This is a genomic window from Rothia endophytica, assembly GCF_928381505.1.
In the GTDB taxonomy this organism is placed as follows: domain Bacteria; phylum Actinomycetota; class Actinomycetes; order Actinomycetales; family Micrococcaceae; genus Rothia; species Rothia endophytica_A.
Genome location: NZ_CAKMSJ010000003.1, coordinates 287,476 through 343,546, shown reverse-complemented (window position 1 = coordinate 343,546; position 56,071 = coordinate 287,476). Strand labels below are relative to the sequence as shown.

The 56,071-nt window shown below is 58.6% G+C and carries 56 protein-coding genes and 1 tRNA gene (2 of these 57 running past the window's edge); 25 read left to right on the top strand and 32 right to left on the bottom strand.

What is annotated here, in order from left to right; all coding sequences use genetic code 11:
- Positions 1 to 484, bottom strand: the 5' portion of a protein-coding gene (locus L6990_RS05545; RefSeq protein ID WP_237203068.1) for an FhaA domain-containing protein. It extends 365 nt beyond the left edge of the window; 484 of the gene's 849 nt are visible here — the first part of the coding sequence; its start codon is at positions 482 to 484; its stop codon lies off the left edge, out of view.
- A 295-nt stretch (positions 485 to 779) separates the two neighbouring features.
- On the opposite strand from L6990_RS05545, the gene L6990_RS05540 reads away from it, so the two are divergent.
- The 6 genes from L6990_RS05540 (at position 780) to L6990_RS05510 (ending at position 5,664) form a co-directional block, all read left to right on the top strand.
- Positions 780 to 866, top strand: a tRNA-Leu gene (locus L6990_RS05540).
- Positions 867 to 1,022: 156 nt separating this feature from the next.
- Positions 1,023 to 1,454, top strand: a complete 432-nt coding sequence (locus L6990_RS05535; protein WP_237203067.1) for a LexA family protein — start codon at positions 1,023 to 1,025, stop codon at positions 1,452 to 1,454.
- The gene (locus L6990_RS05530; protein WP_237203066.1) at positions 1,444 to 2,736 is read left to right on the top strand and encodes a Y-family DNA polymerase; all 1,293 of its coding nucleotides are present in this window, start codon (positions 1,444 to 1,446) and stop codon (positions 2,734 to 2,736) included. The genes L6990_RS05535 and L6990_RS05530 overlap by 11 nt, the downstream gene beginning before the upstream one ends.
- 124 nt (positions 2,737 to 2,860) lie before the next feature.
- Complete coding sequence (gene pdxR / locus L6990_RS05520; protein ID WP_272879269.1) at positions 2,861 to 4,459, top strand: MocR-like pyridoxine biosynthesis transcription factor PdxR; 1,599 nt, start codon at positions 2,861 to 2,863, stop codon at positions 4,457 to 4,459.
- A 115-nt stretch (positions 4,460 to 4,574) separates the two neighbouring features.
- Positions 4,575 to 5,156 (top strand): DUF308 domain-containing protein, encoded by a 582-nt coding sequence (locus tag L6990_RS05515; RefSeq protein ID WP_237203065.1) that lies wholly within the window; start codon positions 4,575 to 4,577, stop codon positions 5,154 to 5,156.
- Between the two features lie 91 nt (positions 5,157 to 5,247).
- Positions 5,248 to 5,664, top strand: a complete 417-nt coding sequence (locus L6990_RS05510) for a hypothetical protein (protein WP_237203064.1) — start codon at positions 5,248 to 5,250, stop codon at positions 5,662 to 5,664.
- 10 nt (positions 5,665 to 5,674) lie between these two features.
- Here the strand turns inward: L6990_RS05510 and L6990_RS05505 are convergent, their stop codons facing one another.
- A complete protein-coding gene (locus L6990_RS05505) occupies positions 5,675 to 6,151 on the bottom strand; it encodes a DUF4188 domain-containing protein (protein WP_237203063.1) in 477 nt (158 codons plus the stop codon).
- Between the two features lie 119 nt (positions 6,152 to 6,270).
- Here L6990_RS05505 and L6990_RS05500 point away from each other — a divergent pair, with 119 nt between their 5' ends.
- A complete protein-coding gene (locus L6990_RS05500; RefSeq protein ID WP_237203062.1) occupies positions 6,271 to 6,798 on the top strand; it encodes a TetR/AcrR family transcriptional regulator in 528 nt (175 codons plus the stop codon).
- A 144-nt stretch (positions 6,799 to 6,942) separates the two neighbouring features.
- A complete protein-coding gene (locus L6990_RS05495; RefSeq protein ID WP_237203061.1) occupies positions 6,943 to 7,974 on the top strand; it encodes a Rho termination factor N-terminal domain-containing protein in 1,032 nt (343 codons plus the stop codon).
- A gap of 193 nt (positions 7,975 to 8,167) precedes the next feature.
- Here the strand turns inward: L6990_RS05495 and L6990_RS05490 are convergent, their stop codons facing one another.
- The 6 genes from L6990_RS05490 to L6990_RS05465 form a co-directional block, all read right to left on the bottom strand.
- Positions 8,168 to 10,051: an FAD-binding monooxygenase gene (locus tag L6990_RS05490; RefSeq protein ID WP_237203060.1), complete on the bottom strand. Its 1,884-nt coding sequence runs from the start codon at positions 10,049 to 10,051 to the stop codon at positions 8,168 to 8,170.
- Positions 10,052 to 10,310: 259 nt separating this feature from the next.
- Positions 10,311 to 10,679, bottom strand: a complete 369-nt coding sequence (locus L6990_RS05485) for an antitoxin HicB (RefSeq protein WP_237203059.1) — start codon at positions 10,677 to 10,679, stop codon at positions 10,311 to 10,313.
- 151 nt (positions 10,680 to 10,830) lie between these two features.
- Positions 10,831 to 11,895 carry an RES family NAD+ phosphorylase gene (locus L6990_RS05480; protein WP_237203058.1) on the bottom strand — a complete coding sequence of 355 codons (1,065 nt, stop codon included), beginning with the start codon at positions 11,893 to 11,895 and terminating at the stop codon, positions 10,831 to 10,833.
- 6 nt (positions 11,896 to 11,901) lie between these two features.
- Entirely contained in the window at positions 11,902 to 12,891 is a 990-nt protein-coding gene (locus L6990_RS05475; protein ID WP_237203057.1) for a sce7725 family protein, read from the bottom strand.
- A 1-nt stretch (position 12,892) separates the two neighbouring features.
- Complete coding sequence (locus tag L6990_RS05470; protein WP_237203056.1) at positions 12,893 to 13,774, bottom strand: sce7726 family protein; 882 nt, start codon at positions 13,772 to 13,774, stop codon at positions 12,893 to 12,895.
- A gap of 156 nt (positions 13,775 to 13,930) precedes the next feature.
- On the bottom strand, positions 13,931 to 15,268 hold the full coding sequence (locus L6990_RS05465; protein ID WP_237203055.1) for an FAD-binding oxidoreductase: 1,338 nt from the start codon (positions 15,266 to 15,268) through the stop codon (positions 13,931 to 13,933).
- A gap of 117 nt (positions 15,269 to 15,385) precedes the next feature.
- Here L6990_RS05465 and L6990_RS05460 point away from each other — a divergent pair, with 117 nt between their 5' ends.
- From L6990_RS05460 to L6990_RS05435, 6 genes are all read left to right on the top strand, one after another.
- Positions 15,386 to 16,903 carry a fumarylacetoacetate hydrolase family protein gene (locus L6990_RS05460; protein WP_237203054.1) on the top strand — a complete coding sequence of 506 codons (1,518 nt, stop codon included), beginning with the start codon at positions 15,386 to 15,388 and terminating at the stop codon, positions 16,901 to 16,903.
- 38 nt (positions 16,904 to 16,941) lie between these two features.
- Complete coding sequence (locus tag L6990_RS05455; RefSeq protein ID WP_237203053.1) at positions 16,942 to 17,634, top strand: GntR family transcriptional regulator; 693 nt, start codon at positions 16,942 to 16,944, stop codon at positions 17,632 to 17,634.
- 43 nt (positions 17,635 to 17,677) lie between these two features.
- Entirely contained in the window at positions 17,678 to 19,189 is a 1,512-nt protein-coding gene (hpaE, locus tag L6990_RS05450) for a 5-carboxymethyl-2-hydroxymuconate semialdehyde dehydrogenase (protein WP_237203052.1), read from the top strand.
- A gap of 69 nt (positions 19,190 to 19,258) precedes the next feature.
- Positions 19,259 to 20,371, top strand: a complete 1,113-nt coding sequence (hpaD, locus tag L6990_RS05445) for a 3,4-dihydroxyphenylacetate 2,3-dioxygenase (RefSeq protein WP_237203051.1) — start codon at positions 19,259 to 19,261, stop codon at positions 20,369 to 20,371.
- 219 nt (positions 20,372 to 20,590) lie between these two features.
- Complete coding sequence (hpaH, locus tag L6990_RS05440; RefSeq protein WP_237203050.1) at positions 20,591 to 21,376, top strand: 2-oxo-hept-4-ene-1,7-dioate hydratase; 786 nt, start codon at positions 20,591 to 20,593, stop codon at positions 21,374 to 21,376.
- Positions 21,361 to 22,167, top strand: a complete 807-nt coding sequence (locus L6990_RS05435; protein ID WP_237203049.1) for an HpcH/HpaI aldolase family protein — start codon at positions 21,361 to 21,363, stop codon at positions 22,165 to 22,167. Before hpaH ends, L6990_RS05435 begins: the two co-directional genes overlap by 16 nt.
- A 112-nt stretch (positions 22,168 to 22,279) precedes the next feature.
- On the opposite strand, the gene L6990_RS05430 is transcribed toward L6990_RS05435, so the two are convergent.
- From L6990_RS05430 to paaA, 6 genes are all read right to left on the bottom strand, one after another.
- Positions 22,280 to 23,050, bottom strand: coding sequence for an enoyl-CoA hydratase/isomerase family protein (locus L6990_RS05430; protein ID WP_237203112.1), 771 nt, complete (start codon positions 23,048 to 23,050; stop codon positions 22,280 to 22,282).
- Positions 23,051 to 23,064: 14 nt separating this feature from the next.
- Positions 23,065 to 24,213: a 1,2-phenylacetyl-CoA epoxidase subunit PaaE gene (paaE, locus tag L6990_RS05425; protein ID WP_237203048.1), complete on the bottom strand. Its 1,149-nt coding sequence runs from the start codon at positions 24,211 to 24,213 to the stop codon at positions 23,065 to 23,067.
- A 40-nt stretch (positions 24,214 to 24,253) separates the two neighbouring features.
- Entirely contained in the window at positions 24,254 to 24,697 is a 444-nt protein-coding gene (gene paaD / locus L6990_RS05420) for a 1,2-phenylacetyl-CoA epoxidase subunit PaaD (protein WP_237203111.1), read from the bottom strand.
- A gap of 189 nt (positions 24,698 to 24,886) precedes the next feature.
- Positions 24,887 to 25,714: a 1,2-phenylacetyl-CoA epoxidase subunit PaaC gene (paaC, locus tag L6990_RS05415; RefSeq protein WP_237203047.1), complete on the bottom strand. Its 828-nt coding sequence runs from the start codon at positions 25,712 to 25,714 to the stop codon at positions 24,887 to 24,889.
- Positions 25,711 to 26,022: a 1,2-phenylacetyl-CoA epoxidase subunit PaaB gene (paaB, locus tag L6990_RS05410; protein ID WP_237203046.1), complete on the bottom strand. Its 312-nt coding sequence runs from the start codon at positions 26,020 to 26,022 to the stop codon at positions 25,711 to 25,713. The genes paaC and paaB overlap by 4 nt, the downstream gene beginning before the upstream one ends.
- A gap of 2 nt (positions 26,023 to 26,024) precedes the next feature.
- The gene (gene paaA, locus L6990_RS05405) at positions 26,025 to 27,035 is read right to left on the bottom strand and encodes a 1,2-phenylacetyl-CoA epoxidase subunit PaaA (protein ID WP_237203045.1); all 1,011 of its coding nucleotides are present in this window, start codon (positions 27,033 to 27,035) and stop codon (positions 26,025 to 26,027) included.
- A gap of 213 nt (positions 27,036 to 27,248) precedes the next feature.
- On the opposite strand from paaA, the gene L6990_RS05400 reads away from it, so the two are divergent.
- On the top strand, positions 27,249 to 28,748 hold the full coding sequence (locus L6990_RS05400) for a CoA-acylating methylmalonate-semialdehyde dehydrogenase (RefSeq protein ID WP_237203044.1): 1,500 nt from the start codon (positions 27,249 to 27,251) through the stop codon (positions 28,746 to 28,748).
- Positions 28,749 to 28,888: 140 nt separating this feature from the next.
- Here the strand turns inward: L6990_RS05400 and L6990_RS05395 are convergent, their stop codons facing one another.
- From L6990_RS05395 to L6990_RS05385, 3 genes are all read right to left on the bottom strand, one after another.
- Positions 28,889 to 30,181 (bottom strand): type II toxin-antitoxin system HipA family toxin, encoded by a 1,293-nt coding sequence (locus tag L6990_RS05395; RefSeq protein WP_237203043.1) that lies wholly within the window; start codon positions 30,179 to 30,181, stop codon positions 28,889 to 28,891.
- 8 nt (positions 30,182 to 30,189) lie between these two features.
- Positions 30,190 to 30,600, bottom strand: a complete 411-nt coding sequence (locus L6990_RS05390) for a helix-turn-helix domain-containing protein (protein WP_237203042.1) — start codon at positions 30,598 to 30,600, stop codon at positions 30,190 to 30,192.
- A gap of 220 nt (positions 30,601 to 30,820) precedes the next feature.
- Complete coding sequence (locus tag L6990_RS05385) at positions 30,821 to 32,581, bottom strand: AMP-binding protein (RefSeq protein WP_237203041.1); 1,761 nt, start codon at positions 32,579 to 32,581, stop codon at positions 30,821 to 30,823.
- 273 nt (positions 32,582 to 32,854) lie between these two features.
- Between L6990_RS05385 and L6990_RS05380 the strand changes: the two genes are divergently transcribed.
- The 7 genes from L6990_RS05380 to L6990_RS05350 all read left to right on the top strand — a co-directional run bounded on the left by L6990_RS05380 (position 32,855) and on the right by L6990_RS05350 (position 39,257).
- Entirely contained in the window at positions 32,855 to 34,060 is a 1,206-nt protein-coding gene (locus tag L6990_RS05380) for an acyl-CoA dehydrogenase family protein (RefSeq protein ID WP_237203040.1), read from the top strand.
- A 21-nt stretch (positions 34,061 to 34,081) separates the two neighbouring features.
- Complete coding sequence (locus tag L6990_RS05375; RefSeq protein WP_237203039.1) at positions 34,082 to 34,843, top strand: SDR family oxidoreductase; 762 nt, start codon at positions 34,082 to 34,084, stop codon at positions 34,841 to 34,843.
- Positions 34,844 to 34,864: 21 nt separating this feature from the next.
- A complete protein-coding gene (gene mmsB, locus L6990_RS05370) occupies positions 34,865 to 35,755 on the top strand; it encodes a 3-hydroxyisobutyrate dehydrogenase (RefSeq protein ID WP_237203038.1) in 891 nt (296 codons plus the stop codon).
- 14 nt (positions 35,756 to 35,769) lie between these two features.
- On the top strand, positions 35,770 to 36,549 hold the full coding sequence (locus L6990_RS05365; protein WP_237203037.1) for an enoyl-CoA hydratase: 780 nt from the start codon (positions 35,770 to 35,772) through the stop codon (positions 36,547 to 36,549).
- A gap of 212 nt (positions 36,550 to 36,761) precedes the next feature.
- Positions 36,762 to 37,187, top strand: a complete 426-nt coding sequence (locus L6990_RS05360) for a PaaI family thioesterase (protein WP_237203036.1) — start codon at positions 36,762 to 36,764, stop codon at positions 37,185 to 37,187.
- 99 nt (positions 37,188 to 37,286) lie between these two features.
- Entirely contained in the window at positions 37,287 to 38,567 is a 1,281-nt protein-coding gene (locus L6990_RS05355) for a phenylacetate--CoA ligase family protein (protein ID WP_237203110.1), read from the top strand.
- Between the two features lie 96 nt (positions 38,568 to 38,663).
- Positions 38,664 to 39,257 carry a TetR/AcrR family transcriptional regulator gene (locus tag L6990_RS05350; protein ID WP_237203035.1) on the top strand — a complete coding sequence of 198 codons (594 nt, stop codon included), beginning with the start codon at positions 38,664 to 38,666 and terminating at the stop codon, positions 39,255 to 39,257.
- 61 nt (positions 39,258 to 39,318) lie between these two features.
- Here the strand turns inward: L6990_RS05350 and paaZ are convergent, their stop codons facing one another.
- Positions 39,319 to 41,376 (bottom strand): phenylacetic acid degradation bifunctional protein PaaZ, encoded by a 2,058-nt coding sequence (paaZ, locus tag L6990_RS05345; protein ID WP_237203034.1) that lies wholly within the window; start codon positions 41,374 to 41,376, stop codon positions 39,319 to 39,321.
- A gap of 141 nt (positions 41,377 to 41,517) precedes the next feature.
- On the opposite strand from paaZ, the gene L6990_RS05340 reads away from it, so the two are divergent.
- A complete protein-coding gene (locus tag L6990_RS05340; protein WP_237203033.1) occupies positions 41,518 to 41,925 on the top strand; it encodes a PaaI family thioesterase in 408 nt (135 codons plus the stop codon).
- A 44-nt stretch (positions 41,926 to 41,969) separates the two neighbouring features.
- Here L6990_RS05340 and L6990_RS05335 read toward each other — a convergent pair whose 3' ends face one another.
- The 5 genes from L6990_RS05335 to L6990_RS05315 form a co-directional block, all read right to left on the bottom strand.
- Positions 41,970 to 42,836 carry a 3-hydroxyacyl-CoA dehydrogenase family protein gene (locus L6990_RS05335; RefSeq protein ID WP_272879268.1) on the bottom strand — a complete coding sequence of 289 codons (867 nt, stop codon included), beginning with the start codon at positions 42,834 to 42,836 and terminating at the stop codon, positions 41,970 to 41,972.
- Positions 42,837 to 42,843: 7 nt separating this feature from the next.
- Positions 42,844 to 43,602 (bottom strand): enoyl-CoA hydratase/isomerase family protein, encoded by a 759-nt coding sequence (locus L6990_RS05330; RefSeq protein WP_237203032.1) that lies wholly within the window; start codon positions 43,600 to 43,602, stop codon positions 42,844 to 42,846.
- Entirely contained in the window at positions 43,602 to 44,810 is a 1,209-nt protein-coding gene (locus L6990_RS05325; RefSeq protein WP_237203031.1) for a thiolase family protein, read from the bottom strand. The genes L6990_RS05330 and L6990_RS05325 overlap by 1 nt, the downstream gene beginning before the upstream one ends.
- Before the next feature lie 146 nt (positions 44,811 to 44,956).
- On the bottom strand, positions 44,957 to 46,297 hold the full coding sequence (locus tag L6990_RS05320) for an MFS transporter (RefSeq protein ID WP_237203030.1): 1,341 nt from the start codon (positions 46,295 to 46,297) through the stop codon (positions 44,957 to 44,959).
- Positions 46,298 to 46,559: 262 nt separating this feature from the next.
- A complete protein-coding gene (locus tag L6990_RS05315) occupies positions 46,560 to 47,981 on the bottom strand; it encodes an aldehyde dehydrogenase family protein (protein WP_237203029.1) in 1,422 nt (473 codons plus the stop codon).
- A gap of 152 nt (positions 47,982 to 48,133) precedes the next feature.
- Between L6990_RS05315 and L6990_RS05310 the strand changes: the two genes are divergently transcribed.
- Positions 48,134 to 49,093: a helix-turn-helix domain-containing protein gene (locus L6990_RS05310; RefSeq protein ID WP_237203028.1), complete on the top strand. Its 960-nt coding sequence runs from the start codon at positions 48,134 to 48,136 to the stop codon at positions 49,091 to 49,093.
- Between the two features lie 43 nt (positions 49,094 to 49,136).
- On the opposite strand, the gene L6990_RS05305 is transcribed toward L6990_RS05310, so the two are convergent.
- From L6990_RS05305 to L6990_RS05270, 8 genes are all read right to left on the bottom strand, one after another.
- Complete coding sequence (locus tag L6990_RS05305; RefSeq protein WP_237203027.1) at positions 49,137 to 49,532, bottom strand: hypothetical protein; 396 nt, start codon at positions 49,530 to 49,532, stop codon at positions 49,137 to 49,139.
- Positions 49,529 to 50,104, bottom strand: coding sequence for a hypothetical protein (locus tag L6990_RS05300; protein WP_237203026.1), 576 nt, complete (start codon positions 50,102 to 50,104; stop codon positions 49,529 to 49,531). Before L6990_RS05300 ends, L6990_RS05305 begins: the two co-directional genes overlap by 4 nt.
- A gap of 21 nt (positions 50,105 to 50,125) precedes the next feature.
- The gene (locus tag L6990_RS05295) at positions 50,126 to 50,686 is read right to left on the bottom strand and encodes an RNA polymerase sigma factor (RefSeq protein ID WP_237203025.1); all 561 of its coding nucleotides are present in this window, start codon (positions 50,684 to 50,686) and stop codon (positions 50,126 to 50,128) included.
- A 67-nt stretch (positions 50,687 to 50,753) separates the two neighbouring features.
- Positions 50,754 to 51,371 (bottom strand): alkaline shock response membrane anchor protein AmaP, encoded by a 618-nt coding sequence (locus tag L6990_RS05290; RefSeq protein WP_237203024.1) that lies wholly within the window; start codon positions 51,369 to 51,371, stop codon positions 50,754 to 50,756.
- Positions 51,364 to 52,035, bottom strand: a complete 672-nt coding sequence (locus L6990_RS05285; protein WP_237203023.1) for a DUF6286 domain-containing protein — start codon at positions 52,033 to 52,035, stop codon at positions 51,364 to 51,366. Before L6990_RS05285 ends, L6990_RS05290 begins: the two co-directional genes overlap by 8 nt.
- Positions 52,032 to 52,397 (bottom strand): hypothetical protein, encoded by a 366-nt coding sequence (locus tag L6990_RS05280; RefSeq protein WP_237203022.1) that lies wholly within the window; start codon positions 52,395 to 52,397, stop codon positions 52,032 to 52,034. The genes L6990_RS05285 and L6990_RS05280 overlap by 4 nt, the downstream gene beginning before the upstream one ends.
- 64 nt (positions 52,398 to 52,461) lie before the next feature.
- A complete protein-coding gene (locus tag L6990_RS05275) occupies positions 52,462 to 52,656 on the bottom strand; it encodes a hypothetical protein (protein WP_237203021.1) in 195 nt (64 codons plus the stop codon).
- Entirely contained in the window at positions 52,656 to 53,129 is a 474-nt protein-coding gene (locus L6990_RS05270; RefSeq protein ID WP_237203020.1) for an Asp23/Gls24 family envelope stress response protein, read from the bottom strand. Before L6990_RS05270 ends, L6990_RS05275 begins: the two co-directional genes overlap by 1 nt.
- 288 nt (positions 53,130 to 53,417) lie before the next feature.
- Here L6990_RS05270 and L6990_RS05265 point away from each other — a divergent pair, with 288 nt between their 5' ends.
- Positions 53,418 to 54,434: an LLM class flavin-dependent oxidoreductase gene (locus tag L6990_RS05265; RefSeq protein ID WP_237203019.1), complete on the top strand. Its 1,017-nt coding sequence runs from the start codon at positions 53,418 to 53,420 to the stop codon at positions 54,432 to 54,434.
- Positions 54,435 to 54,493: 59 nt separating this feature from the next.
- Here the strand turns inward: L6990_RS05265 and L6990_RS05260 are convergent, their stop codons facing one another.
- On the bottom strand, positions 54,494 to 56,071 hold the 3' portion of the coding sequence (locus tag L6990_RS05260) for a heavy metal translocating P-type ATPase (protein ID WP_237203018.1). The gene runs 699 nt beyond the window's last position; the window shows 1,578 of its 2,277 coding nt (coding positions 700-2,277); its start codon lies off the right edge, out of view; the stop codon is at positions 54,494 to 54,496.

The window sequence follows — 56,071 nt, the reverse complement described above, 5'->3', positions numbered from 1 at the left end:
CAGGGCGGGTGATGCGATTCGGTAAAGAAGTTGGAGCGGACGCCGGGTATGCACCTGAGCCAGCGCTGTTGTGCCTTGCCGGGCTGCTGGGCGACGCTGCGTCGGCGGCGGGTGTAGCTACCTGCTGCTGTACGCCAGTAACGGTGAAGTCATCGGACTCCAGCTCATCACCCACGGCAAAAGTAACGCGTACTGCGCCGCGCAGGGAATAACCCTGAGTGCGCGCGTGCCGAATCGCTACGTCGCAGAGCTCCTCAGCGAGAGGGACCCCCCACTGCTGAGCGCGGGAAAAATCCTGGCTGGAGAACTCAACGGTAAAGACGTTAGGTGCAATGGTCCGGCCGGACGCAATCGCATAGGCCTTCTTATCCATTTCGGTGCGCAGGCGGTTAGCGATATCAACAGGTTCGAAAGCTCCACCTTTGCTGAAGGTGCCGCGAACAGCCTTTTCTAGGCCCTGTTCGATTCTGTCAATGAATCCCATGCTTGCCTCCTTCAACAAACGTATGTGGTGAGCTCCGCCGGGCGGGCGGTTGCGGACTGTAGACCATAATGGGGCACAGCCTAAAACACCAGTCTAGTAGATAACCGTAAAAACACCCTTGGAAACCCTGGGTGCCCGCCGGTAGAAGGGTGTGTTGAAGCGAATTCAGGCGCTCCAAAGAGGCATTTTGTGTGACCTATTGCATGCGGGCCGGGTGGTTTTTGGTTGGACACCCTTGCTGGGCCTTGTGTATAGTTATCTTCGTTGCTCATTCGGCAAGTCAAAAATGAATAATGCGCAAGTGGCGGAATTGGCAGACGCGCTGGCTTCAGGTGCCAGTGATCGCAAGATCGTGGGGGTTCAAGTCCCCCCTTGCGCACCACGATAGAAAAACCCGTTTCCTTTTGAAGGAAACGGGTTCTTTGTTGCCCCAAAACCCCTCTGACTCGCTTACTGCCCTGGGTGGGGTTGCGCCTGCAGTTTAAGAAATAGAATACATATACTAATAAATATAGAATATATGTACTAGTATGTGGGTATGAAAGCAGCCCTTATAGCCAAGATTCGCGCACTGCAGCCGCTGCATCTGCCTCTGCCGCCCACCCTGATACCCGCCGGATTCCCCTCACCGGCGCAGGATTACCAGGCCACCAGCATTGATCTCAATGAACTTCTCATTAGGGATAAAACCTCCACTTACATCTTCCGAATCACCGGCTCATCCATGGTGGATGCAGGAATAGCGGATGGCGATGAAATCGTGGTGGACCGCTCTATCACCCCGGTGCCCGGGGACGTGGTGGTTGCCAGCCTGGACGGTGAATTCACCGTTAAACGCTTCATTATCGACCGTCAGGGTCAGGGCTGGCTCACCCCAGAAAACCCCCAGTACCCCGCACTGCGCATAGAAGCTCTCTCAGACTTCACCATCTTTGGGGTGGTCACCAGGAGTATTCACCATGTGCGCTGATGCCCCAAGAACCCTCATCTTTCACGTAGATATCAACTCCTGCTACACCTCCTGCGAAAAGCTGCTGGACCCTTCCATCGGCAACCGCCCGGTGCTCGTCCTCTCTAATAACGACGGGTGCATTATTTCGCTAGACACCGCCGCTAAGGCCCTGGGTTTTACTATGGGTCAGCCCTGGTTCACCGTGCAAGAGAAAGCAAAAGAGCTAGGAGTAGTAGTACGGTCATCGAACTACGAGCTTTACGGGGACATCAGCAACCGAGTCATGCTGCTGCTGGAAGGCTACGCCCAGGAGTTTGAGCAGTACAGTATCGACGAAGCCTTCCTCACCATCACCGCCACCCTGCCCCAAGCACAAGCCCTGGCCCGCCGCATCAAAGATGATCTGGCGCGCAGGGTTGGCGTGCCTGTCTGTGTGGGGGTAGGGGCATCCAAGACCTTAGCCAAGCTCGCCAACAGAACAGCGAAGAAAATACCGGCTCTCAGGGGCGTCTGTGTGTGGGACGCCCTGCCACCCCAGCGGGTGGATGCCCTGTTAAGCACCCTCCCTGCAGAAGAAATATGGGGTGTGGGGAGTAGGGTTGCTCAAAAACTGGCGGGTATGGGAATTCTCAGCGTTCAAGACCTGAAAGAGGCCCCGCTGGGGCTGGTGCGCAAAAGGTTCTCGGTAGTAATCATGCGCACGGTGCTTGAACTGCGCGGGGTAAGAGCTATCGAGCTTGAGCCTGAGCGGGTCTTTAAAGATCAGATGATGTATTCCCGCTCTTTTTCTGACCCGGTGACCAGCGAAGATACTATGCGCCAGGTTCTGAGTATCTACGCCCAGCGTGCCTCTGGGCGCCTGGTCAAGAGCGGGCAGGTTGCTGGGCTGGTCAGTGCTTTCTGCTCCACCTCGCGTTACGCCACAGGAGGTTTTGTGCGCGCTGACGTGCAGGTGAAACTGCCTGCGCCTACCGCTGACCCTATTATTCTCACTCAGGCCTGCGCCCAACTGCTGGAGCGTGCCACCTTTGGGATGGTCAGATACGCAAAGGCAGGGGTGGTGGTCAGTGACCTGACGCCGGCTGGTGCTACTGCTCTGCTAGACCCCTTTGCCCGCAGCCACGAAACCCGTGATATCGCTGGTTTGGTGCAAAGCATCAAAGAAAAATGTGGCCCGCGCTCTCTGGGTGTTGGGTACGGGGGGCTGGCCCAATCACCTGCCTGGGAAATGAAACGCGAGATGCTTTCCCGGCGCGGCACGACCCACTGGGCAGAACTCCCGGTCGCTGTCATCAAGTAATTCTCAGCACGGGCGCGCCACCTGCATATAGCTATAGCCCATGCTGGTCTAATAGAACTTAGATTTTAGGTGAAACTAATAGACCGCCCACGAGGCGGACGCTGATAGGCAAGGAGGGCGGTCTATGCCGGCATCCAGGGGGCAGGAGCTGCCTTTAATCGTGCAGAAGGGTGCCGGGGCGTCCTTACCTGCTCAAATCGTGGAGCAAGTGCGCCCGCTCATCGAGACCGGAGTGCTCAAAGCTGGCGACCTGCTGCCCTCAAGCCGAGATTTAGCCCGCCAACTGGGTGTCTCTCGTGGGACAGTGGTCTTCGCCTACGAACAGCTCATCGGTGAAGGCTACCTGCAAGCCGGTCACGGTGGCACCAGGGTGGACGCCCACCTGCGGCACCGGCGCCCAAGCCCACACAACTCCGGCCAGAGAAATTCGGCTTTTAACCCTGAGTCGGGTAAAAACGCATCCTTTGCCACTGCTGTAACCGCCGGTGCACTAGCCGCCGCACCTGACCAATCTGCCGTAACCCCCGAAGAGCACCCCGCGCCCCTTGGGCACGGCGTCATTAGCCTCTTACCTGGCGCTCCTGACACCACCCTTCTTGCGACCACCGAGTGGCGTGCCGCCTGGCGTCGGGCAGCCGCCAACCCTGCCGACGGCTACCCCGCAGCGGGGTCCACCCAACTGCGCACCCATATCACCGAGCATCTGCGCCTCACCCGCTCAGTTCTGCGCTCGCCTGACGATGTGTTGGTCACTGCCGGTGCCCGCGAAGGCTTCCGCCTGCTGCTCACCCTCTTACGCCGCCGTGTGCGCAACCGCCCCTTGCGCATCGCGGTGGAAAACCCTGGCTACCCCTCCCTGCACCGCATTCCACAGGCCTTCGGTCACACCGTGATCCCCATCCCCGTGGACGAGCAGGGGCTTGACCCTCAATATCTACCGACTGGCGCCCAGCTACCGGACATCGTCCTCGTGGCCCCCAGCCACCAGTACCCCCTCGGGGCCTCTATGCCCGCTGCCCGCCGCCTCGAACTGCTGGAATGGGCCCGCACTCACCAGGTGCTTATCGTGGAGGATGACTACGACTCCGAACTGCGCTATACCGGTGACCCCCTACCCGCCCTGGCTGCCATGGACCGCCCCGCTCACCACACTCACCCCGCAGGTGGTGGGGACCGCGTTATCACGCTGGGCTCTTTCGCTAAAGTGCTCACCCCGGGCCTTAACCTAGGATTTTTGGTGATGCCCAGACACCTGCGCGATGACCTGCTCAACCTCCGTGCTGACCTGGGTAACCCGGTGCCAGCCCTAGTGCAGGACGCCGCTGCTGACCTGCTAGCGACCGGTGGGGTGCGCCGCCATATTGCTCGCATGCGCAAGGTATACCGCGCTCGCCGAGCCCTGGTGGTTGAACAGCTGGGCGACCTGCCCGGTGCTGACATTCTGCCCATGGATGGTGGCTTGCACGCGGTCTTGTATCTACACTCCACTACTGGTGGGGAGGACGATCTGGTGAGGCGTGCTGAAGGTGCCGGGGTGCTGGTTGCGCCCCTGGGCTCCTACTGGTCGGCACCTGCCGGGGTGGATATTCCAGGGATAGGCGAGCCGAAAGGTGGTGAGCTTGCCACCGCTCCGCTGCCCCTGCAAGGGGTCGTCATAGGTTTTGGTGGAGTGAGTGACCGGAAACTGGCAGAAGGGCTACAGCGCTTGCGCCGCGTCCTCTAACGCCCCTGTACAAGTTGATGCCCTTAGCACCACCGGGGCGCCCTTAGAGTGCACTCAATATATGCCTCACACCGCCCAAACGTGAGAGGCCACCCGGGTTCGCTACACTGGAACGGTGACTCACGAAACTGATGCCCCCACCCCCGTGCCAGACCGCCGCTTAGCCGCTGCCCTGGCAACCCCCACCGCCACCCATGCCCTGGTCTTTCTGATCTTTGGGCTGGTAACGGTCTTCTGGCAGGAACCCACCCTCACCGTTATCACCGTGATGCTTACTGCCTACCTGCTGGCTTACGGCGCGGCGTCCTTTTTTACCTCCCGCGCTCTCTTGCGTGAGGGGGATGACCAGAACAGTCAGGTCTTCACCTCCATCGCAGGCATTCAGGCAGGTGCCGGTGTGCTGGTGCTTCTGCTGCCGCGCGGGGAGTTCTGGCTGACTCTGGTGGTGTGTGTGGCTCTGGGCCTCACCGGCGTGCTGAAAATGCTGGCTGGTATGCGCACCAAAGGCTACAACCCGGCAGCCCGTGACTGGCAACTTGAAGGTGCCATCATCACCATATTTGCTGCCGCTCTGCCGGTAGTGTCAGAAATCGGGGACAAGGCCATTATGGGTACCGCCGGCGCAGGTGCACTTATTGCCGGTGTCTTTGTGATGATTGGTGCTCTTACCCTGCGCTCCGCAGGTAAAGGCGTCTAAGGTTACCTCTGTAACCTGCCCCCCCGCGGTCAGACAAAAAACAGTTTGACCCCGTAGACTGGTCTGAGCACATTTTCAGGAGGAATTAGACGTGACTCAAAAGCCTGGCTCAGAAGAGCGCGGTTTCAAAGCCCAGGTGCGCGGGCCCCTTATTATCGCCTTTGTTCTGGCGATAGTAGCCTTTTTGTGCACCTTCATTTTTGCGACCGGCGGCACCGATAACGCACCTCAGCTGGTGCTGGCTCTGACGGTTGCCGGCGCAGTTTTTGTGGTTACTCTGGTCATGTGTGCCACTCTCATTCTGGTGGAGAAGCCCAATGATTCCTCACTGGGTGAGGGTACCGGTGTGAACCGGTCCTCCGCTAAGCTCTACGCCGAGGCGCGTGCCCGCCGCGAAGCTGAAACCAAGCGTCGTGAGGCCGAAGAAAAAGAACGCCTGGCCCGCAAAATTGACGAAGCAAACGCCGCGAAGGACGCCCAGCAGGGCGCACCAAAATCTGGCGAGTAGAAGCCTGCGGTTAGCTGGCGCTCCACCGAGACATGCGGCGCTTAGCTGTTGAAGTTTCTTTGCCGATAGGCTCAACTCCCAGAGCTTTACCGAGGCCAAAGTTAGGCATATTGAAATAAATGCTTTCGCGAGCCGGCGCAGAAACCTGATAGGTTTCGTGCCACAGGCCCACATGGCGGTTGGCTGTCCGGGCGAAGTGTCGCCAGGCCTGAACGTGGGGTGCTTCTGTGAGCGAAGCGAAATCCTGAAGGGCTTCGGGGCTTTCCCAGTACTGTACCGCTAGGGTGGTGCGTTTCAGCCAGAGCTCCTGACCAAGGAATCCGGTTTCAGGGTGTTGTTCTAGGTATTTCACCATCTTCTGATAAGCCCTCATGACAGGGACGTAAGCATCCGGCCGCAGAGGTGAGTTAATGCGCACGCCTAGCATGAAGACAGTGACATCTTGCGATGCTGATGAGGTAAAACGTCCGAGATTAAGACCTTGCACGATATTCTCCTTGTGCTTCATCAGTGTTTAAATAACACTGTTATTAGATAGCCTAGTGATACTCTTATGGGGTGTCAAGACCAACTATGTATGGAGCTGAGTACCACCAAAAAATCGTCGTGGCAGCAGCGCAAATTATTGCCGATGAAGGCTTGAGCCACCTTTCTTTAAGGACGGTTGCTCGCAAGGTGGGAGTTTCTACGACAGTTATCTACTCACTGATTGGAAACCGAGAAGACTTGATTGAAGCAGTCTCTCGCGAGGCCCGAGGCTCATTTGTGCGCGAACAGCGAGCGGTAGGTTGTACCGAGAATGTTCTGGTAGACCTCAAGAATCTAGGGCGCGCTTACCGCCGGTGGTCTCTTGAAAACCCGGCCCTCTACAGTGTGATGTTTGGAGGCTACTTTGGCCCCCAGGAGATTGACCGGGAGCCGATAGCCCCCTTGGCGGATGCGGTTCACCGCATTCATGCTCAGGGTAGGTTAAAAATAGAGGACCCCTGGCAGGCCGTCTGGGCTTTCTGGTCGGCAGTCCACGGGGCAACGACTCTCGAAATTGCAGGTGGCTGTGTGATGGTTGGGGGGCAAAGTGAAGAGAGCTTTGAAGTCATCCTTGAGGGCATGGTGCGGGGGTTGGTGAGCGCCTAGCGCCTGCAGATGCGGATTGCTGATCCCCCAAACCTTGAGGTGGGCGAAGCGGTGCGCGTCATAAGTTGGGGTGTGCTTCAGGGAGGATTAGAGTGGAGATAAGGAAACCGCGCAAGGTTGCGCATCCACCGCAAGGAGCACCCCGTGAGCAAGAAGGACAAGAAACCCCAGGCTAAGAAAGAGAGCGCCCAGAAGACTCTGGTAAAGACCCCCAAGAGCGTTCGGCGTTCCTCTGACAAGGTGCAAGAGATCTTTGCCAAGGCAACTAAAAAGCACCTCGCCCAGCACGGGGATAAAAAGAAGGCTAAGAAGGCGGGCAAGGAGGCCCTGAAAAAGAAGGGTTACTCCAAGATCGACGGCGTGTGGGCCAAGATTGCCTCCGAAGAGAAGCCCAAGAAGTCAGGCAAGAGCTCCGAGAAGGGTGCCGGTAAGAAGTCTGAAAAGAAGACAGAAAAGCTTAAAGGCGAGAAGAAATCTGACCAAGATACTAAGAAGACCAAGGGCACCAAGGATACCGCGAAGTTAGCGGACCAGAAGCCTGGCAAGAAAAAGTCTGACGTCAAGGAGCTTGAGCAGAAAAAGCCTAAGAAGAAAGATACTGGTAAAAAGAAGGATGCTGCAAAGGTAGATTCTGAAAAGAGCGGCGGCAAGAAACCTGACTCAAAGAAAACCAGCAAAAAAGACGCTGAAAAAACCGCCGAGCAGCAGGTAGGGCCCAAGCCCTCTAAAAAGGCTAAGAAAGCTAGGAAGAAAAAGAAGATCCAGCGTGAAGACCAAGGGTCTCTGAAGGATGCCACTGATTCTCTGGATATTGAGACCCTTCTAGGCGAGGATATCCCCGATGAGAATATGTACAGCTCAGCTGATGTAGAGGTTGAGCCGGAGGTAGACCTAGAGGAACTAGAAGACCTGGTGGACGCCGAAGATCCCGTCGAGCAGCTAGACGAGCGTGCTCTTGCGGAGTTTGACCGGGAATTTGCTGAGGAGACCGCTCACCTGGAAGAAGTTGAGCACGCCGGTGAGCTCTCGGGCGCCGAGGTGCCTGCCCAGCGTCGCCCCATAGAGGTTTTCACTCGCCAGGAGCTCTACGAAGAAGCCAAAGAGCTGGATATCCCGGGCAGGTCAAACATGACCAAGCAGCAACTCTTTGACGCTATCGAAGAGGCAACAGCCTAGTCTCACCGGCTCTTTGTTACGGTCATAGTGCCCTAGTGCTTATTCATAAAGTCTCGGAGCTGATGGGCAGGGTAACGGCAAGCTGGTCGGGGCTGGCGTGAATCGCCTTGTGCGCGAAGCGAACCGGGCGAGAAGGTCAGCTTGCCGTTACCCTGCCCATCAGTAGAGCGATATGCCGTATGAATAACTTTCTCTACACGAAGACCCCATCGAAGTAGTCTGCGATTCCCTCAAAATCGGTGAGGGGTAGTACAGCACCGACGTACTGGTCGGGGCGCACAATCACCACGGCACCGTCGCGGCTGATGCCGCGCTGCTCAAAGATGTTTTCTTCGGGCAGGGTGCAGTAGATGTTCTCCCAGTACTCCACCTGGCGGCTGCCGACCAGCGGGCGGAAAGCTGCCGGGGCGTCGGTGGTTTCAAACTCGGTGTGTAGCTGCTGGTAGGTGACCAGGGGCTCGATGCGGGCATCGAAGTCAGCGCCCTCCGGGCGATGCTTGATGAAGGGAGAGCGGGCATCCTGGGTGAGGAAGTCACTCAGCGCCTTCACCTTTGAATCGCCGGACGCCGGGTGGGCGGCGTCTGCAAAGACGTAGAGGCGGTAGCGGCCATCGGCTACGGCGTCGTGGCCCAAGAAGCGGGGGTAGGCATTTTCGCGGCGGTTGACGCGGGCGGCGCGGAAGCGCTTGCCCACGGTGTAGCCGGTCGCCAGGCTCTGGTGCTCGGCGCCGCCGGTGATCATGGAGGGCTTGTACTCGGTCATGAAGCCGGCAGGGAACTCGGCAGTTTTGACGTAGAACTCCTCCAGGTATTCGGGGCTGGGCAGCTCTTCTGCCGGGGTCGCCATGAGGGTTGACCATTCTTTATCAAAGTCAATGAGGTTCTTGGCGATTTCCTGGCGCTCACCGGAGTAGGTGTCCAGCAGCGATTCGGGGGCGCGCCCTGTCAGTACATGGCCCAGCTTCCAGGAGATATTGAAGCCGTCCTGCATGGAGACATTCATGCCCTGGCCCGCCTTAGCAGAGTGGGTATGGCAGGCATCGCCGGTGATGAAAACGCGAGGAGTGCGGCTGCCACGGTCCTCGGTATCTACATCGTCAAAGTGGTCGGTGAGACGGTGGCCGACCTCGTAGACCGAGTGCCAGGCAACGTCCTTCACGTCAATGCTGTAGGGGTGGTAGATGGCGTTGGCGCGGTCGATGATTTCTTCGATGGGGGTGTTGCGTACCGCGTGGTTGTCGTTCAGGGGTACTTCGCCCAGGTCAACGTAGATGCGTGCTAGGTGGCCGCCCTCGCGGGGGATGTGCAGGATTGAGCCGTTCTTGGAGCTAATGGCGCACTTCATGCGCCAGTCGGGGAAATCGGTGTTGGCAACAGCGTCCATGACACCCCAGGCGTGGTTGGAGGCGTCCCCGGTCAGGGTGCGGCCAATGGACTTGCGGACGCCGGAGCGGGCGCCGTCGCACCCAATGACGTACTTGGCGCGCACGGTGCGTTCTTCACCTTCGCGCTCGCCAGCGGTGTGGCGCAGGGTGACCTTGACGGGGTATTCCTCGCCCTGTTCAACGGTGAGGGTGATGAATTCGATGCCGTAATCAGGGGTGATGCGGCCGGGGGAGCGCAGGGCGGAGTCAGCGAAGTAGTCCAGCACGCGCGCCTGGTTGACGATCAGGTGGGGGAATTCGCTGATGTAGTGCGGGTCGTCGATGGGGCGGGCGGTGCGCACGATGTTTTCTGGATTGGTGGGGTCTGGCTTCCAGAAGCTCATTTCGGTGATGTGGTAGGCCTCGCGAATGATTTCTTCGGCGAAGCGGAAAGCCTGGAAGGTTTCAACGGAGCGCGCCTGGATGCCGTCTGCCTGGCCCAGTTCTAGGCGGCCGTTGCGGCGTTCGATGATGCGGGTGTTGACGTCGGGGAACTGGGAGAGCTGGGCTGCGGCGATCATGCCTGCGGGGCCGGAGCCTACGATGAGAACGTCCATGGTCTCGGGGAGTTCTGTGGCGCGGTCGACGCCGTAACCGGCGGCGTCTTGTATGCGTGGATCGCGGGAGACGTAGCCGTTGTGGTGGAAATGCATGGTGCTCCTAGAGGGGCGGGGCGCGACACTGCACCCGGCGAGTATGTGATGGGTAACACTTGATTTGAATCATATACGATGTCCAAAATCGTGACAAGAGCCAACCCAGCCTTTATTGCTGCACCCTGAAATGTGCGCCAGTGTGGCAGGGTGCATCGCCCCCATTCCCAATAAAGAAGTGACCAGGTTTCTCTCATTTGACCATATGTTTTCTAGTCAGATGAGAGAAATCTGGTCACTTCAGTGGTGGTAGGTGAGGTTAGGCAGCCTGAAGCTGTTGAACCCTACTTTTGGAGACTTCGAGAATGGCAGCGGTGTCGCTCAGGGAAACCCCATCTGTGCGAAGCTGGGCAACAATTTTACGTATTTTCTGGGTCGCTTCCTCCTCGGCTTTTTGCGCGGCTCGCTGAGCTGCACGCGCGGCCTGTAGTTGGCTCTCAACCTCTTCGTAGGTGAGGTGTACTTCTAGCTGGCTGTGGTCGGTCTCGGGGTAGAGGGTGTCAAGGTAATCGCGTACCTGTTGGGGTGCCTTGGCTAGGGTGCGGACCTGGGTGGCATTCTCTTCATCGATGATAATTTCCCAGCCGTGCGCCCAGCGCTGAGCAGTGACGGTAATGCTGTTAGTCATTGTTCTTTTCGTTCTCTGCGATTGCTTTATGAATGTCTACATCTAGGCTTAGTTCAAGACCTGTTTTCTGGCTTTGAAAGCTCACGTTTGCTACTAGCCCTTTGGCTCGGATTGCTTTGTAATACGGCGATATACGCACAGCCCCGTAGGTCTAAATATTTTTAAATTCTTCGGTATCTACGAAGACTGATTTAATGCGATATTCTGTCAAGGAACCTTTGATTACTGAGAAAGATGAGGGGTCAAAGAGGACGATATTGTGTCCATCGGATATTGCACTGGGGTAGGCAACTCCGTCAAACCCTTCCCCCTTGATGATTTCACATAAATATTGTGTAGGAATATACTCATAAGGTGTTGCATCTGGGTGTACAGGACGGGAAAAATCTAAAGAAATTTCTTTTAGTGCAAGATAGAGGGTTCGTATTCTCAGAATTTCATCAGTATCCAGAATATCGATCGGTGAGACTTGAGGGGTAAATTTAATAAGATTTGCAATCTTTAGTTCAGGAGATTCTGGTGATTTAACTTGAAATTTAGCAGTCACAACGTTTTGTCCCGGATGGGGTCGAACTTCTGCTATTGCAGTTTTTTCTAAAGAGGCCAGATAGAGATACGGAATACCTGCAGGATTTAGTCTGCCGTGTCCAGCAATTTCTTGAGGCGGGGCACTGAGGTCTTGGGGCTTGAATGGTTCCTTAGTGTCGTGAGTGCGTGCACGATAATAGTATTGATTTATTTTATCTTCTTCCATTTCAGATAAATTATTCATGAAATCTTCGCATAGCTCTGAAGCTTCTTTTGAGGATGTTGAAATCCATCTATTCCTGTGTTGGATTTCTAGTTTAAACCTTTGCCATGCATCTGATTTTCTGGTTCCCTCTAAATTCTCGGGAATTCTTAAATCTGACGGGTTAAAGTAGTCGCAGATGAAAATGTCTGATAATAGCCGATTCGCTGTTGAATCATCCAAGGTATCGAAAATTCCCCAATCTTCGCGAAGCCAATATAGCAAAAGCTTTCCCTCAGATTTATCAGTTCTTTTATAAATCTCTCGAGACCACTCAAAATACCCAGAAAGCTTCTCAGTTGGAATCATTTCCTGCTTTACGGACTGGCAATAAGAGCATGAACTCATTGCAATCGGATCAATCTTCCGAGCCAGCAGGGTGAATAAATTTTCCCCTAAATATTTTTTGCAACACCTATTTCCCATTGATATTTATCTCGTTAGTAGAAAATCATCCATCAGTTCGATGTGGTGTTGAATAGACAGTTTTTTAACAAAACCCAAGCCAGGAAAATGTTTCCTGTCGTGAAGGTTGCGGAACTCTCGTATTGCTCGCCCTTCGTAGATTAACCCTTCGTTCTTATCAAGGAAAGATATCATCGCGTTAAGGGCTTCAGAAAATTTATTTCCTGGGTCAGCAAATGTTTCATTTGATTTTGATATGAAATGTTGCACATAAATAGTTTTATCCTGTGACGGATCAATGTAAGTTATATGTAAAGCAACAGCGTAGGCAGGACCTCCAGATTCCCTATACTGAGCACCTACGATTTGATAGTCCCCGAAGCCTTGTAAACCTAAGGGGGTTTTGTAAATTACATTTAGGTCAGTAAAAAAATCATTTTCTTTATAATCTTTATTCCGAGCCTCGCTGATAAATTCATCTCGTATGATTGTTCGTTGATTATCGTATATATTGAATTTTTCTCTGTAAATCATTGAAGTTCTTTTGTCTTCAAAAAGATGAAAAACTTCTTTATTGTCGTTTGATAGCTGGTTTAATCTGGAGATAACATCCTGATCTTTAATTGCTGAATCATGAAGAAAATATAGTGAGCGCGTATTTTCGGGTGAAGCTATCTGGCTATAATCTTCAAGGTCCTGAACGGTTGTGGTCTCATTGACTACTAGGACAGGACGAACTAACTCTGAGCCGATTTCGGAACCGAGATAATCTCGTTTGAAAAAATTAAGGAGTTCATTGTTGTCTTGTACAAAATCGCCAACTCGAGGGTTGATGATGAATCCAATGGGGGTGCCTGAAATTTCCCAGACACCCAGCGTTCTGTCTAAGGCCGATAGGTTTTTCCTCACCGGCTCTACTATCGGACAGACCTTACCGGAGCGGAGCGTTCCCTCTTCTGCTAGGTCACGGATCGCAGCAAGTTCGAACTGCTTACCGCGTAATAGGGGGTAGTACATTCTAAGACCAGCTAACTGCTTCGTTCAGGGGTGTTTGGATTGCTTTCAGTATATGACTTTTCTGTGTTGTAGTGGGGCTTTTGCGCAGAGCAGCTGCGTATAAGGAGCGTGGCATCTCGTCGATGAATCCACTCATTGACTTCTGATTTCGGGAGTGTCGTACTACCTTGACCATCGATGAATGTAGCGAGTTGGTAGAGAAACTGTCTAAGATTTCGCTGTAGATTGTTCTTTGTCGGGTATTAGGGACATCTGGTACCTCTTGCCCAAGTAAACTGAGCATGGCTTTCAGTTCACTGAGCTGTAGGGCATCAAGCATTGCTGATGTTTCCAGAGACTCTAAGTTTTCCTGTGCCTGGCGAACAGTTGAAAGTGAGAGTTTGTTGCTGAGTGTAAGGATGCCGACATCGTCTGGAAGCATATTTTCCAGGGCAACTACGTGTTTTGCATCTGCAACTACAACTACTTTGGCAAATACCTTGCGGTAATCTTCAATTTGTAAAGGTAACCGGGCTAAGGAATCCCGGTCAGACTTTATTTCATACGCAGTAGAGGTTCCGTTGAAAATGACAGTATCTGCTTTAGAGCGGAGTGCTCTCATCTCCTGAACGAACACTGCGGTATTTAGTGAGTGTCTGCCTAGTAGGATTTTTTCAGCTACAACGTTCTTATAAATGTATTCGTTGCGAATACCTGGGGAAGATAGCAACGAAAAGATGTGGTCGAATACTTCACCCACTGATGAGGAAGATGGTAGTGAGGTTCTTAGTCCGGCTGATGTAATAATTCTAGAGAACTCAGCTGATCGTTGGTTTTTAGCGAAACCTGTAAAGATGGTGGGTGAGAAGGCGCGTTCTAACAAGAGATTGTCGACTGTTGGCATACTCACTCACTTCTCCCTCTACTTTTCTAACCCACACAGACTATCAGTCCTGTCTATCGCTGTCGTAACACAAGGGGTGAATCATGCACATGTAGATACTCGAGATGCGGAACTGCGTGATTAGTCTTGATGGCTCACACGACGATCCGGTTGCTTTTACAGTCCTCGCCCCGGAGTCAGAATGCCTGCCGGGTCCAGGGCTGCTTTGATGACGCGTCCGGCGGCAAGGGTTGCTGGTGTCAGTTGCTCTTCAAGGGCGTGCAGTTTTGCCGAACCAATACCGTGCTCGCCGGTGATCGTGCCGCCCAGCTCTAGGGCGGCGGCAGAAATCAGCGCCAGAACTTCTTCAGCCGCCTCGGTTTCCTCGCCGTGAGCGCCCGCGTAGACGCTGGGGTGCAGGTTGCCGTCCCCGGCGTGGGCGGTAATGAGCACTGCCCTGCCGGTGGCTTCGGAAATCTCCTGGATGCGCCGTATGAAGTGCGGCAGCTGGGGCACGGGGACGCCAGCGTCCCCCAGCACCGTGAACCCTTCGGGGTAAATAGAACTAAAAACCAACCTGCGGGCTTCCATGAGGGCGAGACCTTCTGCTGTCTCTGTGGAACTAGCTCCATGCTCGGCGCAAATAGTTGCTGCCCGTGCAGCATCTGCCTGAGCGCTGGTGCAGAGGCCAATCAGTAGCCCGGCACCTGGCTCGGTGAGCCCAGCTCCATGGTGCTTATTGATGAGTTGCACGATGGTGCGGTCGATTAGCTCCAGGCTCTCTAGGTTCAGCCCACTGCTGGTTAGGGCTAGTACTGCGCCCCCTGCCTCCTCTAAGGAGTTGTAGTAGGCGGCAAAAGTGTAGGGGGCGCCCTCTGGTAGGGGTTTGAGGCGCACGGTTGCGCGGGTGATGACACCCAAGGTGCCCTCGGATCCCACAAAAAGTGGTGTCAGGTTCAGCCCGGCAACGTTCTTAATGGTGCGCGCACCCGTCTGGATGACTTCCCCGCTGGCCAGCACCACTTCAAGGGCAGCTACCGAATCGGCAGTTACCCCATGAGCCAGGCAGCGTAGGCCGCCGGCGTTGGTGGCAATATTTCCACCCACGGTTGAGGTTGCTGCACTGGCGGGGTCTGGGGCAAAGAAGAGCCCTTGTGCCTGGGCAGCGGCATCTAGGGTGGCGGTCAGGACGCCGGGCTGGACGTCGGCAAGCCGGGCGTCGGCGTCGATACTCAGTTCGGTCATGGCTTCGGTGCTAATCACCAGCCCGCCTTCGTAGGCGGCAGCGCCCCCGGCTAGGCCGGTGCCTGCCCCGCGCACCGAAACCGGTAGCTGGTGAGTGCTGGCAAAGCGCAGAATCGTTGAAACATCAGCGGTGGTGCGGGGGAGAAAAACCGCCAGTGGACGCCCGGCTGCTGCCTGAGAAGCGTCGGTTAGGTAGGGGGCTATCTCGGCTTCGCTGGTGAGGGCGGGGCAGCTAAGGCTTGCTGTGAGAGTGGTGATGTCGCTGGTCATTGGTACCTTCTCAAGATTTTTCCGTGCGCTCTATTGCTGTGATGTGAGTTACTTTGCTAGTGTAAGAAAATGATATACGATTTGGAATCAGATTCAAGAGCTTAATGAGGAGCCTTCATGACTGAAGCACCCAAGGCAACCGGCAAAGACGCCGCTGTCGTCCCGGTTACCCCCGGCAAAATCATTGCGGTTCACGTTGCCTACGAATCACGTGCAGCCCAGCGCGGGCGCCGCCCCTCCCAACCTTCCTATTTCCTGAAGCCCACCAGCTCCCTGGCGGGTTCCGGTGCCACTGTTGAACGCCCGGCAGGCACCGAACTGCTGGCCTTCGAAGGTGAAATCGCTCTGGTTATTGGCAAGCCCGCCCGCCGCGTCAGCGCAGAAACAGCCTGGGATCACGTCGCCGCCGTCACCGCCTCCAACGACCTGGGTATCTATGACTACCGCCCGGCAGATAAAGGCTCCAACGTACGCTCCAAGGGGCGCGACGGCTACACCCCTCTGGGCCCCGGCCTTATCGACGCCCGCACCATCACCGAAGACCAGCTACGTGTACGCACCTGGGTCAACGGGCAACTAGTGCAAGAAGACGTCACCGAACCGGCGAACATGATTTTCCCCCTCTCCCAGTTCGTCGCTGACCTCTCCCAGCACATGACCCTGGAAGCCGGCGACGTCATCCTCACTGGAACCCCGGCAGGCTCATCCGTCATCGCCCCCGGTGACACCGTAGAAGTTGAAGTGGACGCCCCCGTAGCACCGGGTGCACCCACCTCCGGCCGCCTGGTCACCCACGTCATCGAAGGCCCCGGCGGCTTCGACCCCGCCCTGGGCACCCTACCCGCCGCCGACGAAAAGCAGACCGAAGAAGCCTGGGGATCCCGCGAAGCCGCAGGCCTGCCCCCGGTTGCAGAAGAAGAACCGGTACTCACCGACCGCCTTCGCCGCCTACTCACCGCCGTGCCCACCGCAGGGCTCTCAGCCCAGCTGCGCGCTCGCGGTCTGAACAACGTGGTCATCGAGGGTGTCTACCCCCAGACCCCCGGCACCACAATGGTCGGCACCGCCAAAACCTTACGCTTCGTGCCCAACCGCGAAGACCTCTTCAAGAGCCACGGCGGTGGCTACAATGCCCAGAAACGCTGCTTTGACGCAGTGGGCGAAGGTGAAGTCATCGTGATTGAAGCCCGCGGTGAAAGCGGCTCCGGCACCCTGGGCGACATTCTCGCCCTACGTGCCAAGGGCCGCGGTGCTGCCGGTGTGGTTACCGACGGCGGTGTACGTGACTACGCGGCGGTCAAAGAAATCGGTCTGCCCGTCTTCACTCAGGGCGCCCACCCCGCCGTCCTGGGCCGCAAGCATGTGCCCTGGGAATACGATGTGGCAGTCGCCTGTGGCAACGCGACCGTGCTGCCCGGTGACATCATTGTGGGCGACGATGACGGCGTCATCGTGATCCCCCCGCACCTGGCACTTGAAGTTGCAGAGGCAGCCTACGCCAAGGAGCACGAGGACGCCTGGGTGGCCGAGCGCGTAGCAGAAGGCCACCCCGTGGACGGGCTCTTCCCACCCACCGGCGCCTGGAAGGAAAAGTTCACCACCTGGCTGGCTGACAACCCGCCCGCAGACCTCTAAACCGCCCCACCCTTACCTTCTCAACCACAAGGAAGCTCATGAGCACCGCAGTAGCCTCACCCTCCGTCGCCCCCAACGGTGAAGGCCTTTCCAAAGCCCAGATTGCCTACACCTGGGTGCGCGAACACATTGTGTCAGGCGACTACGCCCCCGGCTACCGCCTGGTGCTCTCAACCCTGGCAGCAGAACTGGATATGTCGGTGGTGCCCGTGCGTGAGGCCATCCGGCAGCTAGAAGCTGAGGGCCTTGCCAATTTTGAACGCAACGTGGGCGCCCGCGTCGCCATGATTGACGAGGCCCGCTACGTGGAGAGCATGGAGGCACTCGGCATCCTAGAAGGTGCCGCTACCGCCATGGCGCTGAGCAGTATCAGCGAGGAAGACCTAGCCCAGGCGCAGGACCTCAATGATCAGCTGCGCGTTACCCTAGAAGACTTTGACCCCAAAACCTTCACTGAACTCAACCACCGCTTTCATAACGTGCTGACCTGCCGCTGCCCCAACGAGCGTCTCATTGAACTGGTCAACGCAGAATGGGAAAAGCTGGGGCACCTGCGAGAATCAACCTTCTCTTTTGTGCCCGGCAGAGCGGCGGAATCGGTAGCCGAACACCAGCGCATCCTGGACCTCATCGAGAACCGAGCAACCTCAGCCCAGGTGGAAGCCGCAGTGCGAGAACACCGTGCCGCCACCCTCGCTAGCTACCTTGCAGCGCACCCCAACCAGCCCTAAATCCCACAACTTACCCCCAGCCACTTGAACAAAGGAGTTACCCGTGAGCGACTACACCAACGAAACCGGCAAGCCTGCTGGTCTGCCTGAAAAGATTCAGCACTACATCAACGGCACGTTCGTTGACTCCATCGACGGCGACACCTTTGAGGTGCTCAACCCCGTGACCAACCAGCCCTACATCACCGCAGCCAGCGGCAAAAAGGAAGACATCGAAGCCGCAGTTGCAGCAGCTACCGACGCCTTCAAGAACGGCCCCTGGCCCGGCATGCTACCCCGCGAACGCGCCCGCGTCCTGACCAAAATTGCAGACATCGTGGAATCCCGCGAGCAGCAGCTGGCAGAAATGGAATCCTACGACTCCGGCCTGCCCATCACCCAGGCAAAGGGCCAGGCACGCCGCGCCGCAGAGAACTTCCGTTTCTTCGCAGACCTGATCGTTGCCCAGTCCGACGATACCTTCAAGGTGCCCGGTCGCCAGGTCAACTACGTCAACCGCAAGCCCATCGGTGTAGCCGGTCTGATTACCCCCTGGAACACCCCCTTCATGCTGGAATCCTGGAAGCTGGCACCCGCCCTGGCCACCGGCAACACCGTGGTGCTCAAGCCCGCAGAATTCACCCCCCTCTCAGCCTCCCTCTGGGCAGGAATCTTTGAAGAAGCAGGCCTGCCCGCAGGCGTCTTCAACTTGGTTAACGGCTTTGGCGAAACCGCAGGTGACGCCCTGGTCAAGCACCCCGACGTCCCCCTGATCTCCTTCACCGGTGAATCCAAAACCGGTCAGATCATCTTCGCTAACTCCGCCCCCTTCCTGAAGGGCCTTTCCATGGAACTGGGTGGCAAATCACCCGCCGTTGTCTTTGAGGACGCAGATCTAGAGACCGCCATCAACGCCACCATCTTCGGTGTCTTCTCCCTCAACGGTGAACGTTGCACCGCAGGTTCCCGCATCCTGGTTCAGCGCAGCATCTATGACGAGTTTGTGGAGCGCTACGCAGCCCAGGCCAAGCGCGTCAAGGTTGGCCTTCCCTCAGACCCCGCCACCGAAGTCGGCGCCCTGGTTCACCCCGAACACTTCGAAAAGGTCATGTCCTACGTCGAAATCGGCAAGACCGAAGGCCGCCTGGTCGCCGGCGGCGGCCGCCCCGAAGGCTTTGAAGAAGGCAACTTTGTGCAGCCCACCGTCTTTGCCGACGTCGCCCCCGACGCCCGCATCTTCCAGGAAGAAATCTTCGGCCCCGTCGTCGCCATCACCCCCTTCGACACCGATGAAGAAGCCCTGGAACTCGCCAATAACACCAAGTACGGCCTGGCCGCCTACCTCTGGACCTCCAACCTGCAGCGCGCCCACAACTTCTCACACGCAGTCGAAGCGGGCATGGTCTGGCTCAACTCCAACAATGTGCGCGACCTGCGCACCCCCTTCGGCGGTGTCAAGGCATCCGGTCTGGGCCACGAAGGCGGCTACCGCTCCATCGACTTCTACACCGACCAGCAGGCAGTGCACATCAACCTGGGCGAAGTACACAACCCTGTCTTCGGCAAAGCCGACTAAAACACACCACCCCCGCCCGGTTCGCCGCAACGTAGCGCCGCACCGGGCACCCACAGAAAGCGAAACCACATGTCACCCACCTTTGCTGACTACCCCGTCATCGAACCCGACGCCGACGCCCCGGACGTGCTGCGCTGCGCCTCGATGGAACTCGTGGTCACCGACCTCGAACGCTCCCGCAACTTCTACGTTGATGTGCTCGGTCTGGTCGTCACCGAAGAAGACGAGAACACCATCTACCTGCGCTCCATCGAAGAGTTCATCCACCACAACCTAATTCTGCGCAAGGGCGAGACTGCCGCCGTCGCAGCCTTCTCCTACCGCGTGCGCACCCCCGAAGACCTGGACAAGGCAGAGAAGTTCTACTCCGCCCGTGGCTGCCAGGTACGCCGCAACAAGGACGGCTTCGTCAAGGGCCTGGGCGACTCCGTGCGCGTCCAAGATCCCCTCGGCTTCCCCTACGAATTCTTCTACGACGTCGAACACGTAGAACGCCTAGCCTGGCGCTACGACCTGCACACCCCCGGCGCCCTCGTCCGCCTGGACCACTTCAACCAGGTCACCCCCGACGTCCCCACCGCCGTCAAGTACATGGAAGACCTCGGCTTCCGCGTCACCGAAGACATCCAAGACGAAGCTGGCACCGCCTACGCCGCCTGGATGCGCCGCAAGCCTACCGTCCACGACACCGCCATGACCGGCGGCGACGGCCCCCGCATGCACCACGTTGCCTTCGCAACCCACGAAAAGCACAACATCCTCGCCATCTGCGACAAGCTCGGTGCCCTGCGCATGTCCGACGCCATCGAACGCGGCCCCGGCCGCCACGGCGTCTCCAACGCCTTCTACCTCTACCTACGCGACCCCGACGGCCACCGCGTCGAAATCTACACCCAGGACTACTACACCGGCGACCCCGATAACCCCCGCGTCACCTGGGACGTCCACGACAACCAGCGCCGCGACTGGTGGGGCACCCCCGTTGTACCCTCCTGGTACACCGACGCCTCCCGCGTGCTGGACCTCGACGGCAATCTGGTACCCCTGGTAGAACGCACCGATGACTCCGAAATGGCACAGACGATCGGCGCTGACGGCTTCTCCTACACCCGCGCCGAAGACGGCGACGAATCCATGCCCGACTGGAAGAAGGGCGAATTCAAGCTGGGCAACCAGCTCTAACCTCGTCTCACCATGGACATAGAGCCGGGACGCGGGGCAGGGCGTGGGAATGGGGTGCCGGTTAGCTTGTTGCCTTAAATAAGATGTGGGAGACATATTCGTAGCCGGCTGGCTCGGGGCTGGCGTGAATTGGGACGAGCGCTCTGCGCGAGAACCAAGAGGGTCAGCCGGCGAGAATATGTCTCCTACATCCCCGCCGTCCTAACAGAAGGAAAGCTCATGCTTACGCAAGAACAACTGACCAAAATCGCTGATGACCTGGCTGAGGCCGAGGCTAATCGCACCATGATTCCGCGGCTGACCGCCACCTACCCTGAGATGACCGTGGAGGACTCTTACGCGGTGCAAAACACCTGGCGTGCCCGCGGTGAAGCTGCGGGGCGCCGGTTGGCGGGGCGCAAGATTGGTCTGACCTCCAAGGTGATGCAGGAGGCTACCGGTATCACTGAGCCTGACTACGGTGCAATTTTTGCTGACCAGATATACGAGAACGGGTCGGTCATTGAGCACAGCCAGTATTCCAATGTTCGTATTGAGGTGGAACTGGCCTTCGTTCTCAAAGAGGACTTAGTAGGCCCCAACGTCACCATTTTTGATGTGCTGCGAGCAACCGAATATGTGGTCCCGGCACTTGAAATTCTCTCCTCACGAATTGAGATGCAGGGGCGTACCATCGTGGATACCATCAGCGACAACGCTGCTCTGGGTGCCATGGTGGTGGGCGGTAACCCGGTTGACCCGGCGTCCGTGGATCTGCGCTGGGTTTCTGCTCTGCTCTACCGCAACGAGACCATCGAGGATACCGGTGTGGCGGCTGCCGTGCTCAATCACCCCGCCAGCGGCGTGGTTTGGCTGGCGAATAAGCTGGCGGCGCACGGTGACAGCCTGAAGGCTGGCGAGATTATTTTGGCGGGCTCCTTCACTAAGCCCATGTGGGTGCACCCCGGCGATACCGTGCACGCAGATTACGGCGATTTGGGGGCTATCACATGTCGCTTCGTCTAAATCCGCCTTTTGCCCACACCCTTGAGACGCTAGGACGCCCGGCGGTGGGTATGTGGGTCTGTTCAGGTTCGCATGTGACGGCTGAGATTTGCGCCGGTTCTGGCTTTGACTGGCTGCTGATTGATGGTGAGCACGGGGTTCTTAGCCTGGAGACCACCCAACAGCTTTTGCAGGTCACGGCGGCTTACCCGGTGCAGACCATGGTGCGCCTGCCCCAGCTAGACACTGCCGCTATCAAGCAGTTCTTGGACGCCGGTGCCCAGAATATTTTGATCCCCATGGTGGACGACGCCCAGATGGCGCAGGACGCCGTTGCGGCAACCCGCTACCCGCCTGTTGGTGTGCGCGGGGTGGGATCTGCCCTCTCGCGTTCTGCCCGCTGGGGTGGTGTCGCTGGTTATCTGACCGATGCTGAGCAGTACATTTCGCTCTTTGTGCAGATTGAATCTGCCGCGGCAGTGGCCAATGCCCGGGAGATTTGCGCCGTGAAAGGGCTGGCGGGCGTCTTTGTGGGGCCCTCAGATTTGGCGGCGTCCATGGGCCTGCTGGGCCAGCAGAACCACCCGGACGTGGTGGCGGCAGTCAAGAGCGTCATCAAGGTGGCGCACGATGCCGGCATTAAGGTGGGTCTTAATGCTTTTGATCCCGCTGCTGCCGCTGACTATCTGGCAGCCGGTGCTGACTTTGTGCTGGTTGCTGCCGATGTGCAGCTACTAGCCCTGGAGTCCAAGAAGCTGGCCGCTCAGTTCATTGATTCAGCTTCAGGTGGCTCGGCGGACGTGGGCTACTAGCCCGGGTGCCCCCCCTCGTCCCTGCCCCTACGGTGTATACACAAAACTTCACTGGCATGTTCTCACTACATGCCAGTGAAGTTTTCTCTTACATCGGGTGGAAGGTGCAGGTCTAGATTCCCTTGAAGACCGGCTTGCGCTTCTCGGTGAAGGCGGCGAAACCTTCGGCGTAGTCTGCTGAATTGCAGAGATCGCCCTGGGCACGGTTCTCGGCCTCAACGGACTCCCAGAGCCCCACGCGCTGATCGCGCACCTGCGCCACCAGCCGCTTGGACGCCAGGAAGGCTCCAGTTGCCCCGGCAGCCACGCGAGCTACCTTCTCACGAGTAAAGTCCAACAGTTCGTTGGCAGGCACCGCCCGGCTAAAGAGCCCCGCTGCAACAGCCTCCGCACCAGAGATCAAGTCGGCAGTGTAAATCAGGTCCAGGGCACGGTGGGCACCCAGACGCTCCACAAAAAGGGCATGCCCGCCAGAGTCCAGGGTTGCCCCCAGGTTGGCAAAGGGCGAGCCAATCTTGGCGTTCTCAGCCACATAAACCACGTCAGTGGCAATCGCCAGACCCAGACCGACGCCCAAGCAAGCGCCCTGCACAGCGGCAAAGGTGGGGGCGGGGAAGGCACTCATCTTCTGTAACAGCGGAGTCACCTTATCGGAGAGATAGCCGTAGGCGTCGTCCTCGGCAGGCACTAGACCAGCGATATCACGCCCTGCGCAGAAGCCTCGCCCCTCACCGCGCAAGAGTAGGGCGCGGACGCCAGCTTCGGCTGCCTCGTCGTAGGCAGCTGAAAGGTCAGCGAGGGCGGCTTCATTGAGGGAGTTCATTTTCTCGGGTGCGTTAAGAACTACCTCGGCAACGCCATCGGCGATGGTCAGTTCAATCATGCTCATAGCTGTTCCTAGGCGTCGAAGTCTACGGTGAGCTTGTCGGTGCAGGGGCGAGCCTGACAGGTCAGAACGTAGCCGGCATCCACCTCATCCTTTTCAAGTGCGTAGTTCTCTGCCATCTCAACCTCACCGTCAACCACCTTGGCGCGGCAGGTGCCACACACGCCGCCGGCGCAGGCGAAGGGCACATCGGCGCGGACGCGCAGGGCAGCATTCAGGATGGTTTCGTTCGCTGAAACGGGGGATTCCACCGAACCGCTGGTGCCGTCCAGAGTGAAGGCGATGGAGTAGTTATTGCCGCCGGGGTCAACCTCAACAGCCTTGCCCTGCTGACCGGTAGGAGCCTCGGGGCGGCCGGTGGTGAAGAGCTCGAAGCGCACATCGTTTTCGGGGACGCCGCGCTCAGCCAGGGTGTCGCGGCAGAGCTGAACCAGCTCGAAGGGACCACAGAGGAACCACTCATCAGCCTTGTCCACCTGAATCACGTGGTCGAGAATAGCGTTGAGCTTTTCGTCGTCAATGCGGCCGCTCATCAGGGGGTTGACGCGCTGCTCGCGGGAGAGCACGTGGTGCACAGCAAAGCGGGTGGGGTACTTGTCCTTGAGATCGCCCACCTCTTCGGCGAACATAACGTCCAGGGCTGACTTGTTGGCGTAAACCAGGTCAAAGGTGCTGTTTTCGCTGGCTTTGAGCACGGTGCGGGCAATAGCCATGATGGGGGTGATACCTGAGCCTGCTGCGAAGGCGACCATGTGTTCCCCGCCAGCCGCCTTGGCGTCTTCAGCGATTTTCTGGGGTTCATTCAGGCTGGTGATGTTGCCCTTGGAAACGAAAGCGCCCTGGGGGTTCATCACATCGATCTGGTAGCCGGCGGTCAGGGTGTCGTTGGCCCAGTTTGAGAAGAGACCACCGAAGTCGCGCTTAATGGCCACACGGATCTCACCGGGTACGGGCTCAGCGCAGATGGAGTAGGAGCGGCGCACCTCCTGCCCGTCAATGGTGGCGCGCAGGGCGACGTACTGGCCGGGGGCATAGTTGTAATCCTCTACCAGGTGTTCGGGTACCTCGAAGGTGACCTCTACCGAGTCCTTGGTCAGGGGGCGCACCTGGCTGACGGTCAGGGTGTTGAAGGACGCCCGGCGGCGTGCTGTCTCAGTCATGGCTTTTCTCTTATCTGTGCGTTCTGTGAAGGGGGTTCAGCTAGTGAACCTTGAAGTAGTCAAAGGGCTCCTGGCAGTCGCGGCAGCGGTAGAGCGCCTTGCAGGAGGTGGACCCAAAGCGGGTGAGCTCTTCGGTTGCCAGGGAATGGCAGCGGGGGCACTTGACGGCCATACCCAGATGGACGGGGCCGGCTGCGGCTTTGCCGGTGGGAGGGGCAATGCCGTAGGCCTCCAGCCGTGCCTTACCTGCCTCACTCATCCAGTCGGTGCTCCATGCCGGTGAGAGAACCAGCTGCACTGCGGGTTCTGACATCTGGTGTTGGGCAAAGACTCTGCGGATGTTGCTGGTGATGGCGTCCATGGCGGGGCAACCGGAGTAGGTGGGGGTAATGACCACCTGCGGCACCCCGTCCGGCCCGTAGTAGGCGGCCCGAAGTATCCCAAGGTCAGCAATTGAAAGCACAGGAATTTCGGGGTCTGCCACGTGCGCCGCAGTTTCCCAGAGGGTGGCGTCCGAACCTTCCGGTGCGGGGACGCTGCTCTCAGTTTCTAGGGACGGGGCGCGGTAGCCAGAATCAGTATCAAAACCAAAACTGAAATCAACACCGGCGCTTGCCTCTTCGCTGCTGCGCACGTGGGTCACCTCCTTGTGACGGGACGGGGTGGGGCGGGTTTACCAGGTGGCGCCGGGGTGGGCGCGTGCTAGAACCTGCAGTTCGGTCAGGATGTGACCGCGGTGTTCACTCATGATGCCGGAGCGGTCGCCGCCGCGTGCCTGGGGCACGTCGGGCACCTGCAGCTGGGCTTCTGCGATGGTGGCGTGCAGGCGCTTTTCAAAGCGTGCGCGCAGGGTGGAGGGAACCACGGCAACACCGGGCAGTTCTGCTACGGGTTCAAAGTCGTAGAAGAGCTCGTCGACGTAGGGCCACATGTAGTAGAGGCCCTCCTGCAGACGGTGGTTGGCTTCCTCGGTGCCAATACCTAGACGCAGTGCCCAGGCGGTGGCGTGATCCTGGTGATACTCCACCTCTTTGAGGGCCTTGGCGGCGATGGCTGCCAGGGTGGGGTCCTCAGACTTCATCAGCTCGGTGTAGAGCTCGTACTGGTAGTAGCTGAAGATGAGCTGGCGGGCAATGGTCTGCCCAAAGTCGCCGTTCTCCTGCTCAGCCAGACGGACCGAACGGAACTCTTCTTCGTCGCGGAAGTAGGCCAGATCATCCTCGGTCTTACCCCAGGCGGTGCCTGCGTAGGTGAGGAAGAAGCGGGCGTGGCCAATGAGGTCAAGGGCGATGTTGCCCAGGGCGATGTCTTCTTCCATCTCGGGTGCGCGGGAAATCCAGTGGGCTAGTCGCTGGCCCAGCATCAGGGCGTCATCACCCAGTGCCAGGGCGTAGCGGGCTACTGCTTCACTGGCCTGCACACCTGAGGTCGCGATGTCTTCAGCGATGATGGATTCGCCCTCGCTGTGGCGGGTCGCTGATTCGAAGGACGCGTAGCTCACAGGTGCTTCACCCCTTCGCTCTTGGTGTAGTAGGTGGCGTGACGGTAGCTCTTGCCCTTGGCTGACTCAAAGAAGCCACCCTTGGAATCAGGGTCTGATGCCAGGATTGCTTCTGCGGGGACGACCCAGACGCTGGTGCCCTCATTACGGCGGGTGTAGAGGTCGCGGGCATTACGCAGTGCCATGGTGGCGTCGGGTGCGTGCAGTGAGCCTGCGTGCACGTGGGACAGGCCGCGGGATGAGCGTACGAAGACCTCCCAGAGGGGCCATTCGTTGGGTTCGGGCAGGTGTGTGATGTTCTCTGACATGGTTATGCTCCCATGAGTTCTGCGTGCTGTTCTGCGGTTTTGCGGGCGTATTCGGCGGCTGCTTCGCGCACCCAAGCGCCCTCGTCGTGGGCTGCACGGCGGCGCTGCATACGCTGGACGTTGCAGGGGCCGGCGCCCTGAATGACGGAGTGGAATTCGTCCCAGTCCAGCGGGCCGTAATCGTAGTGGCCGCGTTCTTCGTTCCACTTGATGTCCGGATCAGGCAGGGTCAGCCCAAGAGCTTCAGCCTGGGGGACCATCATGTCCACGAAACGCTGGCGTAGCTCGTCGTTAGAGAAGCGTTTGATGTTCCAGTTCATGGACTGCTGGGAGTTGGGGGAGTCGGCATCCGGGGGGCCGAACATCTGCAGGGCGGGGCCGTAGAAGCGGTTGACGGCGTCCTGCGCCATCTTCTTCTGCGCTTCGGTGCCGTGAGAGAGCTCGTAGAGGATCTCCCAACCCTGACGCTGGTGGAAAGATTCTTCCTTACAGATGCGAACCATGGCGCGACCGTAGGGGCCGTAGGACGCGCGGCAGAGGGGCACCTGGTTGCAGATAGCGGCGCCGTCAACCAGCCAGCCGATAGCACCCATGTCTGCCCAGGTGCGGGCGGGGTAATTGAAGATCGATGAGTACTTGGCGCGGCCCTCTAGCAGCTGCTCGTTGAGGACGTGGCGGGGAGTGCCCAGGGTCTCTGCCGCTGAGTAGAGGTAAAGACCGTGGCCAGCCTCGTCCTGCACCTTGGCCATGAGAATAGCCTTGCGCTTGAGGGAGGGGGCGCGGGTAATCCAGTTGGCTTCGGGCTGCATGCCGATGATTTCGGAGTGGGCGTGCTGGGAGACCTGACGAGTGAGGGTCTTGCGGTACTTCTCGGGCATCCAGTCGCGGGGTTCTACGCGGGAGTCCTCTTTGATGAGGGTGTCGAAGTAGGCCTGCTCAGCTTCATGAGAGGCGCCGGTGGCAGGTGCGTCTGCGACCGGTGAAAGGGTGGGAGTCTTCTCCGTTGAAGTCATGAAAGTTCCTTGTGTGATGAGGAGGGGAAACCCCTGCACCAATAATTACTGACCGTTCGTTCAGAATATATATTTATGCAACTAACGTCAAGTAAAGACCTAGAGACTGCATGACTTATTTCTACCCACCCCTACCGCACGGCGGGCGCCTTGGGTAGCCTGTGGTTAATGCACACTGTGAGTTGATGCACATCTAGAGAAGAGGAGGCTTCGATGACGAAGCAGCTAACCCACTACGTCGGCGGCGCCCACCGTGAAGGTGTCTCCGGCCGTTACGCCGATATTTACAACCCCAGCACCGGGCAGGTGCAAGCTCAGGTGCCTCTGGCTAGCGCCGATGAAGTACGCGAGGTCATTGCCAATGCCGCTGAGGCGCAGGCTGGCTGGGCTGCCACTAACCCGCAGAAGCGTGCCCGCGTCCTGCACCGTTTTGTTGATCTGGTCAATGAGCATGCCGATGAGCTGGCTGAATTGCTCTCGCTAGAGCATGGCAAGACGATTGCGGACGCTCACGGTGACATCCAGCGCGGTTTGGACGTCGTCGAGTTCGCTACTGCTGCACCCCACCTGCTGAAGGGTGAGTATTCTGATGCGGTAGGCACCGGCATCGATGTCTATTCCATGCGCCAGCCTCTGGGTGTGGTTGCTGGCATTACTCCCTTTAACTTTCCCGCGATGATTCCCTTGTGGAAGTGCGGCCCCGCCATTGCCGCGGGTAACGCCTTCGTGCTCAAGCCTTCAGAGCGCGACCCCTCCGTTCCCCTGCGCCTGGCAGAACTCTGGACCGAAGCTGGCCTGCCGGACGGCGTCTTCAACGTGGTCAACGGCGATAAGGAAGCCGTAGACACTCTGCTCGATGACCCCCGCATCAAGGCAGTCGGCTTTGTGGGCTCCACCCCCATTGCCCAGAGCATCTACGAGCACGCCGCCCGCACCGGCAAGCGTGCCCAGTGCTTCGGTGGGGCAAAGAACCACCTGATTATCATGCCGGAGGCCGACCTGGACCAAGCTGCGGACGCCCTGCTGGGTGCCGCTTTCGGTTCTGCCGGTGAGCGCTGCATGGCAATTTCTGTGGCGGTTCCCGTGGGTCAGCAGACCGCGGACGCACTAGTTGCCAAACTGCAGGAGCGTATCGGCAGCCTAAAGGTGGGCCACAGCCTTGACCCTCAGGCTGACTTTGGCCCCGTCGTCGCTAAGTCTGCCCTAGACCGCATCGAAGGCTACATTGCTGCCGGTGAGAAGGAGGGCGCGTCCCTGCTGGTGGACGGACGCGGCGTCAAGGTGGAGGGCTACGAGGGCGGCTACTTTGTGGGGGCAACCCTCTTTGACCATGTCACCCCCGAGATGTCTATCTACCGTGAGGAAATTTTTGGCCCGGTACTGACCGTGGTGCGTGCTGAAACCTTTGAAGAAGCGCTCGCTCTGCCCAGCAACCACGAGTTCGGCAATGGCGTTGCTATTTACACCCGCGACGGCGATACCGCCCGCGAGTTTGCCCGCCGCGTTGAGGTGGGCATGGTGGGCGTCAATGTGCCCATTCCTGTGCCCATTGCCTACTACACCTTTGGTGGTTGGAAGGCGTCTGGCTTTGGTGATCTAAACCAGCACGGCCCCGACGCTTTCCGCTTCTACACCAAGACCAAGACGGTGACCTCCCGCTGGCCCTCCGGCATCAAGGAAGGCGCCAGCTTCGTGATGCCGACCGGCAACTAGCTCCGGTTCACGTGGAATAGAAGTGGCCCCCACCTTCGGGTGAGGGCCACTTTCTGTATTTATAGACAGCCGCTTTCAGTACCGGCTAGAGCTTTCTAATCTTTTGGTCGGGGGTTCGGCTCTGCCCCTGGCTGTCCTCATCAGTAATCTCTATCTAGCATCGTCAGCGTTGTGTCACAAATCTGCCTAATACCAGGAATCAAACGCTGTGCCAATTCACTCTTACCTAGAGCGGCTTGTTCCTCAAGGCATACTTTTTCTAAAGTTTGAGGAAGGTGGACGCACATATATTCAACAGTCTCGCGTAGTCGTTCTTCATTAACTCCAGTAGCCTGCGCGAACTTGTTCCAGTGCTTTCTCGTTATTTTTCCAAAACGGCATTCCCCGCCAATCGCCATCGCAGCTTTCTCAAGACCATCATTCTTACCTGGAATGCCGTTACTCGAAAGGTGCTCATAGGGTATGCCTGAAGCCACATCGTAAAAAGGTGCTAAACGGGTTACACCATCTGGCAGGTGTAGCAGTGAATAGTTCTTTGCATGCGCGTCAGGAGCTCCTAGGAGGTAGTTAGCGATGAGTCCCTGGATAAAAGTTTCAGTATCTTCTTGAGGGCAAATTTGCTGCAATAACTGAATGATTTGCACTGCCGAGGGTCCACCCGAAGATTCATATTTTTTCTCTGGTAAGACCGAGAGTGCCTGGCATATATCTTCCTGATGTAGACGGATGACAGGTCCATCAGGGAGGCGTAGACGATCATATCTCTCAATAACGATGGCAGCTTGTTGACCAAACTCTTGGTAGCTGCTTTGAGCTACTGGGAGCCCGAGTTCTCCCAGTGCTCTAAGGCAGAGGTGTTCATTAAGTGCCTGATCTTTGAGGTCGTAAATTCCGGGTTTAAAAATGTGGGTAGTTGGCTGGGCGCCAGTAGCCTCATACCACTGTCCTTGATTGAGGTGGAGGGCAAACTTACTTTGAGCCCCCGCTAGTGACCAGCGTTCGCGGTCTATCTGCCATGACTTTCCAGGTGTCGTGTTAAGGCGTTGGAGACGATTTTCTATGTCCTGACGTGATATGGGGACAAGCTCTCCCTGTAGATTAGGGTAATGCTCGATATCTTCAGGGGTAATGAACTGTACAGCTCCGGCGCACTCTAGCCCTATCTTTTCCAAGATGCCAAAGGGGTTTTTCCAGGAGGATAGATTGTATTCGCGAGCTAAGGATTGCCGGACTGATTCGCCTTCTGGGATGAGACCTTCGATGAAGGGCATGGTTTGCTTTTTGGGGTATGGGCTTTTTCTGTAGGGCAGTGCGGCTGAGAGCTCCGCCGTTGGTTTTGCCTCTGTGGTGTAGACCAGCTTTTTGGTGCCCGAGGCATCTTGTTGTAGTTCTGCAACAATCTGCCCATAGAGTGCGACATAAAGTTTTTTCATGGGAATCTTTACTCTGAAAAGTTGCCTGTTTTATTTTTCTGATTTTGCCGGTTGAGCGCTTGCGTAATCCCTGACGCTTGGCCAAAGTTCGGAACGCTGTTCTTGAGCATGTTGGTGATGTCATCGGATGGAGCCAGGGTTGCCACAGGGTTTTGTGAGGCATTGGGCTCTGGTGCTAAGGTCTGTTTTGCTGGTTGTCGCTCAAGTACCAGGTTGATATCTAAGGCCTCAAGAACATTTAATATTTTGTCGAGTTCAGCTCGTTGCCGTTTTCCTTGCTCAACGCCGATAAGCCAGCTACGGGATACCCCGGCTAGTGTGGCAAGAGATTCCTGAGTGATGTTACGTTCTATCCGGGCGTCATGAATGAAAGCGCCGAGGGCGCGGGGGGACGAGATGATGCTTTTGTTGAGTGCCATATTAGTGTTTCCCTAAGTAGCTTTTCATTAAAATGTACACGTTTGTAGACATTTAAAAAAGTCTACGAACATAAACATTTGAGGCTTGGTGGTCCCTTTGAAGTCGATTCGTGAGGACGCTACCTAGAGGCTGGTGGGTGCAGGTGCAAGACGCCGGGGCGGACGCTCGCTGAATATACCAGCGGTGCCCGCCCCGGCGTCCTGACCTATCTGGCTATTGCTAGCCCTTGAGCTCTGGGAAATCGGTGTCCGCGAACTCGTGGCCGTAGCCCTCGGTGGTGGTGCGGGCCGCCAGCGCCTGGGTCTTCAGCTCGCCGTGCTCACCGTGGAACTCCTTCTCGCGGGCGCGCAGCTGCACGCGGCGAATCTTGCCCGAAATCGTCTTGGGCAGGTCAAAAAATTCCAGGCGGCGAATACGCTTGTAGGCCGCCAGGTTGTCACGAGAATACTTAAGAATCTCGCGGGCGGTCTCAGCGGTTGGCTCGTAGCCCCCAGCTAGCACAACGTATGCCTTGGGGACCGCGTAACGGATTTCGTCCGGGGAGGGCACTACCGCCGCCTCAGCAACCGCAGGGTGCTCAATAATCACTGACTCCAACTCAAAGGGGGAGAGCTTGTAGTCGGACGCCTTGAAGACGTCATCGGCGCGGCCCACATAGGTGAAGACCCCGTTTTCATCCCGCTCAGCAATATCGCCGGTGTGGTACCAGCCACCATCGAATGCTTCTTCGGTTTTCTCGGGGTCACCCTTGTACTGAATCATCAGACCCACCGGGCGGGGGCTCAGGCGCACACAGATTTCACCCTCGTTAGCGGGCTTGCCGAGGGGATCCAGCAGAGCAATTTCGTAGCCGGGCAGGGGGCGTCCCATGGCACCAATCTTGATCTCTTGGCCGGGGGTGTTAGCAATCATGACGGTGCTTTCGGTCTGGCCAAAACCGTCCCGAATGTCAACGCCCCAGGCGGAACGAACCTTCGAGATGACCTCGGGGTTCAATGGCTCGCCGGCGGCAACTACCTTGGTGGGCGGGGTCTTGAGCTGGCTCAAATCGGCTTGAATGAGCATGCGCCAGACGGTGGGTGGGGCGCAGAAACTGGTCACCCCGTGCTTTTTCATGTTCTGCATGAGGGCCGCAGCGTCGAAGCGGGAATAGTTGTAAATAAAGACCGTTGCCTCGGCAATCCAAGGGGTAAAAACATTGGACCAGGCATGCTTAGCCCAGCCCGGGGAGGCGACGTTCAGGTGCACATCGCCCGGTGCCAGCCCAATCCAGTACATGGTGGACAGGTGGCCCACGGGGTAGGAGGTATGGGTGTGCTCCACCATCTTGGGGCGGGACGTGGTGCCCGAGGTGAAGTACCAGAGCAGCGGGTCGGACGCCGGGGTGGGGCCATCGGGGGTGAATTCTTCGGGTGCGCCGTCGGCGTCCAGGTAGCTGACGTGCGGGTGGCTGGTGACAGCCCCCTCAGTGAAGCCGCCGGTCTCAATCACCGTGAAATCACCGGTCACCGTCTCGTACTTGGCAACATTAGCGGAGTTAGTGATAACCCAACGAGCCTCGCCGCGTTCAATGCGGTCGTCTAAATCTGCCTGTTCCAGCATTTCGGTGGAGGGCATGAGTATGGCACCCAGTTTGATGCCTGCCAGCATGGTTTCCCACAGCTCTACCTGGTTGCCCAGCATGAGAATAATGCGGTCACCGCGCTGTACCCCCAGGGAGCGCAACCAGGTGGCGACTTGGGAGGAACGACGCGACAGCTCACCGAAGGTGCGGGTGATATTGCTGCCGTCCTGTTCAGCAATAATGAGCGCCAGAGCGTCCTTGCGTTCCTCGCTGGCGGCGACCTGGTCAAACCAATCGAGGGCAAAGTTGAAGTGCTCGAACTTGGGCCAGTTGAACTCTTCTCTAGCAGTTTTGTAATCTTCGCGTAGGGCAACTAGCTGGTCGCGGGCTGTGCGGAACTGTTCGGTGATGCTCATGCTTCTCCTTTTGGCCAGGGGGTAGCTCTGGGGCGTCAAAATAAAAGTGTTGTGAGTCACTGTAGGGTGGCTTTTTGGGGCTGTCAAGAGATTTCCCAACTGGCGCTCGCGGCGGTGTCATCTAGGGGCTATCCGCCTTAATCTGCCCAAAAAGGGTTTACAGACCCTTGACGGCGGGGGTAACTTGTTCTTAATTTATGTCTCGCATCACAGTGCTGTGGTGAGGGTGGTGACCCCACCGACCCTGCACGGACTTAGCCAGGAGAAAACTCGATGACCACCCACATCCGAGGTATGGTTCAAAACCCACCCGCCAAGCCCCTGCCCTTCCCCGACATCGACCCCTTCGGTGTACTGAACCTGCTGCCCGAGGATGAAAAAGAGTGGTTCCTGCGCATCCGTAGGTACCTGCAAGAAGAAGTGCGCCCCCAGGTCACCGACTACTGGAACCGGGAAGAGTTCCCCTTCCACCTGTTAGAAGGTATGGCTGAGGTGGGGCTGGCGCGGCTAGAAACCAGCGGCAGCTCCTGGCTCTTCCGTGGCCTGGTCTACGCTGAGGTGACCCGCGTGGATGTCTCCCTCTCAGCTCTGGTGGGAATCCACAATGAGTTGGTGCTGGGTATGATCAATGCCCTGGGTTCTGAGGAGCAGAAGAAAGAAATGCTCAGCAAGTTAGAGAACTTTGAACTCACCGGCGCCTTTGCCCTGACCGAACCCACCCACGGCTCTGATATCGCAGGTGGCCTGGAAACCAGTGCAACCTTTGATGGCGAAAACTGGGTGATTAAGGGAGAAAAACGTTGGATTGGCATGGGTACCATTGCTGACTTCGCTCTGGTCTGGGCAAGGGACACTGCTGATCAGCAGATCAAAGCCTTTATCATTCCTACTGATACCCCCGGCTACTCGGCAGAAAAAATCTGCAACAAGATTGGTCTGCGCATCATGCAGAATGCCCACATCACCCTCGATAACGTGAGCGTGCCGGCTAGTGCCCACCTGCCCGGTGCCGTCAACTTCGATGCCGCCAACGAGATGCTGCGCAACTCCCGCGCCTGGGTGGGCTGGCAGGGCTACGGCATCCAGATCGGCATCTTTGATATCGCCCGCGAGTACGCCACTATCCGCGAGCAGTTCGGCAAACCGCTGGCTAAGTTCCAGCTGGTGCAAAAAGGCATTTCAGAAATCATGAGTAATGCTCAGGCAGCACTAGGGCTCATGGTGAACTGCGCCCGTATGCAGGAGAACGGCACCCTAGATATGGTGCACGCTGCCATGGCTAAAGCAACAGCCACCCGCTTTGCCCGTCAGAGCGCCGCCCTGGGGCGTGAGGTGCTGGGTGGCAATGGCATCACCACAGACTATGAGATGGCTAAATTCTTTGGAGACGCCGAGATTCTCTACACCTACGAAGGCACCTACGAAATTAACTCTCTGATTGTGGGCAGAGCTCTCACCGGCTACTCGGCCTTCGTATAAACCGTTAGAAAGGACGGCTCCGTGCAGCTTCATGACACCCTTGCCCTGGTCACCGGGGCGGCTTCTGGAATCGGCAATGCTACCGCCAGGGCGCTCCTTGCCCAGGGTGCTCAGGTCTACGGTTTAGATCTGCAACCCAGCATTGACCGTGCCGAACCCCTGGAAGGGTTGACCCTGCTGGCAGCTGATGTCACCGACTACGCCGCCGTTGAAGCAGCCCTGGCTCAGGTTCAAAAGGTGGGGCAGCCCCTGCGTACCGTGGTCAACTGCGCTGGCATTGCCCCCGGTGCCCGCGTCCTTTCTAAAAAGGGCAAGCATAACCCGGCTCTCTTCGCCAAAACTGTGAACATTAATATGGTGGGCACCTTCAACGTGCTCACCAACGCCGCAGCTGTCATGGCAGAACAGGAGCCCGCTACCGAGGACGGCTGCCGCGGCGTTATTATCAATACCGCCTCCATTGCGGCTTTTGAAGGGCAGATCGGGCAGATTGCCTACGCCGCCTCTAAAGGTGGGGTGGCTGCCATGACGCTGCCCGCTGCCCGCGACCTAGCCAGTAGTGGCATTCGCGTGAACACCATAGCTCCTGGCATCGTTGACACCCAGCTCATGGCAGGTATCGCCGAAGAATTCAGGGAGGCACTGGCCGCCGGCGTCCCCTTTCCCCAACGCTTGGCAACCCCCGCAGAATTCGCAGACCTGGCGGTCTTCATCGCCCAACACGACTACATCAACGGCGAAACCATCAGAATGGACGGCGCCCTGCGCATGGGCCCCCGCTAAAACCTACTCTAGGAGGACATCATGACCACCCAACCCACTATCGCTTTTATCGGACTGGGGCACATGGGCGGCCACATGGCCGCTAACCTGGTAGCAGCCGGCTACACCGTGCACGGTTTTGACCTGATGCCCGCAGCTCTGGACACTGCTGCCAGCAAGGGTGTCACCATTGCCGAGAGTGGCGTGGCTGCCGCAGCTCAGGCCGATATTGTGCTGACCATGCTACCCGCCGGCGCCCATGTGCTCTCTGCCTACCCAACGCTCCTAGCCGCCGCCAAACCCGGCACCCTTTTTCTCGACTGTTCCACCATTGAAGTAGACCATGCCCTGCAGGCAGCAGAAATGGCGCAGAAGGCGGGCTTTGAGGCAGTGGACGCCCCGGTGTCAGGCGGCATGGTAGGCGCAGAAGCCGGCACTCTTACCTTCATGGTGGGCGGTTCAGAAGCAGGCCTAGAACGTGTGCGCCCCCTGCTGGAGGTCATGGGTAAAAAGGTCGTGCACTGCGGCGCCAACAGCACCGGCCAGGCCGCCAAAATCTGCAACAACATGCTACTGGGCATAGCCATGATCGGAGCCTCAGAAGCCTTCGCCCTGGGGCAGAAGTTAGGGCTAGAAAACCAGGTGCTCTACGACGTCATCTCCACCTCCTCAGGCTACTGTTGGGCAGTCAACGTCAACTGCCCCGTCCCCGGCCCCGTGCCCACCTCACCCGCCAACAAGGACTACGAACCAGGCTTCGCCACCGCCCTCATGGCCAAAGACATGGGCTTGGCGCTCGCCGCCCTAGAAACTGCAGGTATAAACGGCGAGCTGGGTAAGCGGGCCGCTGCTATCTATGCTGAACTGGTAGAAGAAGGACGCGGTGGCAAGGACTTCTCAGATGTCTACAACCGCATTGCGGGCACCGCATAAACAAAGGAGAGCACATGAGCAGCTACGAGAACATCCTGACCGAAACTCGCGGACGGGTTGGGGTTATTACCCTCAACCGACCCAAGGCACTCAACGCCCTCAACGACGCCACCATGCGCGAGGTTGTTGCCGCCGCTACCGCTTTTGATGCGGACGCCGGGGTGGGGGCTATCGTCCTGACCGGTAGCGAAAAAGCCTTTGCCGCCGGTGCCGATATTAAGGAGATGTCGAGCCAGACCTACGACAGCATGTACGCCGCCGACTGGTTCGCCCACTGGGACAACCTCACCCGCCTGCGCACCCCGATCGTCGCTGCGGTCAATGGCTATGCCCTGGGCGGTGGCTGCGAACTAGCCATGATGTGCGACATGCTGGTTGCCGGGCCTTCCACCAAGTTTGGCCAGCCCGAAATCAACCTGGGCGTCATCCCCGGCATGGGCGGCTCCCAGCGTCTGACCCGCGCCGTGGGCAAGGCAAAGGCAATGGATCTTTGCCTGACCGGGCGTTTTATGGGGGCTGAAGAAGCAGAACGCTCCGGGCTGGTGTCGCGCCTGGTTGAGAAGGACGAGGACGTTCTACCCACCGCTCTAGAAATGGCAGAGACTATTGCGTCTAAGTCCAAGTTCGTGGCGCAGGTAGCGAAAGAGGCAGTGAATGCTGCCTTTGAAACCACTCTGGCCCAGGGCATCCAGTTTGAACGCCGTACCTTCCACGCGCTTTTCTCTACCCACGATCAGAAGGAAGGCATGGCAGCCTTCGTGGAGAAGCGTGAGGCTAAGTTCGAGCACCGCTAAAAAGCTCTTTGAGAGAGGTGCAAGGTGGCCACGGCGTAAAGCGCTGTGGCCACCTTCCTACGCTCCGAAGAGATTTTTCTGAAGTTCGTTGGTATTAGCCTGTCTCCACGTGGGGCTACCGTCACAGTGTTGCACATCTCATTGAAATGTGACAAGGTTAGGTTCAATCGCAATAACTGACCAATCGGTCACTAATGATTTGTGGAGGCAAAGTGGCCAAACCGCACCCCATGCTTGAGCGTGACTACGCCACAGAGTGGATGGACCTTAATGTTCTAGAGGTCTCAGAGGGCTATGCCCTGGCAGAAATGACGATCACCCGCGATATGCTCAACGGCTTCGGCATCGTCCACGGGGGCATGACCTTTGCCTTTGCCGACACCGTTTTTGCCCTCACCGTTAACTCTTTGAACCCCGAAGAATTCAGTAAGAAAATCACTGTGTCATCCGGGGCAGACATCAACTACGTAGCCTCAGCACGCGAGGGTCAAACCCTGCGCGCTGAAGGTAAGCTCGCAGCATCCTACGGGCGCAACAGCCTGGTTGATGTCACCGTGACCTGCGAAGGCCAACTCATTGCCGAGTTCCGCGGCCGCGGGCGCACCATCACACCCCCGACAGCCTCGGAAGGACAGTAAATATTGAGCACCTACAAAGCACCCACCTGCAGTGTTGAGAACCCCTACACCCCACCGGCAAAGCCTGCTGACCCCGGTAGCCCCGATGCTGAGGAGCTGATGAGCCGGGACCAGATTGAGTCCCTTCAGTTTGAGCGCCTGCGCTGGAGCCTGCACTATGCCTACGAAAATGTGGCAGCTTACAAGGAGCTCTACGACGAGCACGGCGTGCACCCCGGTGACTTTAAAGAGCTAGATGACCTCAAGCTCTTCCCCTACACCGACAAAGAATTTCTGCGTAAGGCCTACCCCTTCAAGGCTTTCGCTGTGCCCATGAGCGACCTGCGCCGCATCCATGCGTCCTCGGGTACCACCGGCCAACCCACCGTGGTGGGTTACACCGAAAATGACTTGACCACCTGGGCATCCCTGGTGGCCCGTTGCTTCCGCTTCTCCGGTATCAAGCCCGGCCAGAAGGTGCACAACGCCTACGGCTATGGCCTCTTTACCGGTGGTCTGGGTGCGCACGCAGGTGCAGAACGCTTAGGCACCGCCGTCATCCCCATGTCCGGCGGCCAGACCGAGAAGCAGATCCAGCTCATCCGCGACTTCGAGCCGGACGCGATTCTCTCCACCCCCACCTACCTGCTAACCATTGCAGACGGTTTCCGCAAGCTGGGTATCGACCCCAAGGAAACCAGTCTCAAGACCGCGGTGCTGGGTGCTGAGCCCTGGACCGAGGAGATGCGTCACGAGATTGAAAAAACCTTCGGCACCCTCAAAGCCTGCGATATTTACGGTCTGTCTGAGGTCATGGGCCCCGGTGTTGCTGGTGAATCTGGCGAAACACAGGACGGCTCCCACCTTTGGGAGGACCATTTCCGCCCCGAAATCATTGACCCCTTTGACGACACTGTGCTTGATGTAGGACGCCCCGGTGAGCTGGTCTTTACCTCCCTCACCAAGGAGGCGTTGCCCATCATCCGCTACCGCACCCACGACCTCACCCGCCTGCTGCCCGGCACCCAGCGTCCCGGCCACCGCCGCCTGGGTCGCATCACCGGCCGCAGCGATGACATGATCATTCTGCGCGGCGTCAACCTCTTCCCCTCGCAGGTAGAAGAGCTGGCCCTACAGCAGCCTGAACTCTCACCCCACTTTGCCCTGGAGCTCACCCGCCCGGGCCGCATGGACGAGATGACCGTGCGTATTGAGCGCCGTGAGGACGCCACCATGGAGCAGGCAGAGGACGCCGGCAAGCGTCTGCTGCACGACATCAAGACCAAGATTGGTTCCAGCTGCCGCATCGAGGTGCTAGACCCGGACGTCCTGCCCCGCTCGGTGGGCAAGATTCGCCGTATCTACGATTACCGCAACAAGCCCAAGGGCACCGGCGAGTAAACGTCAGTTGAGCTAGTAGAAAGTGGGATCTGGCTACTACCATTGGGGGTGTCACCTGTCTGCAGGTGGCACCCCCACTGTGATGAAAGGAAACAGGTGAGCAAAACATCTGTGAAGCGCGGCCGCCCCGGCTATGAGCGGGCTGAGGTCTTACGTCTTTGTGTGGCTGAGTTTAACGAGCGAGGCTACGAGGCGACCAGCATGGACATGCTGGCTAAGAGGCTGGGGCTCACCAAAAGCGCGATTTACCATCACGTGGCGTCTAAAGAAGAGATCCTTGAGATTGCCCTCAAGCAGGCACTCAATGCCCTGGATGAGGTTTTTGAAGCGGGTGAAGTGCTCGAGGCGGATGCTCTGGAGCGTCTTGAATTTGTGGTGCGTCAGACCGTCTTTGTGCTGGCCGAACATCTGCCTGAGGTGACCCTGTTGTTGCGCTTGCGCGGCAACACCCCGGTGGAGGACGCAGCTCTGGGTAAGCGCCGTGAGCTGACGGTGCGCCTCTCCAACCTGGTGGGGGCAGCGCAAGAAGCCGGCTTCGTGCGTCAGGACGCTGACCCCGCCACCCTGGCTCGTCTGATTTTCGGCATGATTAACTCCCTGTCTGTCTGGTATGACCCCACCCGCGGCAGCGACGTGGACGCCCTGGCAGACACAGTCGTGGAGATGGCCTTTAGGGGCATCACAGCGTAGAGACAACAGAATAGGGCTAGAGCCGGTAGTTTTACCGGTTCTAGCCCTATTCCTATGGTGTTTAGGCTGTCTTAGCGACCAGGGTTAGCACGTCGTAGGTGGCGACGATTTCGTCGTTCTGGTTATGTAGCACGGCGTCCCAGGCGACCTCGCCGTACTCGTCGGTAACACGCGGGGTGATCTTCTTAGCGGTCAGGGTTACCCTGATCGCGTCGTCGTAGGTCACCGGGGTGATAAAGCGCAGGTTCTCCAGGCCGTAGTTAGCTAGGACGGGGCCCGGTGCGGGGTCCACGAAGAGACCGGCTGCCCAAGAAACCAGCAGGTAGCCGTGAGCCACGCGGCGGGGGAAGAAGGGATTAGCGGTTGCCGCTTCTTCATCGGTGTGGGCGTAGAACATATCGCCGGTTTCATGCGCGAAAGCGGTGATGTCCTCCAGGGTCACGGTGCGCAGGTCGGAGGCGAACTGGTCGCCAATCTCCAACTCAGCTAGGGACTTGCGGAAGGGGTGAACTCCCTCGCCAGCCTCAACCTGGGCGCGGGTCACGGTCTTGGCATCCGCACCGCTGTGCCATACCCCGGTTAGGGCGGTCAGCTTGTTGGGTGAGCCCTGAATCGCGGTGCGTTGCATGTAGTGCTTGACGGCGCGCACGCCACCCAGCTCCTCGCCACCACCTGCGCGACCGGGGCCACCGTGGACCAGGTGGGGTACGGGGGAGCCGTGGCCGGTAGAGGTCTTTGCATCTTCGCGGTCCAGTACCAGGACGCGGCCGTGGTGGGCTGCAATGCCCAGGGCAAGCTGGTTGGCAGTTGCGTCATCGTGGGTGCACACACTGGCGACCAGGGAGCCGCCGCCCATGGTGGCAAGCTCAACTGCCTCGTTCAGGCTCTTGTATTCCAGCACTGAGGTGACGGGGCCGAAGGCCTCTACACTGTGCACCTCGGGGGTGCGGGCGTCCGCAAACTTCAGCACGGTAACGGGGAAGAAGCTGGTGCCCTCGGGTGCCTCGCCTTGGAAGGCAATTTCGCCACCGGCAGCTACCAGGCGGTCAACAGCCTTGGCGACTTCTGCTTTCTGCTCGGGTGACGCCAGTGAGCCCATGGTGACGCCCTCTTCGCGGGGGTCACCTACCTTGATGCGTTCGCTCACCTTAGCTGCCAGTGCATCGATGACCTCCTGGCTGCGGCCGGTGGGCACAATGACGCGGCGCACCGCGGTGCACTTCTGGCCGGCCTTAGCGGTAATTTCTACCATGACCGACTTGATAAAGGCATCGAACTCAGGGGTGTTGGCCAGGGCGTCCGGGCCCAAAATGGCGGCGTTAAGAGAGTCAGTTTCAGCGGTGAAGCGCACGCCCTTGGTCTGCACATTGGGGTGGTTGCGTAACGCCTGGGCAGTGGTGGCGGAGCCGGTGAAGGCGACGTGGTCGCGGTAGTCCAGATGGTCCAGCAGGTCACGGGCGGAACCGGAAATCAGTTGCAGGGAGCCCTCGGGTAGCAGACCACTGTCTAGCATGAGGCGCACGGTTGCCTCGGTGACGTAGCCGGTGGGGGTTGCGGGCTTGACGATGGTGGGCATGCCCGCGATAAAGGCGGGCGCGAACTTCTCTAGCATGCCCCAGATGGGGAAGTTGAAGGCGTTAATTTCAACGGCTACACCGGGCAGGGTGGTATAGATGTGTTCACCGATGAAGGAGCCATCGCGGGATAGAATCTCGACGTTGCCGTCGATGATGACCTTGGAGTTAGGGAGCTCGCGGCGGCCCTTGGAAGAGAAGGTGAAGAGGGTTCCGATGCCTCCGTCCACGTCAATGTAGTGGTCGCGCTGGGTGGCGCCGGTGGAGAAGGAGATGTCGTAGAGGCCCTGCTTGTGCTCGGTCAGGCACTGGGCGATTTGCTTAATGATCAGCGCGCGCTCGTGGATGGTTAGCTTCTGCATGTTCTGCTGGCCAACGGTGCGGGCGTAGTCGATGGCACCTGCGGTATCGAGGCCCTCGGTGCTGACCTGGTAGATAACTTCGCCGGTAGCGGCGTCCACAACATCGGTGGTTTTGCCGGGGTTTTCGGGGGTCCACCAAGCGCCTTTGATGAAGCTGGGAACCAGGGTTGGGGTGCTCGTCATTGAGATGTCCTTCGCTGTTGCAGTACCACCCGGTAATAAGTGACCGAGCGTTCAGTTATTGATATAAACTATAGTTCACATCACAAGTGAGTGAAAGTTATCGGGCGAGGGTTACGCCTGGAAAGGACGCTGGTGGGTGAGATGGCAGACCAAGAACAGTTTGAGCTGTGGAGGATTACGCTCGGTGAGCTGGATGAAAAAATGGGCGTGAAGGTGCTAGAAGAGTCGGCTCAGCGCGTGGTCGCTACCATGCCGGTGGAAGGCAACCGCCAGTCCCTGGGTCTACTGCACGGCGGTGCCATGCTGGCAATCGGTGAGGCAGTGGGCTCCTGGGCTGCGGTAATTCATGCCTCCTCTATGGGCAAGGTAGCAGTGGGGGTAGACGTGAACGCTACCCACCATAAGTCTTCACGCGAGGGAGTCGTGCGGGCTACGGCGTCCGCCATTCACCTGGGCAGGTCGCTGACCACCCATGAGGTCATCATTACCCACGAAGAGACCGGTGACCGTCTCTGCACCCTGCGTATTACCAACTTTATTAAGGGGTAGGGAAGAGCCCAGCCGGCGAACGTGCACCTAAAGTTCGTTGAGGCCTAGCTGTAGTCGTAGAAGCCCTTGCCGCTCTTACGGCCCAGCTCGCCACGAGCCACCATATCGCGCATGAGCTGCGGGGGAGCGAAGCGCTCACCCAGCTGGGACTCCAGGTACTCAGCAATGCCCAGGCGGACGTCCAGCCCCACCACATCGGTTAGAGCCAGCGGCCCCATGGGGAACTTGTAGCCCAGCACCATGGCGTTATCAATGTCCTCGGGGGACGCGACGCCCTCCTCCACCATGCGGATAGCCTCCAGGGCGATTGCCACACCCAAGCGGGAGGAGGCAAAACCGGGAGCATCGTTCACAACAACCGGGGTTTTACCCAGGCCATCTACCCAGGTGCGTGCCGCTTCCTTAAGCGCGTCAGAAGAGTACTTAGACTGCACCACCTCGACCAGCTTGGACGCCGGCACCGGGTTAAAGAAGTGCAGGCCAATGAAATTGCCGGGGCGCTCCAAAGCCTCAGCCAGCCCATCGATTGATAAGGACGAGGTGTTGGACGCCAGGTAGGCACTCTCGCCCAGCTGTGCCTCGACGTCGCGCAGGGCGGAGACCTTCAGATCCCAGTTCTCGGGAACAGCCTCAACCACCAGGTCGCGGTCAGCAAAAGCTGCGTAGTCAACCGATACATCAAAACGCTCGGTCAGCTCACCCAGGTTACCGTCAAAAACACCGCGTTCAATGGACTTAGCCAGGTCGCGCTCCACGCGCTCGCGGGCAGCCTCGGCACTGGGTGCGTCGCGCTCAACCACAACTACCTGGGCACCAGCCAGGACGAAGGCGTGGGCGATACCCGCGCCCATGCGTCCGCCGCCCAGCACGCCCACACGAGCGGGAACTTTGAGGTCATGAATTTCAGTCACGGTTTACCTACTTCTTTTTGCGGTCTAGGAAGGCTTGCATGCGGTCGAACTTGGCATCAGATTCAAAGAGAATTGCCTGCGCCAGCTCGTCAATGTGGGGGTGGGCATCGCGCGGGGCGGCAAAGACCCGCTTGGTAATACGCACCGCCAGGGGGTCCTGGGCGCTGATACGGTCCGCCAGAGCGTGGGCGGCGTCCAGAAGCTCGGACGGCTCGTGCAGCTCGGTGACCAGGTGCAGATCCAGTGCCTCCTGGGCATTGAGGATGCGGCCAGCCATGAGAATCTCAAGAGCTACGGGTTCGCCCACCAGCTCTTTGAGACGCCAGAGTGCACCGGCGGCGGCGATAATGCCCAGATTGGTTTCGGGCTGACCCATCTTGATGTAGGGGGTGCCGATGCGGAAGTCCGCGGCGTAAGCCAGCTCCGCGCCACCGCCCAGTGCGTAGCCGTCAATAGCGGCAATGACCGGCATAGGCAGTTTGTGGATGCGGTCAAAGATCTGCGAGTTAACCCCGCGCAGGGCGTCCTCGCGGCGACGCTCGCGCAACTGGGCAATATCAGCACCAGAAGCGAAAATGCCGCGTCCGTTTACTTCGCACCCGGTCAGAATCAGAATCTTGGGGGTGGTCTCCAGGTAGGCGCAGAGTTCGTGCAGCTCAGCCACCATGGTGGCGTCAATGGCGTTGCGCACCTCGGGGCGATTCATTCGAGCGACCAGTCGCCCGTTTCCGTCCTCAATAGTCAGCGCGGTGAAGTGCTCAAACATTAGACCTTCTCCACCAGAACAGCCGCTCCCTGGCCCACACCGATGCACATGGTGGCTAGGCCGCGTTCGGCGTCCTCACGTTCCATGCGGCCCAGCAGGGTGATGATAAGGCGGGAACCGGACGAGCCCAGTGGGTGCCCCAGGGAGATCGCGCCACCGTCACGGTTGACGATGTCCTCGCTCAGCCCCAGGCGGCGCATGGACCCCAGTGACTGGCTAGCAAAGGCTTCGTTGAGTTCAACAGCGCCCAGGTCTTCGATGCTCCAGCCTGCGCGTGCCAGTACCCTCTCGGTGGCGGGGACCGGGCCGAGGCCCATGATTTCGGGGGCGAGACCTGCGGCGGCTCCGGTTACGAAGCGGGCACGCGGGGCCAGGCCATACTTTTTGATGGCAGCTTCTGAGGCAACGATAATGGCAGAAGCACCGTCATTGAGGGTTGATGAGTTACCTGCGGTGACTACTTCGCCGCCGGCGACCACGGGGCGCAGTTTGGCAAGCACCTCGGTGGTGGTGCCGGGGCGGGGGCCCTCGTCGGTATCAACCAGGGTGACGTTACCCTTACGGTCGCGTACAGGAACGGGCACGATTTCGTCCTTGAAATGGCCGGCCTCAATAGCGGCAATAGCCCGCTCGTGGGAGCGTACAGCAAAGGCGTCACAGTCTTCGCGGCTGATGCCATCGACTCGGGCAACTTCCTCAGCGGTTTCAGGCATGGAATAGGTGAATTTCTCACGCTTGGCGAACTCAGGGTTAACGAAGCGCCAGCCAATAGAGGTGTCAAAGGTTGCGCCGGGCTTGGCGAAGCCGGTGGTGGGCTTTTCCATGACCCAGGGGGCGCGGCTCATAGACTCAACGCCGCCCGCGATCACGATGTCAGCATCGCCGGCACGAATCATTTGAGCCGCCATGGTGACGGCACTCATGCCAGAGGCGCAAAGGCGGTTGACGGTAATGCCAGGGACGGTATCTGGGTAGTCGTTGAGCAGCCAAGCCATGCGGGCTACGTTGCGATTCTCTTCGCCGGCGCCGTTGGCGTTGCCCAAGATGACCTCATCGACCACGGCAGGGTCAATCCCTGCCTTCTCTACGGCATCCTTCAGCACCAGGGCGGCGAGATCATCGGGGCGGACGCTGGATAGCGCCCCGCCGTACCTGCCGACGGGGGTGCGGGAACCACCGACCAAATAAACCTGGGGTGCGGAAGACATTCAAACTCCTTTGTGAGAACGCGCGGGGCGCAGACGTCAATAACTGACCAATCGTTCACTAAATCTTTTCACCTTAAGTGACCTGGGTCAAGTGAGCCAGCCGCCCCCGAGGGAGCGGCTGGCGTGAGGGGGAGGTAAGGCCCCCGCTATGAGAGTGCTGGTTCTTTTGTTTCCTCGGGGTGCAGGTCAATTTCCTGGTTGCTCTTGGGCACCATGCTGACCGCAATAAGAGAAATAATTGACAGGAACACGATATACAAACCAATCATCCAAGATTGACCGGTCTCACGCAGAATCATTTCAGCAATCATGGGAGCAAAGGCGCCGCCGAGAATCGCACCAATGGCGTAGCCGATAGAGATGCCGGAGAAGCGGACCGCTGCCGGGAACATCTCGGCGTACATAGCCGACTGGGGGCCGTAGGAGGGGCCCAGGCCGATGGTGAGGATGAAGATGGCCAGGGTGAAGAGCACGATGTTGCCACTGTCGATGAGGAACCACATGGGAATGGCCCAGAGGATGATGAAGCCGTAGCCGAGTTGGAAGGTGCGCACGCGCCCAATCTTGTCGGACATCCAGCCGCCCAGCATGGTGAAGATGAGCCAGCCAAAACCGCCTATGATAGCCGCGGTCATGGCTTCGCTGCGGCTCATGCCCAGCGCTTTCACGCTGTATGAGATAAAGAAAGCGATGACTAGGTAGCCAGCTGCGTTGTTGGCAATGAAGATGAGTGCTGCAAGGATGACCTGGCGGGTGTTGGTCTTGAAGAGCTGCTTGAGGGGCGCAGATTCACGCTTCTTGAGGTTCTGCATTTCCTTAAAGACAGGGGATTCCTCAACGGAGTGGCGGATGTAGAAGCCCACCAGAATCAACACGATGGAGGACCAGAAGGGGATGCGCCAACCGAAGGAGAGGAACTGCTCTTCGGTGAGGATGGAGTTGAGGAAGAGGTTGATGAGGGTTGCCAGAATCATGCCCAGGGGGACGCCGATCTGGGGGAAAGCGCCAAAGAAGCCACGCTTGTGGCGGGGGGCGTGTTCCACGGACATGAGCGCTGCGCCGCCCCATTCGCCGCCTGCACTGAAGCCCTGTAGGATGCGCAGGCAGACAATCATGATGGGGGCTGCGATGCCGATGGAGGCGTAGGTAGGCACGAAGCCGATGCCGACGGTGGCGATGCCCATCATGATGAGAGTGAGCACTAGTGTGATGCGGCGGCCGAAGCGGTCACCGATGTGGCCAGCAACGATAGCACCCAGGGGGCGGAAGACGAAGCTGATACCCAGGGAGGCCCAGGCGACAATCTGTGCAATGGTGTTATCTTCACCTTCGGGGGTGAAGTATTGTGTTGCCAGAATGAGGCCGGCGGCCTGGGCGTAAATGAAGAAGTCGTACCACTCGATGGTGGTGCCGATGAGAGTTCCGGCGAGAACTTTTCGCTCTTCCCGGCTGACTTTGTGCGGTGCTACCGCTGCGTGTGAAGACATTGATGTACCTCTGCTGGTGGAGGGGCGCGTGTGCGCTTGATGCCCTGTGCAACCCCCTCTCATCTATGAGGCGGGGGTCACATCTTGGTGGTTAGTTATGAATCATATACGACTTTTAATCCCCGTGCGATAGTTTCCTAAAATTTTTTACCGTTCGGTCAGTAAATACATGCTGAGGTGCAAGGACGCCGGTGCTCGGCTTGCGCGCGCAAGCCGAGCACCGGCGTCCTGACTTAAGAGAAAAAGCTTAAGTCAGTGAAAGTTATTCGCAAATCACCTGGGGCACACCCATGTGCTTGAGCCCTTCAACACCGAACTCCAGACCGTAGCCTGACTGCTTGATGCCGCCGAAGGGGATACGGGGGTCAATGGCGCCGTGCTTGTTGATCCAGACGGTGCCAGCCTGCATCTGCGCGGCAACCTCGCGGGCGCGCTCAATGTTGGGGGACCAGACTGAGGCGCCCAGACCAACGTCCAGACGGTTAGCTTCTTCTAGTGCCTCTTCCAGGGTGGAGTAGCGAATAATTGGCAGGGCAGGGCCAAACTGCTCCTCAACCACCAGCGGGTTGTCCTTATCAAGATCGGCAATCAGGGTGGTGGGGTAGAAGAAGCCGGGGGCGGTTTCATCCGGGTTGCCACCCAGCAGTACACGCCCGCCGCCGTCCTTAGCCTTCTGAACCAGGTCAGCCACAATATCGTACTGCGCCTTGTTCTGTAGCGGGCCCAGGACGTTCTGTTCTTCAAGACCCACGCCCATGGGCATGTTCTGAGCAACCGCGGTCAGTTCTTCACAGACCGCATCGTAGAGAGGATCGGGCACGTAGAGACGCTTGAGGGCCGCACAGGTCTGGCCGGTATTGATAAAGGCGCCCCAGAAGAGACCCTCAGCAATCGCCTTGGGGTCTGCGTCATCCAGCACGATGCCGGCATCGTTACCACCCAGTTCCAGGGTGAGACGCTTGAGTGAATCGGCTGCGGAGGCGGCAATTTTCTTGCCGGTTGCGGTGGAACCAGTGAAGGTCAACTTGTCGAAACCGGGGTGAACCGACATCTTGGGGCCGATGGTGCGGTCGGCGCTATCGGCTACCACCTGCAGGACGCCCTCGGGCAGTGCGGTATTCATGACCTCAACCAGCGCCAGCACGCTCAGGGTGGTGTACTCAGAAGGCTTGACCACAATGGTGTTCCCCATACGCAGGGCGGGAGCAATCTGCCAGATTGCAATCATCATGGGCCAGTTCCAGGGGCCAATGCCCCCCACGACGCCGATGGGGCGGTAGTTGAGCACCGCGCGGGTTTCGCCGTCGTCCACCAGGATCTCTTCTTCTAACCCAAAGGACGCGGTGGCGCGGGTCCACGCCACAGCACCGCCTACCTCAAAGCGGGCGTTAGGGCCGTTCAGCGGCTTGCCCTGCTCACGGGAGAGCAGCTCGGCCAGGGGTTCGGAGGCCTGCTCAATAGCATCGGCCGCCTTCATGAGGTAGTCGCTACGCTCAGCGTGCGAGAGGGCTGCCCAGGCGGGCTGAGCTTCACGCGCTTTGGTAACAAGCTCATCGAGGACGTCAGCGCCCTGCTCGGGCGCCAAGCCAATGAGTTCTTCGGTGGCTGGGTCAAAAACCTCGCGAGTGCCTCCCTGTGTGACGCGGCTCAGAAGTTCCTGATATGTGGTGGGTAGTGACGACACTGTTAGCTCCTTGCTCTCAAATGGATCTTAGATTTATGATGTGGCTCACTGGAAAATTGGTGTTAGGTGTGCAGTGCACACTCCTTGGCCTGGTGTGCTCCCAGTCACCTCAGTTACAGTTTTGAGCAATCCCTGATACCGGAAGGCCCCTCATGCAGCAGGACGAAAAGCAAGAAGCCTACAGCTTTCGTAGCCACGACCCCATGAATCTCACCCAGTGGATTGCGGGCGCCAGAGAGAGCTTCGGCCCTCTCGTTATTACCGCTCCCGATTCTGAAAACTTCACCGCCAGCGTCCGCACCGCCTCACTTGGCGATGTGCACCTCTTCGATATGCGCACCCCCGCGCACACCGTTCGTAGGGACCCCGCAGCCACGGACTCCACCGATGGTTATTGCAAGCTCAGCCTGCAACTTGAAGGTAGCGCCGTCATCACCCAGGGCGGGCGAACCTGCACCCTAGGCCCGGGTGACCTGGCACTTTACCTGACTTCAAGCCCCTACCAGATTGAATACAGTGGAAGCCAGCGTAGCCTTGTGGTGCTCTTTCCGCAAAGCTTTGTTCACCTCAGCAGCGACTACCTCGAACTCATGACCGCCACCCCCGTGTCAGACACCCAGGGCCTGGGAAAATTTGCGGTGCCCCTCTTTGAGCAGCTGGCAGTAAACGTTGAGGAACTGTCAGGGCCCCACGCTCTCGCCCTGGTGCGCTCAGCCCTAGAAATGGTGATTACGGTGATGGCAGCAGAATCAAGCGAGGCGGGCCGCCAGCCCGATAACACGCTCTACCACCAGGCACTGGCCTACATCGAAGAGCACCTGTGTGACCCCCATCTGGGGCCGAGTAAAATCGCCGAAGCTCTCTATATCTCTCTGCGGCAGTTACACGGCCGGTTTGCGAGCCACCAACAAACAGTAGCAACCTACATTCGTACCCGCCGCCTGGAATCTATTCGGGAGGACCTAGCCAACCCCCTCTATCGCGGAGACTCGGTGCAGACCATTAGCGCCCGCTACGCTCTTTTTGATCCCTCCCACGTCAGCAAGGTCTTTAAGGCTGAGTACGGGGAGTCACCCTCAGCCTACCGGGCACGCATGCTTGCCACCTCATAGTACAATCCCGGGCACTTGCTGCTTATCGGCCGGTAGCGTCAGGCTAGCAGCTCACAATTTCTACCTCAATGGCGGCAGCAGGTAGCTCCCGGACCAGCAGGGCACTAACCTCTCGGGCCAGGGTGGGAACATGAACACCGGGAGCTGCGCCGATACGCACCGCCACGGTAAGGTCTGCGCCCCCGGTGCCCTGTATCAGGGTGTCGTCTGAACTGTTTGAGGTGTGGTTCTGGCTGCCCGCAGGTGCCTCTGACGTGGCATGTGAACGGCTCTGGGTGGTTCGCATAGCACGTAGCACATAGGGTGAGCGCGGGTAGATTTTCTCTACACCGGGTAGGTTCAGAATAGAGCGCCGCAGGCGGTCAAGGGTGACCCCTGCGGGAAGATAGCGGCCGGCAGATGTGGAGGTATCGGGTTCGATGAAAATACGATGGCTCATGCCGCCTCTACCTCCTGATTCTTGGTGTGAAGATCTTGCACTGTGATGTCGATACCGGTGATATTGAGCTCGCTGACCCGAGCAAATTCAGAGGTCAAGGCTTCTCGCAGGAGCTGGATCAGCAGGGGAATCTGCTGCCCCAGGCACACCGATACCGTGACCTGTACCGTGACCGGTGCGCCATAGGTCTGAACGTCACCCACAAGGCGGCACCTGCCAATCATAACTCCCTCAATGCGGTCGGCCACCGCCCTGGCTGCGGCCACTACTGCACCCTCACTCTGGCTGAGACGCACCCGCTCTGACGGGGCTTCTAGGGGGATAGACCGCCCGCTCCTTGCCTCAAAAACCAGGTTGTTCAGCAGAGAATCAACCCATGATGTGTCTGCCTCCTGCTCCTGTGTCTCCCGGTCTAGGGCCGTGGCCGCTAGGTCGTGGAGCTTGCTGAGAGAAGCGATTTTGCGGGTGCACTCCGGGCAGGAGTCAATATGGTGAGCGAGTTTGTGGTGAGCAGGGCTGAGCGGCTGGCTTGTATCGCGATCCACCCAGTCGCTGAGAGTGCTGATGGGCATGTTGCAATCTGTCATTGTTCCTTACTTTCCCTCCATACCCTCGAGTAGCTTGACCCGTGCGCGGGCTAGCTGACCTCTGACGCTGGCCGTGGTGATATTGAGCGCCTCCGCGATCTCCTGGTAGCTAGATCCCCCAAATTCACGCATCAGCCAGATGCGCTGCTGTTGTTCGGGGAGCTTTTTCAATACCTGGGTGAGCTTCTGCATGTCTGTGCTGATGAGAGCCTGAGTCTCGGGGGTAGGCTCTGTGCTAGGGAGGTGCTGCTGGTCTTCAAGGGGGAGGTTCTTTGCCCGGGCCCGAATAAGATCTATACATTTGCGGCCGGTGAGGGTCATGAGCCAGCTTTTGACCTTGCTGGGATTCTGTAGCGTGTCCAATTTTTGCCAGGCCTGGAGCAGAGTCTCCTGGAGGGCATCGTCCGCGTCTGCCGTGCTACCCGTCAGCCTGAGCGCATAGGCCCGCATGAGCGGTAAGTAACGCCGTACCAGTATCTGAAAGGCCTGTTCATCTCCGTCAATGGCGCGCTGGCACAGTAGCTGATCGGTGGGCCCGGATGGCTGATGCTGACTTGAATCTGTCACCTGTGGTTCCTGATGGTGGTTAGCTTGGGGAGGGGAAGGCCGGGGCGCGTGAGCCCCGGCCTTCGAGCTAGCGAACTCGCTGCTCGTCCTGGTGAAGGGTAGCCCGCAGGCCACCGGTGGCTCGTACCAGGAGAGGAACCTGGTACCCCAGGAGCCTATCGAGCCCCTGTGCGACGCGAGCCGTCAGCTCTTGAAGCTGCACCAGGTTCGCCCCCTGGCGGACCTCAAGCTTAACCTGCACCCCGGGGGTTTTCTTCACAGCCAACGAAGTGACGGTGACGGCAAGCAGGTCAGGATGGTTCTCAAAAGCCTGGCTCACAGCCTCTTTGACGAAGCTATGAGATAGTGTAGTGCTCCCCTCACCCTGAGGGTCCTGCTGGGTGCCCAGGGAGCTGACGCGCCGGGCCCGCTGCTTCAGCATCAGCCAGAGAAGAGCCGCCACCGCTAGGAGCATGAGCGCGAGCAGGGCAAGAGTGAAGAGGCTGGTTTGCCCCGAGGTAGTATCTACCGCTGCGCTGGCTAGGCCCTGCCTGGCCTCTGTTTCGAGGGGGGCCAGGTGGGTCTCCCAGGCCTGCCGGGCTTGCGGCAGAAACAGGAGGGCGCATGCCCCCGCCCCAAGGGCAAGAAGGACGATCCCGGTCGCCCCAAGGAAGACACGGTTGAGAGCTCTAGGTGTGCTACCCATGAGAGATAACCCCCTGTTTTTCTATCTGGACGCGGGCCTGCGAGGCAGGTGTGAGCGCGTAGCTATCGATGGTGGCTTGCGCCATGTCGGTGAGCTCTTGAGCGTCAACCCGGTGGCCGGATATAGGCGTGACCGTGATGAGTACCCGGCGGGCAGATACGCGGGTAACAACCTGGCCACGGGTCAGACCGGTCCGTTTGCGTATGGCTGCGCTGAGGGCGGATGCAAGTACCCTGTCATCAACAATGAAGGCGAACCGCCCGGTGCGGGCACGGTGGCGGTTGAGGCTACCTGGAGCGCAGGCCAGGAAAATCAGGAAGAGGCCTGCGAGAGAGAGCAGGGCGCCGAGAGTAATACCGAGCGGACCTGACAGGAGCTCCGGTGCTGAGAAGAAGGCGGAGAAAGCCTTCTCTCCCGAGAGCACAAGCGGGGGAAGCCCGAGGGCCGCACGTACCAGCTCTGTGCCACACCATACCAAAATCACGATGAGTGCAAGGGCAAGCAGCACCGTAGCAAAGGAACGTGACGAGTGGGTTTCCCGCCGCCCCATGAGGTTCACCAGGGGGCCGGCCTGATCACGATCCAATTCCAGGTGGTTACCGGTAGGCGGGTTCTGGTGCCTTTGAGCGTCACCAACATAGCCTAAAGTACCCTGTTCGTTCATTGCACTCTCGCCTCCTTACCGAGCGGCGCGACACCGTTAAGCGTCACGTTGACAGAGCCTACCTCTGCTCCGATGAGCTGGGTGGCGCGGGTTGAGATGCGGGTGCGGGCCCGGGAGACCGCGTCAAAGACAGTGCCGCCGAGTGCCGCAAGATAGGTTTCGTGCTCGATGAGCCTATCGAGTCGGGGGAGCGGGTAGTCCACGGTAACCGATATGCCAAGCTGACCGTCGTCGTCAAAGAGGGAGGTCTGCGCCCTCTCTACAGGTACCCCTATAGCCTGAGCAGCAAGGGCTGAGCAGGTCGATATCAGGGCTTTCTGCCTGACCGTGGTATGCCCGCGTCCTTTAATGTGTGTAGTCATTGAGCCTCATTTGCCGTGCGCAGGTTGCTGGGGTTGACCGCGCACACAGTGCTGAATACTGAATTTACCGAGATGATGTGCTCTTACGCAGGGCATCAAAGAGGTCTGAAACGCTGAAGTCTGAGGCCTGCATAAAATGCCCAGCAGCGGCACCGAGAGCCATCAGGAGAGCAACCAGCACGAAGCCACCAAAACCGTAGGCAAGCCCAGCGAAAGCCAGAATCGTGCCCAGCAGGGCACCAGCAAAAGTCTTAGTCATTACTTAACACGACCCTCAGATTCGGTGGCTTCTTCAGCGGAGTCGTCGCTGGGGATGTGAACGTCGAGAACTTCAATATTCACCTCGGTGACTTCGAGGCCAGCTAGCGTTTGAATAGCTTCAATCACCGCCTGGCGAGCCTGGTCGGCGACGTCGTAGATGGGGTAGGGGTATTCGATGATAATGGAGAGGTCGAGGGCGGCCTGGGTCTGACCTACCTCTACGCTGATACCCTGCCTGAGGTTGTCTTCTTGGCCTACAGCGTTGCGCAGGGCGCCCATGGCACGTGCTGCACCGCCGCCTAAGGCGTAGACACCTTCAACCTCGCGCAGGGCAATGCCTGCAATCTTGGCAATAACACCGTCGTTGATGCTGGTGGAACCCTGGCCGTTGTCGGTGCCGGTGTTGCGGGTGAGGGGCTCGACGCTCTGGTTTCCGGCGATATCTGCGGGGGTCACGGTGGTCTGAGACATGGTTTCTTCCTTCTGTAAAGGGTCGTTAGTTTAGGTGACGGAGCAGATTGAGAGGGGCTCTCAATCTATGCCAGATGCGCCGTCAGTAGTAAGACGGAACAGAGGGGCAAAGTGTCACGGAAATTTTTAATTTTTTTTTGACGCTGTGGTGAAAGCGGGCCCTACAACTTGCATCAACCTCTTACTTTTCAGAGGGGCGGATGCCTCTTGGTTAGGCACCCTTTCAATTAAAAAACTTTACTAGTAAAATAATTTCTGTAGGAAAATCCACCAGAAAGGCGCAAGGCCATGACTCAAAAAATAGGCTTCCTCTCCTTTGGCCACTACGGCGACTACCCCGGTTCCAAAACCCGCACCGGCGCCGACATGCTCCACCAGGCCATCGATCTAGCGGTCGGCGCTGAAGAAATCGGGCTGGACGGGGCCTTCTACCGCGTGCACCACTTCGCCCAGCAGCAGATGTCCCCCTTCCCCCTGCTGGCCGCCGCAGCAGCCCGCACCTCCACCATCGAGCTGGGCACCGGCGTCATCGATATGCGCTACGAAAACCCGCTCTACATGGCAGAGCAGGCCGCCATGGTCGACCTCATCGCCGGTAACGAGCGCCTACAGCTGGGTATCTCCCGCGGCTCACCTGAGACCGTCTATAAGGGCTTTGCCCACTTCGGCTACCTACCCGCCGAGGGGGAGGACGAGACCGATATGGCTCGCCGTCACACCGCCCTCTTCCGTGAGGCTATCGCCGGTAAGGGAATTGCTCAGAACCTTGCTGACCCTACCCAGCTCGACCCGATTACACCCCAGTCACCCGGCCTGCCCAGCCGTATCTGGTGGGGTGCTGGCACCCGCAACACCGCCCGCTGGGCCGGCGAGCAGGGCATGAACCTGATGTCCTCCACCCTGCTGTTGGAAGATACCGGCGTGCCCTTTGACCAGCTCCAAGCCGAGCAGTTGCGCATTTTTAAAGAGGCCTGGAAGTCTGCCGGGCACGAGGGTGCTCCGCGCACTTCGGTCTCGCGCTCGATTATCCCGATTATTGACGAGCAGAGTAACTACTACTTCGGTCTGCGCGCTCAGGGTGAGGGGCAGGACCAGGTCGGTATTCTGGATGGTGCTGTCTCCCGGTTTGGCAAGAGCTATATCGGCGAGCCCGATAAAATCGCCGAAGAGCTAGCCCGGGATGAAGCCGTTGTCGAGGCGGACACCCTGCTGGTGACTATTCCCAACATGCTGGGAGTGGATTTCAACCTGCGCCAGCTGCAGGCAATCGTCCGCGACGTTAAGCCCGCCCTCTACCCCGCGTAGGTACCATTCCACTCAGAAAAACCCACCAACTAGGTGGGTTTTTCTGACGAAGGTGGTACCTACCTGGAGAAGCGGAGCAGGCGGGTGGAATTAAGCACCACGAACACGGACGAGAAAGCCATGGCCGCTGCCGCAATCATGGGGTTGAGCAGGCCCGCTGCGGCAACGGGAATCGCCACTGTGTTGTAGGCGAAAGCCCAGAAAAGGTTGGACTTAATCAGGCGCAGGGTCGCCCGGCTCAGCCTGATTGCGGTGGGCAAGGACGCCAGGTCACTGCGCATAATCGTCATATCGGCTGCCTCCATGGCAACATCGGTACCTGAACCCATCGCCACTCCCAGGTTGGCCTTCGCCAGGGCGGCGGCGTCATTCACGCCGTCACCCACCATGGCAACGCCACTGCCACCAGCCTGCAGCTGTGTAATCTTATCCAGCTTGTCTGCTGGGCTAACCCCGGCAAAAACGTGCTCCGGGGCAATGCCCACGCGGGCGGCAACAGCGCGGGCTACCGGTGCGGAGTCCCCGGTCAGCAGAACCGGGGTGAGCCCCAGTTCCTTGAGCTCGGCAAGGGCGGGTGCGGCGTCGTCCTTGGGTGAATCCTGCAAGCAGAGCAGACCGGCAAGGTGGCCTTCTACCGCCAGGAGTACGGTGGTGAGCCCCTCTTCTTGAAGGCTATGCACCTGCTGACTAACAGCGTCAGAAACCTCAATGCCTTCACTAACCAGGTGGGAGACCTGCCCCACCACGGTGCGCACCGGCTGCCCCTGATAGGTAACGGTGGCACGCACACCACCGCCTGCTACGGACTCAAAATCATCGACTGAGGCCAGTGAGCCGTGTGCCCGGGCAGCCCCGGTCATTGCACGCGCTAGAGGGTGCTCGGACGGTGCCTCGGTGGAACCAGCCAAAGCCAGCACCTGCGCCTCAGACCAGGAGCCCAGAGGCAACACGCGGGCTAGGGTCAGCTCACCGGTGGTGACGGTGCCGGTCTTATCGAGCACCACGGTGTCTACCGTCCGGGTGCTTTCTAGCACCCGAGCTGACCGAATCAAAATACCCAGTTGCGAGCCACGTGAGGTTCCCGCCAGCAGGGCGGTGGGGGTGGCAAGGCCCAAAGCGCAGGGGCAGGCAATGACGAGCACCGAAACCGCTGCGGTGAAGGCGGCGTTGACATCGCCGGTGATTAGCAACCAGCCCGCCAAAACCACCAGAGAAATGCCCATCACGATGGGCACAAAAACCGCCGAAATACGGTCAGCTAGGCGGGCGATAGGCGCCTTGGTTGCCTGAGCCTCAGCAACAGCCCGCCCCATCTGCGCCAGAACGGTATCGGCACCCACCCGGGTTGCTTGCACTGTCAGCGCACCGGAGGTGTTCACGGTCGCGCCCACCACCGTGTCCCCGGGGCCAACCTCAATGGGCACTGATTCGCCGGTCAGCAGGGAAGTATCTAGAGCTGAACGGCCAGAAATTACCTGCCCGTCCACCGCAACTTTCTCACCGGGGCGCACCAGGAATTTATCATCCGGTAGCAGATCTTTGACGGGAATCTGTACTGCCTGCCCCTGCCGCAGCACGGTGGCACTTTTAGCGCCCAAATCCAGGAGGTTACGCAGGGCCCGGGAAGACCTGCGCTG

What these genes read in the sequence shown, in the direction of transcription:
- L6990_RS05470 (WP_237203056.1), bottom strand. Translation starts at nt 13,774, where the DNA reads ATGCCAACAGTCGACAATCTCTTGTTAGAACGCGCCTTCTCACCCACC.
- L6990_RS05290 (WP_237203024.1), bottom strand. Translation starts at nt 51,371, where the DNA reads ATGGGTAGCACACCTAGAGCTCTCAACCGTGTCTTCCTTGGGGCGACC.
- L6990_RS05385 (WP_237203041.1), bottom strand. Translation starts at nt 32,581, where the DNA reads ATGAGCATCACCGAACAGTTCCGCACAGCCCGCGACCAGCTAGTTGCC.
- L6990_RS05455 (WP_237203053.1), top strand. Translation starts at nt 16,942, where the DNA reads ATGAGCACCGCAGTAGCCTCACCCTCCGTCGCCCCCAACGGTGAAGGC.
- L6990_RS05460 (WP_237203054.1), top strand. Translation starts at nt 15,386, where the DNA reads ATGACTGAAGCACCCAAGGCAACCGGCAAAGACGCCGCTGTCGTCCCG.
- L6990_RS05480 (WP_237203058.1), bottom strand. Translation starts at nt 11,895, where the DNA reads ATGGGAAATAGGTGTTGCAAAAAATATTTAGGGGAAAATTTATTCACC.
- L6990_RS05390 (WP_237203042.1), bottom strand. Translation starts at nt 30,600, where the DNA reads ATGGCACTCAACAAAAGCATCATCTCGTCCCCCCGCGCCCTCGGCGCT.
- L6990_RS05365 (WP_237203037.1), top strand. Translation starts at nt 35,770, where the DNA reads ATGAGCAGCTACGAGAACATCCTGACCGAAACTCGCGGACGGGTTGGG.
- paaA (WP_237203045.1), bottom strand. Translation starts at nt 27,035, where the DNA reads ATGACTTCAACGGAGAAGACTCCCACCCTTTCACCGGTCGCAGACGCA.
- L6990_RS05355 (WP_237203110.1), top strand. Translation starts at nt 37,287, where the DNA reads ATGAGCCGGGACCAGATTGAGTCCCTTCAGTTTGAGCGCCTGCGCTGG.
- L6990_RS05285 (WP_237203023.1), bottom strand. Translation starts at nt 52,035, where the DNA reads ATGAACGAACAGGGTACTTTAGGCTATGTTGGTGACGCTCAAAGGCAC.
- L6990_RS05530 (WP_237203066.1), top strand. Translation starts at nt 1,444, where the DNA reads ATGTGCGCTGATGCCCCAAGAACCCTCATCTTTCACGTAGATATCAAC.
- L6990_RS05300 (WP_237203026.1), bottom strand. Translation starts at nt 50,104, where the DNA reads ATGCCCATCAGCACTCTCAGCGACTGGGTGGATCGCGATACAAGCCAG.
- L6990_RS05325 (WP_237203031.1), bottom strand. Translation starts at nt 44,810, where the DNA reads ATGTCTTCCGCACCCCAGGTTTATTTGGTCGGTGGTTCCCGCACCCCC.
- L6990_RS05310 (WP_237203028.1), top strand. Translation starts at nt 48,134, where the DNA reads ATGCAGCAGGACGAAAAGCAAGAAGCCTACAGCTTTCGTAGCCACGAC.
- L6990_RS05340 (WP_237203033.1), top strand. Translation starts at nt 41,518, where the DNA reads ATGGCAGACCAAGAACAGTTTGAGCTGTGGAGGATTACGCTCGGTGAG.
- L6990_RS05270 (WP_237203020.1), bottom strand. Translation starts at nt 53,129, where the DNA reads ATGTCTCAGACCACCGTGACCCCCGCAGATATCGCCGGAAACCAGAGC.
- L6990_RS05430 (WP_237203112.1), bottom strand. Translation starts at nt 23,050, where the DNA reads ATGATTGAACTGACCATCGCCGATGGCGTTGCCGAGGTAGTTCTTAAC.
- mmsB (WP_237203038.1), top strand. Translation starts at nt 34,865, where the DNA reads ATGACCACCCAACCCACTATCGCTTTTATCGGACTGGGGCACATGGGC.
- hpaD (WP_237203051.1), top strand. Translation starts at nt 19,259, where the DNA reads ATGTCACCCACCTTTGCTGACTACCCCGTCATCGAACCCGACGCCGAC.
- L6990_RS05395 (WP_237203043.1), bottom strand. Translation starts at nt 30,181, where the DNA reads ATGAAAAAACTTTATGTCGCACTCTATGGGCAGATTGTTGCAGAACTA.
- L6990_RS05475 (WP_237203057.1), bottom strand. Translation starts at nt 12,891, where the DNA reads ATGTACTACCCCCTATTACGCGGTAAGCAGTTCGAACTTGCTGCGATC.
- L6990_RS05320 (WP_237203030.1), bottom strand. Translation starts at nt 46,297, where the DNA reads ATGTCTTCACACGCAGCGGTAGCACCGCACAAAGTCAGCCGGGAAGAG.
- L6990_RS05330 (WP_237203032.1), bottom strand. Translation starts at nt 43,602, where the DNA reads ATGTTTGAGCACTTCACCGCGCTGACTATTGAGGACGGAAACGGGCGA.
- L6990_RS05275 (WP_237203021.1), bottom strand. Translation starts at nt 52,656, where the DNA reads ATGACTAAGACTTTTGCTGGTGCCCTGCTGGGCACGATTCTGGCTTTC.
- L6990_RS05465 (WP_237203055.1), bottom strand. Translation starts at nt 15,268, where the DNA reads ATGACCAGCGACATCACCACTCTCACAGCAAGCCTTAGCTGCCCCGCC.
- L6990_RS05435 (WP_237203049.1), top strand. Translation starts at nt 21,361, where the DNA reads ATGTCGCTTCGTCTAAATCCGCCTTTTGCCCACACCCTTGAGACGCTA.
- paaB (WP_237203046.1), bottom strand. Translation starts at nt 26,022, where the DNA reads ATGTCAGAGAACATCACACACCTGCCCGAACCCAACGAATGGCCCCTC.
- L6990_RS05280 (WP_237203022.1), bottom strand. Translation starts at nt 52,397, where the DNA reads ATGACTACACACATTAAAGGACGCGGGCATACCACGGTCAGGCAGAAA.
- L6990_RS05380 (WP_237203040.1), top strand. Translation starts at nt 32,855, where the DNA reads ATGACCACCCACATCCGAGGTATGGTTCAAAACCCACCCGCCAAGCCC.
- pdxR (WP_272879269.1), top strand. Translation starts at nt 2,861, where the DNA reads ATGCCGGCATCCAGGGGGCAGGAGCTGCCTTTAATCGTGCAGAAGGGT.
- paaE (WP_237203048.1), bottom strand. Translation starts at nt 24,213, where the DNA reads ATGACTGAGACAGCACGCCGCCGGGCGTCCTTCAACACCCTGACCGTC.
- L6990_RS05490 (WP_237203060.1), bottom strand. Translation starts at nt 10,051, where the DNA reads ATGCATTTCCACCACAACGGCTACGTCTCCCGCGATCCACGCATACAA.
- L6990_RS05485 (WP_237203059.1), bottom strand. Translation starts at nt 10,679, where the DNA reads ATGACTAACAGCATTACCGTCACTGCTCAGCGCTGGGCGCACGGCTGG.
- L6990_RS05305 (WP_237203027.1), bottom strand. Translation starts at nt 49,532, where the DNA reads ATGAGCCATCGTATTTTCATCGAACCCGATACCTCCACATCTGCCGGC.
- L6990_RS05265 (WP_237203019.1), top strand. Translation starts at nt 53,418, where the DNA reads ATGACTCAAAAAATAGGCTTCCTCTCCTTTGGCCACTACGGCGACTAC.
- hpaH (WP_237203050.1), top strand. Translation starts at nt 20,591, where the DNA reads ATGCTTACGCAAGAACAACTGACCAAAATCGCTGATGACCTGGCTGAG.
- L6990_RS05535 (WP_237203067.1), top strand. Translation starts at nt 1,023, where the DNA reads ATGAAAGCAGCCCTTATAGCCAAGATTCGCGCACTGCAGCCGCTGCAT.
- L6990_RS05400 (WP_237203044.1), top strand. Translation starts at nt 27,249, where the DNA reads ATGACGAAGCAGCTAACCCACTACGTCGGCGGCGCCCACCGTGAAGGT.
- paaZ (WP_237203034.1), bottom strand. Translation starts at nt 41,376, where the DNA reads ATGACGAGCACCCCAACCCTGGTTCCCAGCTTCATCAAAGGCGCTTGG.